At 68.9% G+C, this 57,671-nt stretch carries 40 protein-coding genes and 10 pseudogenes (2 of these 50 running past the window's edge); 26 read left to right on the top strand and 24 right to left on the bottom strand.

What is annotated here, in order from left to right:
* Positions 1–2,540, bottom strand: partial view of a tetratricopeptide repeat protein gene (locus tag OG395_RS43060; RefSeq protein WP_327247759.1) — the 5' portion only. It extends 577 nt beyond the left edge of the window; 2,540 of the gene's 3,117 nt are visible here — the first part of the coding sequence; the start codon lies at positions 2,538–2,540; its stop codon lies beyond the left edge, outside the window.
* A gap of 166 nt (positions 2,541–2,706) precedes the next feature.
* Between OG395_RS43060 and OG395_RS43055 the strand changes: the two genes are divergently transcribed.
* The 4 genes from OG395_RS43055 to OG395_RS43040 all read left to right on the top strand — a co-directional run bounded on the left by OG395_RS43055 (position 2,707) and on the right by OG395_RS43040 (position 9,452).
* A complete protein-coding gene (locus OG395_RS43055; protein WP_327247758.1) occupies positions 2,707–3,612 on the top strand; it encodes a hypothetical protein in 906 nt (301 codons plus the stop codon).
* Positions 3,613–4,173: 561 nt separating this feature from the next.
* Positions 4,174–5,436 (top strand): IS701 family transposase, encoded by a 1,263-nt coding sequence (locus tag OG395_RS43050; RefSeq protein ID WP_442818656.1) that lies wholly within the window; start codon positions 4,174–4,176, stop codon positions 5,434–5,436.
* A gap of 189 nt (positions 5,437–5,625) precedes the next feature.
* Entirely contained in the window at positions 5,626–7,218 is a 1,593-nt protein-coding gene (locus OG395_RS43045) for an IS1182 family transposase (RefSeq protein WP_327247756.1), read from the top strand.
* Between the two features lie 917 nt (positions 7,219–8,135).
* Positions 8,136–9,452 (top strand): IS701 family transposase, encoded by a 1,317-nt coding sequence (locus OG395_RS43040; RefSeq protein WP_327243471.1) that lies wholly within the window; start codon positions 8,136–8,138, stop codon positions 9,450–9,452.
* A 13-nt stretch (positions 9,453–9,465) separates the two neighbouring features.
* Here OG395_RS43040 and OG395_RS43035 read toward each other — a convergent pair whose 3' ends face one another.
* Both OG395_RS43035 and OG395_RS43030 read right to left on the bottom strand, forming a co-directional pair.
* Positions 9,466–10,065 (bottom strand): hypothetical protein, encoded by a 600-nt coding sequence (locus tag OG395_RS43035; protein ID WP_327247755.1) that lies wholly within the window; start codon positions 10,063–10,065, stop codon positions 9,466–9,468.
* A gap of 1,684 nt (positions 10,066–11,749) precedes the next feature.
* Positions 11,750–11,971: a hypothetical protein gene (locus OG395_RS43030; protein WP_327247754.1), complete on the bottom strand. Its 222-nt coding sequence runs from the start codon at positions 11,969–11,971 to the stop codon at positions 11,750–11,752.
* A gap of 304 nt (positions 11,972–12,275) precedes the next feature.
* Here OG395_RS43030 and OG395_RS43025 point away from each other — a divergent pair, with 304 nt between their 5' ends.
* The 5 genes and pseudogenes from OG395_RS43025 to OG395_RS43005 form a co-directional block, all read left to right on the top strand.
* On the top strand, positions 12,276–12,974 hold the full coding sequence (locus OG395_RS43025; protein WP_327247753.1) for a class I SAM-dependent methyltransferase: 699 nt from the start codon (positions 12,276–12,278) through the stop codon (positions 12,972–12,974).
* Positions 12,975–13,471: 497 nt separating this feature from the next.
* Positions 13,472–14,569, top strand: a complete 1,098-nt coding sequence (locus tag OG395_RS43020) for a baeRF2 domain-containing protein (protein ID WP_327247752.1) — start codon at positions 13,472–13,474, stop codon at positions 14,567–14,569.
* 102 nt (positions 14,570–14,671) lie between these two features.
* Positions 14,672–14,938, top strand: coding sequence for a hypothetical protein (locus tag OG395_RS43015; protein ID WP_327247751.1), 267 nt, complete (start codon positions 14,672–14,674; stop codon positions 14,936–14,938).
* Positions 14,827–15,230 (top strand): annotated as a pseudogene (locus OG395_RS43010) (hypothetical protein); the annotation flags it as partial. The gene OG395_RS43015 and the pseudogene OG395_RS43010, both read left to right, overlap by 112 nt.
* Positions 15,231–15,290: 60 nt before the next feature.
* A pseudogene (locus OG395_RS43005) lies at positions 15,291–15,716 on the top strand (protein-L-isoaspartate O-methyltransferase family protein); the annotation flags it as partial.
* Between the two features lie 153 nt (positions 15,717–15,869).
* Here the strand turns inward: OG395_RS43005 and OG395_RS43000 are convergent.
* The gene (locus OG395_RS43000) at positions 15,870–16,322 is read right to left on the bottom strand and encodes a YbhB/YbcL family Raf kinase inhibitor-like protein (protein ID WP_327247750.1); all 453 of its coding nucleotides are present in this window, start codon (positions 16,320–16,322) and stop codon (positions 15,870–15,872) included.
* 111 nt (positions 16,323–16,433) lie between these two features.
* On the opposite strand from OG395_RS43000, the gene OG395_RS42995 reads away from it, so the two are divergent.
* Positions 16,434–16,994: a nucleoside-triphosphatase gene (locus tag OG395_RS42995; RefSeq protein WP_327247749.1), complete on the top strand. Its 561-nt coding sequence runs from the start codon at positions 16,434–16,436 to the stop codon at positions 16,992–16,994.
* A 469-nt stretch (positions 16,995–17,463) separates the two neighbouring features.
* On the opposite strand, the gene ltrA is transcribed toward OG395_RS42995, so the two are convergent.
* Together ltrA and OG395_RS42985 are read right to left on the bottom strand one after the other, a co-directional pair.
* The gene (gene ltrA / locus OG395_RS42990) at positions 17,464–18,804 is read right to left on the bottom strand and encodes a group II intron reverse transcriptase/maturase (RefSeq protein WP_327241363.1); all 1,341 of its coding nucleotides are present in this window, start codon (positions 18,802–18,804) and stop codon (positions 17,464–17,466) included.
* 545 nt (positions 18,805–19,349) lie between these two features.
* The gene (locus OG395_RS42985) at positions 19,350–20,549 is read right to left on the bottom strand and encodes an RNA-guided endonuclease InsQ/TnpB family protein (RefSeq protein ID WP_327247748.1); all 1,200 of its coding nucleotides are present in this window, start codon (positions 20,547–20,549) and stop codon (positions 19,350–19,352) included.
* A 51-nt stretch (positions 20,550–20,600) separates the two neighbouring features.
* Between OG395_RS42985 and tnpA the strand changes: the two genes are divergently transcribed.
* The gene (gene tnpA / locus OG395_RS42980) at positions 20,601–21,029 is read left to right on the top strand and encodes an IS200/IS605 family transposase (RefSeq protein ID WP_327242549.1); all 429 of its coding nucleotides are present in this window, start codon (positions 20,601–20,603) and stop codon (positions 21,027–21,029) included.
* A 179-nt stretch (positions 21,030–21,208) separates the two neighbouring features.
* Here tnpA and OG395_RS42975 read toward each other — a convergent pair whose 3' ends face one another.
* The 3 genes and pseudogenes from OG395_RS42975 to OG395_RS42965 all read right to left on the bottom strand — a co-directional run bounded on the left by OG395_RS42975 (position 21,209) and on the right by OG395_RS42965 (position 24,326).
* Positions 21,209–22,231 carry a glycoside hydrolase family 3 N-terminal domain-containing protein gene (locus tag OG395_RS42975; RefSeq protein WP_327247747.1) on the bottom strand — a complete coding sequence of 341 codons (1,023 nt, stop codon included), beginning with the start codon at positions 22,229–22,231 and terminating at the stop codon, positions 21,209–21,211.
* 510 nt (positions 22,232–22,741) lie between these two features.
* On the bottom strand, positions 22,742–23,965 hold the full coding sequence (locus OG395_RS42970) for an MFS transporter (RefSeq protein WP_327247746.1): 1,224 nt from the start codon (positions 23,963–23,965) through the stop codon (positions 22,742–22,744).
* Positions 23,962–24,326, bottom strand: a pseudogene (locus OG395_RS42965) (fluoride efflux transporter FluC). Before OG395_RS42965 ends, OG395_RS42970 begins: the two are co-directional and overlap by 4 nt.
* 117 nt (positions 24,327–24,443) lie before the next feature.
* Here OG395_RS42965 and OG395_RS42960 point away from each other — a divergent pair.
* Positions 24,444–24,596, top strand: a complete 153-nt coding sequence (locus OG395_RS42960) for a hypothetical protein (RefSeq protein WP_327247745.1) — start codon at positions 24,444–24,446, stop codon at positions 24,594–24,596.
* Positions 24,597–24,643: 47 nt separating this feature from the next.
* Here OG395_RS42960 and OG395_RS42955 read toward each other — a convergent pair whose 3' ends face one another.
* The 6 genes and pseudogenes from OG395_RS42955 to OG395_RS42930 all read right to left on the bottom strand — a co-directional run.
* Positions 24,644–26,887, bottom strand: coding sequence for a serine/threonine-protein kinase (locus OG395_RS42955; RefSeq protein ID WP_327247744.1), 2,244 nt, complete (start codon positions 26,885–26,887; stop codon positions 24,644–24,646).
* Positions 26,888–27,222: 335 nt separating this feature from the next.
* Positions 27,223–27,876, bottom strand: coding sequence for a hypothetical protein (locus tag OG395_RS42950; protein WP_327247743.1), 654 nt, complete (start codon positions 27,874–27,876; stop codon positions 27,223–27,225).
* A gap of 263 nt (positions 27,877–28,139) precedes the next feature.
* Complete coding sequence (locus tag OG395_RS42945; RefSeq protein WP_327247742.1) at positions 28,140–30,017, bottom strand: CocE/NonD family hydrolase; 1,878 nt, start codon at positions 30,015–30,017, stop codon at positions 28,140–28,142.
* 707 nt (positions 30,018–30,724) lie between these two features.
* Positions 30,725–31,027: pseudogene (locus tag OG395_RS42940) on the bottom strand (transposase); the annotation flags it as partial.
* 341 nt (positions 31,028–31,368) lie between these two features.
* Positions 31,369–31,590 carry an IS3 family transposase gene (locus tag OG395_RS42935; RefSeq protein ID WP_327247741.1) on the bottom strand — a complete coding sequence of 74 codons (222 nt, stop codon included), beginning with the start codon at positions 31,588–31,590 and terminating at the stop codon, positions 31,369–31,371.
* Between the two features lie 53 nt (positions 31,591–31,643).
* Positions 31,644–32,297 (bottom strand): annotated as a pseudogene (locus OG395_RS42930) (TerD family protein); the annotation flags it as partial.
* A gap of 375 nt (positions 32,298–32,672) precedes the next feature.
* On the opposite strand from OG395_RS42930, the pseudogene OG395_RS42925 reads away from it, so the two are divergent.
* Positions 32,673–32,989: pseudogene (locus OG395_RS42925) on the top strand (RHS repeat domain-containing protein); the annotation flags it as partial.
* 211 nt (positions 32,990–33,200) lie between these two features.
* Here OG395_RS42925 and OG395_RS42920 read toward each other — a convergent pair.
* Positions 33,201–35,321, bottom strand: coding sequence for a LamG domain-containing protein (locus OG395_RS42920; RefSeq protein WP_327247740.1), 2,121 nt, complete (start codon positions 35,319–35,321; stop codon positions 33,201–33,203).
* A 263-nt stretch (positions 35,322–35,584) separates the two neighbouring features.
* Between OG395_RS42920 and OG395_RS42915 the strand changes: the two are divergent.
* A pseudogene (locus tag OG395_RS42915) lies at positions 35,585–35,868 on the top strand (IS3-like element IS987 family transposase); the annotation flags it as partial.
* 276 nt (positions 35,869–36,144) lie between these two features.
* On the opposite strand, the gene OG395_RS42910 reads toward OG395_RS42915, so the two are convergent.
* Positions 36,145–36,552: a hypothetical protein gene (locus OG395_RS42910; RefSeq protein ID WP_327247739.1), complete on the bottom strand. Its 408-nt coding sequence runs from the start codon at positions 36,550–36,552 to the stop codon at positions 36,145–36,147.
* 583 nt (positions 36,553–37,135) lie between these two features.
* Here OG395_RS42910 and OG395_RS42905 point away from each other — a divergent pair.
* Positions 37,136–37,873, top strand: coding sequence for a class I SAM-dependent DNA methyltransferase (locus OG395_RS42905; protein ID WP_327247738.1), 738 nt, complete (start codon positions 37,136–37,138; stop codon positions 37,871–37,873).
* Between the two features lie 63 nt (positions 37,874–37,936).
* Here OG395_RS42905 and OG395_RS42900 read toward each other — a convergent pair whose 3' ends face one another.
* Positions 37,937–38,194, bottom strand: coding sequence for a hypothetical protein (locus tag OG395_RS42900; RefSeq protein ID WP_327247737.1), 258 nt, complete (start codon positions 38,192–38,194; stop codon positions 37,937–37,939).
* Between OG395_RS42900 and OG395_RS42895 the strand changes: the two genes are divergently transcribed.
* Together OG395_RS42895 and OG395_RS42890 are read left to right on the top strand one after the other, a co-directional pair.
* The gene (locus OG395_RS42895; protein ID WP_327247736.1) at positions 38,195–39,415 is read left to right on the top strand and encodes a hypothetical protein; all 1,221 of its coding nucleotides are present in this window, start codon (positions 38,195–38,197) and stop codon (positions 39,413–39,415) included. It abuts the gene before it with no gap.
* A 302-nt stretch (positions 39,416–39,717) separates the two neighbouring features.
* Positions 39,718–39,894 (top strand): annotated as a pseudogene (locus OG395_RS42890) (IS701 family transposase); the annotation flags it as partial.
* A gap of 142 nt (positions 39,895–40,036) precedes the next feature.
* On the opposite strand, the gene OG395_RS42885 reads toward OG395_RS42890, so the two are convergent.
* The 3 genes from OG395_RS42885 to OG395_RS42875 all read right to left on the bottom strand — a co-directional run bounded on the left by OG395_RS42885 (position 40,037) and on the right by OG395_RS42875 (position 42,441).
* On the bottom strand, positions 40,037–40,207 hold the full coding sequence (locus OG395_RS42885) for a hypothetical protein (protein ID WP_327247735.1): 171 nt from the start codon (positions 40,205–40,207) through the stop codon (positions 40,037–40,039).
* Between the two features lie 54 nt (positions 40,208–40,261).
* On the bottom strand, positions 40,262–41,557 hold the full coding sequence (locus tag OG395_RS42880) for a peptidoglycan recognition protein family protein (protein ID WP_327247734.1): 1,296 nt from the start codon (positions 41,555–41,557) through the stop codon (positions 40,262–40,264).
* Positions 41,558–42,015: 458 nt separating this feature from the next.
* Positions 42,016–42,441, bottom strand: a complete 426-nt coding sequence (locus OG395_RS42875; RefSeq protein WP_327247733.1) for a secondary thiamine-phosphate synthase enzyme YjbQ — start codon at positions 42,439–42,441, stop codon at positions 42,016–42,018.
* Between the two features lie 92 nt (positions 42,442–42,533).
* Between OG395_RS42875 and OG395_RS58555 the strand changes: the two genes are divergently transcribed.
* The 4 genes and pseudogenes from OG395_RS58555 (at position 42,534) to OG395_RS42860 (ending at position 45,338) form a co-directional block, all read left to right on the top strand.
* Positions 42,534–42,617, top strand: a complete 84-nt coding sequence (locus OG395_RS58555; protein ID WP_353961654.1) for a putative leader peptide — start codon at positions 42,534–42,536, stop codon at positions 42,615–42,617.
* 162 nt (positions 42,618–42,779) lie between these two features.
* Positions 42,780–42,955 (top strand): annotated as a pseudogene (locus OG395_RS42870) (ABC transporter substrate-binding protein); the annotation flags it as partial.
* The gene (locus OG395_RS42865) at positions 42,952–44,160 is read left to right on the top strand and encodes an LLM class flavin-dependent oxidoreductase (protein ID WP_327247732.1); all 1,209 of its coding nucleotides are present in this window, start codon (positions 42,952–42,954) and stop codon (positions 44,158–44,160) included. The pseudogene OG395_RS42870 and the gene OG395_RS42865, both read left to right, overlap by 4 nt.
* Positions 44,161–44,198: 38 nt before the next feature.
* On the top strand, positions 44,199–45,338 hold the full coding sequence (locus OG395_RS42860) for an NAD(P)-binding domain-containing protein (RefSeq protein WP_327247731.1): 1,140 nt from the start codon (positions 44,199–44,201) through the stop codon (positions 45,336–45,338).
* Between the two features lie 9 nt (positions 45,339–45,347).
* On the opposite strand, the gene mltG is transcribed toward OG395_RS42860, so the two are convergent.
* The 3 genes and pseudogenes from mltG to OG395_RS42845 all read right to left on the bottom strand — a co-directional run bounded on the left by mltG (position 45,348) and on the right by OG395_RS42845 (position 48,677).
* Complete coding sequence (gene mltG / locus OG395_RS42855) at positions 45,348–46,196, bottom strand: endolytic transglycosylase MltG (RefSeq protein ID WP_327247730.1); 849 nt, start codon at positions 46,194–46,196, stop codon at positions 45,348–45,350.
* A 405-nt stretch (positions 46,197–46,601) separates the two neighbouring features.
* Positions 46,602–46,805, bottom strand: a pseudogene (locus OG395_RS42850) (hypothetical protein); the annotation flags it as partial.
* A 66-nt stretch (positions 46,806–46,871) separates the two neighbouring features.
* Positions 46,872–48,677 carry an ABC transporter ATP-binding protein gene (locus tag OG395_RS42845; RefSeq protein ID WP_327247729.1) on the bottom strand — a complete coding sequence of 602 codons (1,806 nt, stop codon included), beginning with the start codon at positions 48,675–48,677 and terminating at the stop codon, positions 46,872–46,874.
* Positions 48,678–48,794: 117 nt separating this feature from the next.
* Between OG395_RS42845 and OG395_RS42840 the strand changes: the two genes are divergently transcribed.
* The 5 genes from OG395_RS42840 to OG395_RS42820 all read left to right on the top strand — a co-directional run.
* Entirely contained in the window at positions 48,795–49,238 is a 444-nt protein-coding gene (locus OG395_RS42840) for a MarR family winged helix-turn-helix transcriptional regulator (protein ID WP_327247728.1), read from the top strand.
* A gap of 164 nt (positions 49,239–49,402) precedes the next feature.
* Entirely contained in the window at positions 49,403–52,327 is a 2,925-nt protein-coding gene (locus OG395_RS42835) for an FAD-binding and (Fe-S)-binding domain-containing protein (protein ID WP_327247727.1), read from the top strand.
* Between the two features lie 231 nt (positions 52,328–52,558).
* Entirely contained in the window at positions 52,559–54,019 is a 1,461-nt protein-coding gene (locus tag OG395_RS42830) for a Gfo/Idh/MocA family protein (RefSeq protein ID WP_327247726.1), read from the top strand.
* Positions 54,020–54,218: 199 nt separating this feature from the next.
* Positions 54,219–56,102 (top strand): ABC transporter ATP-binding protein, encoded by a 1,884-nt coding sequence (locus OG395_RS42825; protein ID WP_327247725.1) that lies wholly within the window; start codon positions 54,219–54,221, stop codon positions 56,100–56,102.
* Positions 56,099–57,671, top strand: the 5' portion of a protein-coding gene (locus OG395_RS42820) for an ABC transporter ATP-binding protein (RefSeq protein ID WP_327247724.1). Its footprint extends 209 nt past the window's final position; the window shows 1,573 of its 1,782 coding nt (coding positions 1–1,573); its start codon is at positions 56,099–56,101; its stop codon lies beyond the right edge, outside the window. The genes OG395_RS42825 and OG395_RS42820 overlap by 4 nt, the downstream gene beginning before the upstream one ends.

The following is a 57,671-nucleotide window of genomic DNA, read 5'->3' as shown; positions in this document are numbered from 1 at the left end:
GCGATCCGGTCCCGCAGCAGCTCATCATGGAGCGCGAGCGCCGTGTCGTACCGGCCGAGCATGCCATGCCAGTACGCGATGTAGTGGCGGCTCTCCAACACCGCCTGGTCCGTCGGCCCCAGCACGCGGAGCTGGTCCCCCAGCAGTTCCCCGTGCAGACGAAGAACCTCGGTCATGTTCCCGCCCCGACCGGTCCAGTACGCGATGTGGTGGCGGGTCTTCAGGGTGCGCGGGTCGTCCGCGCCCAGCACCCGTTCCTGGTCGGCCAGGACCGCCCGGTGCAGTTCCACCGCCTCGGCGAAGTCGCCGACCTCACCGGTCGCGTACGCGATGCGGTCCAGGGACTCCAGCAGACGCGGATCGTCGTCTCCGAAGACGCGGCGCTGGTCCGGGAGCAGGTCCCTGTACAGCTCCCGGGAGCGTTCGTAGGCCCCGGCCTTGCCTGTCCAGTAGGCCGTACGCTCGCGCGCGCGCACGGCCGGGGCGGAGTCGCGCCCGGGGCGCTCGGTCAGCCGGTCCGCCCAGGCCGCCCAGCGGTCCCGGTTCACCGTCGCCTCGGGCGCCGCCCGTCGCTCCAGACTGTCCAGCAGCAGGTCGTACAGCGAATCGTCGCGCTCTGCCGCCTGCCACAGGTGCTCCGGCTCCGCTTCCTCGGCGTAGGCGTGCAAGGGGTCGTCGGGTGTGTGCTGTTCCATGGGAGCCATGATGGCCAACGCCTCGTACAGCGCGCGATGGCCGCCGACCATGTCCTGGTCGTCCGCCACGTACTCGATCAGACTCGGGTGGTGGACGCCGAACAGCTCGGTCCCGGCCCGATGCGCCGACCTGACCACCAGGCCCGGCACCAGCTCCAGGATCTGCTCCAGTGTCTCGTCGTCGTCCGGACCTCCCAGCTCCACGACGGCCCGAGCGAGCAGCGCGCGGGGCAGGGTCACTCCCGGCCCGGAGGCTGCGATGACGACCAGGACGGCGTCGAGCCACGCTCCCTGCCCACCGGGGACCAGCTGCCGCAGTGGCCCCAGCACCTCCAGGTAGACCTGATTGAACGACACTCGGCCACTGCGTGCCGGTGAACCGCGATGACCGGCCAGCACCTTGGTGAGCTGCCAGTTGCCGCCCGTCCGGCCGATGATCGGCTCATGGCCGGCCTTGGACACGTGGCGGCTTCGGAGATAGTCCTGCAACTGCCGTTCGTCGGGCGCGGGCACCGGCTCACGATGCCAGTCGCCGTGCAGCGGGATCCCGTCGCGGACAGTGGCCACCACGCCGAACCAGCCGGGCGCAGTATCCCCCAGCCCGACCAGGCCTTCGACGAGACCTCGGCGGTTGACCGGGTTCACCTGGTCCAGGCCGTCCACGATCACCCGCACCGGTTCCTGTCGCTCCATCAGGCTGAGCGGACCACCGACTTCGGCAACCGGCGTCGGCAGCAGCGCCCGCTCGGCCTGTGATACCTGCGCGCGGTACGCGATGCGTGCCTCGCCGAACCCCGGCAGGTGCGTCCGGAGCTGCTCGGCGAGCTGCTTCACCGACGTCCCGGACGCCCAGTGGGAGTCGCTGAGCCGGACGACCGCAGCGACGGGCGGGAGACCGTCCGCCTCCTCAGGCGGCAGCAGCTCCGGCCGGCACAGGGCGGTGGCCAGCGTCGTCTTCCCGGTCCCCATGGCACCTGTCACGGCGACGAGCCGGTTGTCGCGGACTGCGCGGGCGAACCGCGCCAGCTCTTCGGGCGGCTGGAAGTGGCGCAGCGCGGGCAGCAGCACGTCGTGATCGGGAGACCAGGCCAGTGGGCTCAGCTCACTGTCGTAGGCCACGTTGTGGGCGAGCCAGGGTCCGTACGGATCCGCCGGACCGGCGCCGCCTCCGTCGAAGGACACGGATTGCGGGATCTGCCGGGCCAGCCGCGCGCCCACGGCGCCGCGCAGTGCGGCCGTGCGCAGCTCGGGGTCGAGCCGCACGTCGCCCTGCCGGACAAGCCGGTTCAGGGCCTTGGAGAACTGCATGGCGTAGGACACTCGCAGGTCCGAGGAGGACACCAGCTCAATCCGTCGGCCGGTGCTCATTGCGGGGCGGAACCAGTCATTGGCCGCCGCGAGCAGTGCCTCACCCGACAGGCAGGCGTCCAGGACGACGGTCAGCTCCGGCACGCCGCCGTGTGCCAGGGCCAGTTCGCTCAGCCGCCCCGGCAGGTCGAACGCTGTCTCCGGACCGGGCTGCTTCGGGGACGAACGGACCGGAAAGAGGAACTCGCCCTCACGGAGAGTGTGGCCGTGCCCCAGGAAGGCCAGGACGAGGCAGGCTCCCTCCGCCGACGCCTCTTCGAAGGCTTCCCCCACTGCGTGGACCACCTCGTCCACTGTCACAGGGTCGGTCAGCAGGCCGTCGCCGAAGGCCGGCACGCAGTCGCCGCGCGCCGGGTCGAGCAGCAGCTCGCGCAGCTCCCCCGCCGCCGCATCCAGCAGCTCCAGCCTGTCTTCCGGTTTGAACTCGACGGCATCCCAGTGGGACGCGATCACCAATGCTCTGCGCTCATCCGTCACCCGCGCATTATCCAGCGTGAAACTCCGTCAATTCAGTGTTCTAACCACATGAGTTGCCGGTCACTGCCGACGTCCCTCCTGGAACTGCCACGCACCGCCAATCGTCCTGGTGAGAGAACCAGGCGCCGCGCGTGCCCGCGCGGACGAGGGATGAACAAGGAGACACATGGCTGAGCTGGTCATGGTGCACGGCATCGGGCCCCAGGACGAGACCGAACAGCGATTGCAAAGGGACTGGACACTCGCCCTGGCGCGCACCCTGCGGGACAACGGCCGGGCCGAGTCCGCTGACCGGCTGGACGGCGGCTGCGTGTCAGTGGGGATGGCCTATTACCGGCATCTGTTCGCGCCCTACGTCCCGCGCGACGACTACGACGTCCCGCTGCCGGCGCCGATGGCGGTCACCGGCGAGGAGATCGCCAGGGACATCATCGGAAACATCCGAGCCCACGCTTCGAACCCGGTGGACAACGCACAGGCCGCCCGTGCACTGGACGAGCTGGACGCCGAGCTCGGCCCGGTGCAGGGACCGTACGCGCCGTTGCGCGTGCTGGTCTCGATGCTGGGGCGGCTCGGACCGATCGCCCGGTCCGGCTTCGCCGCACTGAGCAGTACCGGCGTGTTCCATCTGGGACAGGTCGCGGCATACCTGCACGACGAGACCGCGAGGGAGGGAGCGATCGAAGCCGTCCTGTCCCAGGTGTCGCCCGAGACCAAGGCGGTGGTGGCCCACTCGCTCGGCACGGTCGTCGCCTACGAGGCCCTGCACAGGCTCGAGCAGCCGCTGCCGCTCCTGCTCACCTTCGGTTCGCCGCTCGGCCTGCGCTCGATCATCCACGGTCGGCTGCGACCCCAGCCGCTGTCCTCGCCCGGCCACGTCAAGCGCTGGGTGAATGTCGCCGATCGGGACGACTACATCGTCGCCACGCTCCGCCTGCGCACGCTGTTCCCGGACAACGACGCCGTGCTGGAACGCACTCGGCTGGTGAAGAACCGCAATTCCCGGCCGCACTCGGCCGTGGAGTACCTCAAGCACTGGCAGACCGTGGAGCCGCTCGCCGAACTCCTCTGACGCGACTTCGCCGCAGGACACCCCCGGTCAGCCGGCTTCGTTCACTTCTCACGCGGCCAGCTCAGCTGCCCGCCGCAGCCTCATCCGGAAGCGGGCATCAACTCACGAACCGCCCCCTCTCAAAATCCGCGACGTCGATGCTGGCGCCGTTGAAAACCAGGGCGTGACCCAACCTGACATCACCATCTGAGCAACACCTGCAGACCGAAAAGAACAGCACCGACCCTCCAGGGAGCGGCAGTTCGGCACGATTCCGTGGAGCGTCAGCTGGCGCGGGCCCACGTCGGAACTGCTGGAGCGGTGCTCACGGCCGTGCCCGATGGGTGCCCGACAGGTCGGTGAACCGCGGTCAACAGAGGGTGCCACGGAGAGCCGGAGGGTTCGCCGTGGCACCCTCTACCGTTGGTCAGACCGCGAAAGGGGTCCGTGACCATGTCCCCGATCCGCACGAGAAGCTGCCGCACGGGGTCGTCCTGCAGCGACTTCAGCGAAAGCGCTAGTAGGGCTTTGTTAGGTACCCCGATTGATCATCTCCGGATAGGTTGTGATGTTCTTTCAGGTGTGACACCTGAGGAGATGGACACGGTCCGCACGCGCTTGGAGGCGTTCGCGGAGGAGATGCTCGGTTCTCTGGCCCGGCGGGATCAGCGAGCCAAGGGCGAGCTGTACCTGCGCGGGCTGATGCTGGACGGCAAGCGCAAGTCGATGCAGCCGATGGCCGAGCGCCTGGGCGTGGACCACCAGCAGCTCCAGCAGTTCGTGGCCTCCTCGACCTGGGACTGGGCCAAGGTCCGTGAGCGGCTGGCTCGTTGGGCTGCCGCTCACATCTCGCCGGAGGCGTACGCGATCGACGACGTGGGCTTTCCCAAGGACGGCTACGACTCACCGGGTGTGGCGCGGATGTACTGCGGCGCGCTGGGAAAGCGCGGCAACTGCCAGATCGGCGTCAGCGTCAATCTGGTCAGCGACCGTGCTTCCTCGGCGGTCAACTGGCGCCTGTTCCTTCCCGAGAGCTGGGACGACACCAAGAACACCGGCGATGCACTGCTGACCGGGGCAATCCAGCGCCGACGCGCCAAGGCGGCCATCCCCGACAGCGAGCGGCACAAGGAGAAGTGGCGCCTGGCCCTGGACATGCTCGACGAGGTCCGCGAGGGCTGGGAACTTCCTGACCTGCCGGTGGTAGCCGACGCCGGATACGGCGACGCGACCGGCTTCCGCGAGGGCCTGACCGAGCGCGGCCTGACCTACGCCGTCGCGGTCAAGGGCACCACCACCGCCTACCCGGGCGACGCCGTCCCCGACCGCCCGCCCTACAGCGGCCAGGGCCGCCCGCCCGGACCCGCCTACCCCGGCCAGCACAGCACTCTGCGCCAACTCGCCCTGAAAACCGGGCGATCGGCGGCACGAACCGTGACCTGGCGCCAGGGCAGCAAGACCACGAAGCACAACCCCCACGCCGAGATGCGCTCGCGGTTCCTGGCGCTGCGGGTCAGACCCGCAAACCGAACGATCCGCCGCGCCGCCGACGGCTCCCTGCCCGAGTGCTGGCTGCTGGCCGAATGGCCGCCCGGCGCCGCCGAGCCCACCGACTACTGGCTCTCCACCCTGCCTGCCGACACCCCGCTGCGCGAACTGGTCCGCATCGCCAAGATCCGCTGGCGCGTTGAACACGACTACCGCGAGCTCAAGGACGGCCTGGGCCTGGACCACTTCGAGGGCCGCAACTTCCCCGGCTGGCACCGCCACGTCACCCTCGCCTCCCTCGCCCAGGCGTTCTGCACCATGCTCAGGCTCGACCCAAAAGCGCCTGCGCCGGCCTGACCCTCTACGCGGTCCTCCGCGTGCTTCAGGCCCTCCTGGCCACCTGGACCGGCGCCTGCTCGATATGCGGCCAATCCGCACCGACACCAGAACCACACCACAGGACCTAACAAAGCCCTACTAGAAGACTGCTGAAAATCTTTTGCGTTCTGGCCCCGGACCGGCAGGTCCGGGGCCAGTCTTGTGAGCATGCAGGGGGAATGGGCCGGGGAGATGGTCGGGCCGGATGTGTGGGAGACCTGCCGGGAGTTGATCCCGGCAGGGAGTGTGTTCGCTTTCCTGGCCGAGCATCGTGAGGTGCTGTTCCCGCCGGAGTTCTTCGCGGACATGTATCCGTCGGCCAACGGACGGCCGTCGTTGCCGCCGCAGGTGCTGGCCGCGACGGTGGTACTGCAGAGCCTGCAGGGGCTGTCGGACTTCGAGACAGTCCAGGAACTGCGGTGTGACCTGCGCTGGAAGGCCGCCTGCGGGCTGGGCCTGTACGACACCGCCTTCGATCCCTCGCTGCTGACCTATTTCCGGCGCCGGCTCGCCCGCTCGGCCGACCCGACGCGGATTTTCACCAAGGTCAAAGAGGTGGTGACTGCCACCGGTGTCCTCAGAGGAAAGCAGCGCCGGGCGCTGGACTCCACCGTCCTGGACGATGCGGTGGCCACTCAGGACACCGTCACCCAGATCGTGGCCGCGATCCGCCGCGTGATCCGTGAGGTCCCCGGCGCCGGCGAGGTCGCCGGCCGGTGGTGTACTGCTCACGACTACACCGACCCCGGCAAACCCAGGATCGCCTGGAATGACGAAGCCGCCCGCGAGGCGCTGGTCGACGCCCTGGTGACCGACGCGCTCAACATGCTCGGCCGTCTGCCCGAGCGTGAGCTGGGCGAGCGGGCCGCGAACGCGGTGGGCCTTCTCGCCCTCGTCGCAGGCCAGGACGTGGAGCCGGCCGAGGACTCCGACGGCCGCGACGGACGCTGGCGCATCGCCAGGCGCACCGTGCCCGACCGGACGGTGTCCACCGTCGACCCCGATGCCCGGCACATCCACAAGAACCGAACCCGCCACCAGGAGGGCTTCAAAGGACACGTGTCCTTCGAGCCAGAGGCCGGACTGTTCACTGCCGTCGCGTTAACCAGCGGCTACGGGCCGGACAACCACGAGGCCGCCGTCGCGCTGGACCTGCTGGCCGACAAAGACCACAGCGAGGGCGAGACGCTGACCGTGCTCGGCGATTCCGCCTACGGCACCGGCGACCTGCGTGAACAACTGACCGCCCAGGGCCACGTCCTGGTGGTCAAGCCGCCGCCGTTGCGGCAGGCCGTCCCCGGAGGCTTCACCATCGACGACTTCCACGTCGACACCGACGCCGCCACCGTGACCTGCCCGGCCGGACAGACCGCGAACCTGGGCCGCACCAAGGCCGACGGGGGCCGCACCGCCCAGTTCAAACGGCTGTGCACCGGCTGCCCACTGCGGGAACGCTGCACAACCTCCAAGACCGGACGGGTTATCAACGTCCACCCTCAGCACGAACTGCTGACCGCAGCCCGCGTCCAGGCCGCCACCGACACCGCCTGGCAGGACGAATACCGCCGATGGCGGCCCCCGGTCGAACGCGCCATCGCCTGGCTCGTCGCCCACGGCAACCGCAGAGTCCGCTACCGAGGCGTCATCGCCAACAACATCGCACTCCACCACCGCGCCGCCGCCCTCAACCTCCGCCGACTGATCAACCTCGGACTCACCCGCACCAACACCACCTGGCACCTCGCCCCGGCCACCCCATGACGAAGAAGGGGCCGCCCGGCCTACGGCCGAACAGCCCCTCAACAAGATTTTCAGCAGTCTTCTAGGCGTTCATGCCGCGGATCGACGCACGGACCGTCTGTCCCGCGGAGGCGACGTCGGACGGGAGATCAAAGGGGCGCCCGGGCAGCTCAGGAATATTGAGCACCGCCAGGAACCACCGATGACGGCGAACGTCATGTGGAAGGAGGCGATCCCGGCAACCGTGCCGGTGACCGCCTGGCCCCGGGGCGACGCCTTGAGAAACGCCCAGCGGCGGTCACTCGCCGTCGGCTCGGTATGCCAGCGGGCCAGGGCGGCGAGCCGGGGGCCGAAGGGAGGGCACCCGTCACCCCTCGGCTCCCGCGCCCCGCCGTGTCATACCGCGGAACCGAGGGGCTCTTCGCTCCTTTCAGTTTCAAGGAAGGAGGCGTCCCGAAAGGCTCTCAGCGCCTGCTTACGACTGACTCCCAGCCTCCCCAGGGTCTCTTCCTTCACCAGCCCCGCAGCCCGGAGCTCGACACACCGTCGCGCCAACTTCAGCCGCTCCGGATGGACTTCGGGCGCCTCATAGAAGAGTCCGTCCTTCAGCAGTTCGCCAACGGTGTCTGCGGACCGGCCCATGGTTCTCGCGATCTGCGCCCTTGCCATCCCGGACCTCTTGAGACGGACGGCCTCGGCCGCGTTACGGCGGCGCTCGGTCTGAAGGTCTTCCTGCCGCCGAGATGTGATTCCCGCGGCACTACGAGCATGAGACAGGGCATTTTCGGCCTGCTTGTGGGTCACTCGACTTTCGACGTTTCCGTTGATCGTCGTTGGGGTCGCTCGGGTGGGTGATGGGGGCCTGATCTGGCGGTGCGGGGCGGGACAGCAGAGAAGCATCGGCGGTGCTTGCGTCGCCTGCTGAGAGGGACCCGCCGATGCTTCCGGACACGACCGTACCCGCTTCGCTGCTGGCGGTGCTGACGTTCCTGCGGGGCTGTTTCACCACACCGACCTTCACCACCTTCGCCGCGCTGGTCACGGGCTTGATCGCGCAGACCGGCCGGGGCACGGTGACCGGCATGGTGACGGGCGCGGGATTGACGCGCGCCTGGTCCCACGACCGTGCCCACGCCTTCTTCTCCCGCGCGAGCTGGAACCCCGACCTGCTGGGCATCTCCCTCTCCCATCTGGTTGTGCGCCAACTCCTGCCAGCAGATGGGGTGTTGACAGTGGCGGTGGACGACACGCTGTTCAAGCGGCGCGGGAAGAAAGTCTTCGGCGCGGCCTGGCAGCACGACGGCGCGGCCCGGGGTCCGAAGCCGGTCGGGCGCGGGACCTGCTTCGTGGTGGTCGGCATCGTGGTCCAACTGCCGTTCCTGGCAAGGCCGGTGTGCCTGCCGGTGATGGCCCGGCTGTGGCGCCCGAAGCAGGAGCAGTCCAAGGTCGGCCTCGCCGCGTCCATGATCCGCCTGCTGGCCGCCTGCCACCACGGGCGGCGCATCCACGTCGTCGCGGACGCCGCCTACCACGGCAAGGCGCTCCGCGACCTGCCCGCGACCTGCACGTTCACCACCCGCCTGCCCGCGAGCGCGGTGCTGTACGACCTGGCCCCGCCGCCCACCGGGCGCCGCGGCCGACCCGCCCTCAAGGGCGAACGCCTTGGCACACCCAAGGACCTGGCCACCACCGCCGCCTTCACCAGGACCGAGGTCAAGCGGTATCAGCGGACCGACACCGTGCACCTGGCCGAGACCACCTGCCTGTGGTACGGCTCCTTCCACACCCGCACCGTCCGCGTGATCCTCCTGCGCGACGACACCACCGACACCGGCTACGACCTGGCGCTGGTCACCACCGACCTCACCACCCGCGCGGCCGGCCTGATCGCCCGCTACGCGTCACGCTGGTCGATCGAGGTCACCTTCGCCGAGGCCCGCGACCTGCTCGGCGTCGGTCAGGCCCAAAACCGCACCCGCTCGGCCGTCGAGCGCACCGTCCCGTTCGGTCTGTACTGCTACACGATCACCGTGGCCTGGTACGCGCTGCACGGCCACCACCCCCGCGACGTCGTCGAGCGCCGCGAGCGGGCCCCGTGGTACACCACCAAGGCCGAGCCGGCCCTGTCCGACATGGCCGCCAAGCTCCGCCGGGTGATCATCGCCGCCCGATTTACGCCCACCCGCCCAGGCCGGCCCACGGATGAGGAAATCCGCGCCGTCCAACAGGCGTGGGCCGCAGCCGGCGCAGCCTGATCACCCAAACCTGTCAGAACATCGAAAGTCGAGGGGTCAAGCCCACCTCGGCGGCGATGTCTGAAACACGCAAGCCCTCGCGTTGCAACAGCAGAGCCCGTTCGTCCTGCTCCTGGCACAGGAGACGCGACTGCTCGCGCTCCCGCTCCCGCCTCCTCTTGATCTCACCCTTGAACTCGCGGAGCAGGGCCGATTTGACGGAACGGGCAAACCGGACGCGCTCCCGCTCCTCCCGCATCTGCTCGCGGACGAAGTAGCCGCACCAGAACGGCATCCGATCGGTCAGGGCTCCGTCGCTCTTCGCCCCCCGCCTGAACATGGGATGCTTGGGACGCCTCTGCCACATCGCCTTCAGGACGGACTCGTCGGGGCTGTAGCCCCCGTCCTTGCGCAGCAGCAGCCGCTGCTCCTCGGTCAGGTCGGCCATAGCCGCTTCCCGGGCGACGCGCAGTTCCGCCGCCTCCGCCAGGTCCAACAGGGTTTCCCAGTCCCACTTGGGCACAGTGAGGCCGAAGCGGCCCCCCTCGTCATACCCGTCCCAACGGTTGATCTCGGCGCCGATGTACACCGCGAAACCGGCGGAATTCCACGCCCTCACGACGTCGTGCCACATTTTCGCCGAGGTTGCGGGCAGGTAAGCCACCAGGAGCAGGAGCTACGGATCAGAAGTTCCCCGTGCCCAAACCGCGCCAGATCGGCGGGGAGTCACGGGGAACTGCTGCGGTTGGCGGAGGCCACAGCCAGCAGACGCCGAAGCCGGTTTCCCACAGGTCAGACCTCAACTCGTCCCACCTCGCTCCTCAGAGGAGCTCAAGCGATGGTCCGAGTCAGGGGGGTGTCCACAGTGATCAACGCTGACAACTGCCGACAGCTCAGCAGCTGGCCACAACGTTGATCGACGGCCTGACCGCAGATCGGGAACCCGGCCTGTCACTTCTTCGGCTACTGATCGCACTCAGCGGCGCTTGACTCTCCCGACAAGACTCCGCCGACCGCTTGGTAACCTCCCGGCGGAGGAGTGTCATGACAGCGTGGATCATGTTGGCCTGCGGATGCTTGAGTGCGGTCAGGGGAGCGTTGACCTTGAGCGGTTGGAAAGCAGCGCAGTACCGGAATCACCAGAAAGCTGGTTGGGGTGCCATCGCGATGGGTGGCGGCATGGCCTTGAACGGAGTACCAAGGCTGGTCGGATGGTCCTATGAGGTGGCCGCAAACCTCGCAACCGTAGCCCTGATTCTCATCGTGCTCGGCGCGCTGCTTCAGGTCCTCGGCAGGCCTGTAAGAGCTCGAAGCACTACAAACGGGGATACGGACGCACGTCAGGGGCAGCCCGATTCCTGACATCAGCTTGACACCAACCGGCACGAACGGCGCTGGTCAACGCCGAACCTCAGCAGTCCGCCGGCCGAAGTACAGAGCGGGTTGACCGACATCGACACGTCCCCACGACCGACCTGATGAGGATGGGGCTCCAATCCCAAGCCCCAACAAGAAGGGGACAGTATGCAGACGGTCGTTCTAGGTCCCTGGGGGGACGTGACCATTTATGCATCCGGTGACAGCCTGCCCATCAAGCCGGGTCTCGCCATCCCCGACGAGCTGCGGCCCAACGATCGCTTTCGGCTCGCTCTGCTGCATGTGAGAAGAACTGGCTCGCTGTTGCCCTTTATTGCGGTCTGGCCTGAACTGTCGCATCTACCCGACGCAGAAAGCAGTGCTGCTCCCTGGACCCACGAAGAGTTGTTCGGGGTAATGCTCACCGAGTGGGGACGCGGCTGGCGATGCCGCGTATGCGACGGGCGGGTGGACGTACTTCAAGCAGCGAACATCCCTTTCTTCAGTGACCACCTCCGGCACCATAGGCAGGTCACTTGCTGTCCCCATTGCCGAGCACACGTAGACCGGGCGAGGCTGCATGCTGCGGTGATCTGGCCGTCGAATTAGAGCACGATCTCGCTCAGAAAACCGCGTGCTAGCCGATTCGGTAGGGCCGAATGCGAAGCTGAACTCGTCTGAAAGGTGAGTGCAGTACAGCAGCGAAGTACAACACCTCGGCAACTACAGCCCGACCAACAACGCACGTGCGGAGCCGTTCGGCCAGCCCAGCAGACCTCAGCAACCGCAGCGCCCGTAGCTCGCGTTAAAGGGGTAAGCAGTGCCCGAACCGTGCCCGACGGGGCGGGGAACCACGGTCAATAGCGGGCGTCTGGCCGCGCTTCCGTGCTCTCCAGCGCACGTTACGCCTGGCCAAAGTCGAGACCGAGCCCTCGAAGTGTGGTGATTCCCGAGCTCAGGGCTCAGACGAACGGCGAGAACCCCCTGCTTTCCAAGTGCGCAAGTGTCGCCTCAAGGCACGCGTCCGCGGACGCTAGGTCTGCCCTGAAGAACGACTCCGCACCCAGGGGGCCGCCAGTGACGATCACCATCCAGCGTTTCCCCCGTGAGCGCTCACCGTCAGCCTTGAAGACCACCGAGCACCCTCGCTCGGCCAGCCATCCCATCAGTTCCACTACGTCCATATCCGCTCCTGCAGGGAAGATCATGCCAGCCAACGGGTTCGGCATCTACGGGCCGTCCCGGGGCCGTAGAAGGTGCCCACGGTGCACCACGATGACAAGTGCTGACCACTCTCCTCTCAGGTCAGAGGAGTGATCGGCAGTTGCCCCGCAGGTCGGAGAATCGGCGCGTCACTTCTTCGGCCACTGATCGCATCCCAGCCTGGCTTGTCGCAGTCATTGAGACTCCACTGCCCTCAGCCGTTCACCTCGAACGAGTCGATCCAACTCTGTGATGTACGCACGGGGGTAGTGCGAAAGTGACGGGATGACTCGAGCCGAGACTGCGTACCACGGAGAGCTGGGCGAGTACTTCGCCACCCTTGCCACGGACAACGCCTCCAACGCCCACACCGATCGGCCGGCCATGCTCAAGCTGGCCGGAGACGTGGGCGGTCTGCGGGTACTGGATGTCGGGTGCGGGGCCGGGCACTACGCGGCCGAGTTGCGAGACCGCGGGGCGGCGGACGTCGTCGGGGTGGAGGGCAGCAAGACTCTGCTGAGCGCCGCGCGCAAGCGGCTCGGTGAAGGCGTCGAGCTTCACCAGCATGACCTGGAGGAGCCGCTGACGTTCCTGAAGGACGCCTCGTTCGACCTTGCGGTGATGGCGCTGGTGTATCACCACGTTGAGGAGCGCGAGCAGTTGCTCGCCGAGCTGCGGCGCGTGCTTCGCCCCGGTGGAACGCTACTCGTCTCCACCACGCACCCCGCAGGTGAGTGGACATGGTTCGGAGGCTCGTATTTCGCCGACGAGCGTGTCGAGGCCGCCCTCGACGGGGGGTTCACCATCCGCTATTGGCGGATGACACTGGAGAAGTTTCTCGGGGAGCTGCTCGGGGCCGGGTTCGTGCTGGAGCAGCTGGTGGAGCCGCGGGCAGTGGAAGAGGCCCGCGAACTCGATCCCCGCCGGTACGAGAAGACCCACACCGTGCCCTACTTCCTGGCCGTCCGGCTGCGCCGCCTGTAGGCGGCTCCGGTTCGCGATCACTGACGGGTCGGCGGCACCCCACCCTGCGCTGGAGCTGCCCATCAGATGGGCGACGACGTAGCAGTCGGCGACGGGATATGGGCGCCCATCCCGTCCCGCGAGTACCTGGCCCGGTCTGGGCCCTCATCGCCGCAAGCTTCGTCGAATGCCCGCCGGGCCCGCTGCCCCGAAAGTGGGAGGAGTACCTGGTTCTCCGCGAGCGCGTCACCCAGCGCCTCCTCCGTCTTCCCGACCCCGTCTGATGCGGGATGCTCGGGTCCGTGGCCTGCGCGTGGCCACCTCCGGACAGGCACCAAAGGGGCCTGGTCACAGCGGGCACGGCGAGAGTCCGTCTTCGCCTTCGACGACAAGATCTGCCACAGCTGCAGGCCGGCGCCCGACCGCCCCGCGTTCCGTACCGCTTTGCGCTCGTCGAACTGCATCGCCCCTCGGGGCGCGCATCATCAAAGGAGGGGGACCATCGACGAGGAGTGGCGATGAGGTTGTCGTTCCTTGATCCTCTCTACGCAGAGCCGGGCCCGTTCGCCTCCGTGTACCTGGACACCTCCCGAGACGTCGAACATCCCGAGCGGGCGATCGCGCTGCGCTGGCGGCGGCTGCGCGAGAGTCTCTCCCGTCAGGGCTCGGACCGGGCGCTGCTGAACGTACTGGAGGAGGTGGTCGGCGCCGACACAGAGGTGCCGGGGGTGCACGGTCAGGCCATCTTCGCCGCCCACGGCACGCTCGTCCTGGACGGGGAGCTGCCCAGGCCGCCCGAGCACGACTCCGCACGCTACAGCACCCTGCCGGACGCGATGCCCCTGGTCACCCAGCACGTTCCGGAGATCCCTTACATGGCCGTAGTCGTCCACTACGGCGGCCTTCCGACCGCCGAGACCCACGGCTGGGTAACTGTGGAGGCGGAGACCGGCACCTGGCCCGCGTCCACCGTCACCCCGGGTGAGCGGCTGCATCGCAGGATCGCGGTGGCGACCTGGCACCGCACCTCCCTCCGGCTCGGCCATCGGCTGGACGAACGGGCGCGTCGCGCCCATGCCGACGCCGTCGTCGTGGGCGGGGACGAGTGGGCGTGCAACGTACTGATCCGCCGCCTGCCGCACACCCTGCGGGACAAGGTCGTACGCGTGGGCGGCCGGACCCCCACCGACACCGGACGCGCCCTGTTGGAACCGCAGCTCGACGGCGTCTTCCGCGGCTGCATGGCCGCGCACGATCGGGAACTCGTGGACATCTTCATCGGCCGGCGTGCCCTGGACGGACCCATGACGGAGGGGCTGGCCGCCACCGTCGCCGCCCTCCAGCGCGGCCAGGTCGCGGCTCTGCTGCTGAACCGGCCGCCAGGGTCTTCGCTGCGGCTCTGGACGGGCTCCCAGCCCACTCAGCTCGCCCTGACCGAGGCGGAGCTGATGTCCTTCGGCGTGCGGGCCCCGCGCGAGGAACGCGCCGACGAGGCCCTCGTCCGGGCCCTCGTCGGCACCGGTGCCGAGCTGGTCGTCGTACCGGAGAGCGAGCTGAGGCTGTACGAGGGCGTGAGCGCCCTGCTGCGGTACACCGACCCGGGGACCCCGTCCTGACGCCGGCGCGCTGCGCCTCCCGGATCACGGGTCGCTCCTTGCGCGCGACCGCCGCGGATCGCGCCGCGCGCGGAACGTGCCGACACTGTCGGCCACGGGTCCGTGCTCGCCGACGCCATCCTCCAGATCCGGCTCGGCGGTGACCTCGCCCTGTTCCAGGCGCTGAACCGGCTGCTGCCGGAGACCGAGGACGCCGCCGAGGGCACCGTGCTCGACCGTGCCTTCATCGCTTCCTACGCCATGCTGCGGGCGCCCCAGGGCATCTGCTGTTGCAGACCCTGCGCTCCGACGACCGGTGGATCACCGTTTCGTCCACGGACAACGACCGCTGTCGCGGCGTGCAAGGCACCCGGCGCGTCGTACTCGTGAGGCCGGCGGACCTCACCACGCCCGGGATCTCCGACGGCGAACGGGTGGACCCCGTGAGTTTCTGGACGGACGGCACCGAGCGCCGCGCGGAGGACTTCCGGCTGGTCGCCCACCGACCGCACCCGGCTGCGCCGCCGCCTCCTGCCCGGAGACCGACGTCCTGGTGCCGCTGGACAGTACGGCCGAGATCAGCAACAGGCCGACGTCGAAGGGAATCGTGGTCAGACCGGAACGCACCACGACCGAGGCCGCCGGCGCCACCGCCACGGCCCCGCGGTCCGGTGGCCCATGAAGGGAACCCCGAGGACCTGGTCCGCGCGGCCCACACCGTGGGCGTGACGACAACCGTCTCCTGGCGGCCGTACGGGGCATCCCCCGGGCGGAATTCGTCCCCGCGGGCGAGGTGGCATCCGCGTACCGGGGCAACCCCGTTCCCCTCCCCCACGGGCAGGTGACCACCCAGCCCTCGCCGATCGCCATGTTGGGCTCCGCTCTCGGCCTCACCGGAGACGAACAGGTTCTGGAGGTCGGGACCGGATACGGCTGGCAGACCGCGCTGCCGCCCCGCTTGGCCGCGTACGTCGGCACCGTCGAGCGCCGGCCCGACCCGGTCGACGAGGCCCGCCTGCGGCTGGCCGGGCAGGGCGTCGGCAATGCCGAGGTCGTACTCGGCGACGGGACCCTCGGGATGCCGACCCGTGCCCCGTACGACGCCGTCATCGTCTGCGCGGCCTTGCCGCGAGTGTCTGAGCCGCTCGTGGATCAGCTCCGCACCGGTGGCCCGCTCGTCCAGCCGATCGGGCAGGGCGGGCAGGAGCGCGTCGAGCTGTACGAGCGGCCGGGCCCGCGGCCTGGTGCAACGCAGGACGGTCACCGCGGCCCGGTTCGTCCGGCTGTACGGCGCCCATGGCTACGACCAACGGTGACGCGCTCAGCGCTGATAGGTCCCGACCAGGGTGCCGGAGGCCAGCTCCCTGCCCTTCAGGGCACGGTGCACGTCCTCGGCACCCGGGTGGTCGTGCAGCGGCAGCGGCTCGGACAGGGCGTACAGGCGGAAGAAGTAGCGGTGCGGCCCATGCCCCGGTGGAGGCATCGGCCCTCCCCAGCCCACGCGGCCGAAGCCGTTGGGCCACGGCAGGCCCCCGTGGGGCTTCTGGCCCTCCGCCGCGCCGGTGGTCCCCGGATCGATGCCGGTCACCAGCCAGTGCAGGAAGGTCGTCCCCGGCGCGTCCGGGTCCTCGCACAGGAGCACCAGCTCCGTGGTCTCGTGGGGCACCCCCGACCAGGTCAGGGGTGGTGAGATGTTCTCACCCTCCCCGCTGTACCTACGGGGGATCACCGTTTTGTCGTCGAACGCGGTGCTGCTGAGTTCAATTCCGCTCATGCGCGCCGCCATACCCGCAACGGCGGCACCGGCACCGGTCCGCACCCCCAAATCCCCCGTTCGGCCGAGCTCACCCGGGCCGCCCCCGGAAGCGGGGGTGAAGATGGCACTGTGCCGACAAGGATCCTGCTCGAGAGCCACCCTGGCGTGGGCAAGACGACCGCCCTCCGTCGGCTGGCCGCGCTGCTGCCCACCCACGCGGCCACCGGCTTCACCACCGAGGAGATCCGGCAATCCGGCGCCCGCGTCGGATTCGCCCTGGAGACTCTGACAGGCCGGCGGGAGGTACTCGCCCATGTCGACCTGCCCGGTCCGCCACGGGTAGGGAAATACGGCGTCGACCTGGACGTCATGGAACGACTGGCGCTGCCGTCGCTTCGGACGGCAGCAGCCAAGGAGGCTACAGGGCGGCTGGTGCTCATCGACGAGCTGGGGCGGATGGAACTGGCGTGCACGGCGTTCCGGCACGCGGTCGACGCGCTGTTCGTCGCAGAGGTCGACGTCGTCGCCACGGTCCACACGCACCGCGATCCGTTCACCGACGCCCTCAAGCGGCGCGCCGACATCGAAGTCGTCCAGCTCACTCCGGCAAACCGGGACGTCCTGCCGGGGGAGCTCGCGGCCCGGCTGCAGCAGCCCCGGCCGCACGGAAGGCCCCCCTCTCACGGATGAGTGACCGGCCCACCTCCGACCTGCCGAAAGCAGAGTCGGGGCGACAGGATGGGAAGTCGCCCGGTCGGTGCAACCGGCGGCGCCCACTACCAAGGGCTGTCCAATCCGCAGCGGCTGCCTGAATGCGCCTTGCGGTCTCCGTCGGCTCAACCGCCATGAAGCCCCCCTGGCTCAAGGCGTTCACTCGCAGGTCCCGGGCTGAAGCCTGGGCACAGCAACCAGGTGGAAAACTTTGACACTTCGACCGAGAACGGACAACAGACACCAGATCGGCAACGCTGGGGGCGTGTCGCTTGCCGCGGCGACAAGGGCGCCGAGGGAGGCACCGGTCAGGAATGGTCGCCTTCCACATGGGGACCCTGTGCGCCGAGTCCTTCGCTCTCGATCGGGTAGGCGGGCCGGTTTGCCCGGCCCGCCCCCCACACCACCGGACATGCGGGCCCGCATCCGGCGGTTCGTCCAGCTGATCTCAGGCGAGCTTCAGGCGGGACCACGAGCCCTTGAACGACTTGTAGCCCTGCGCATCCCAATAGGCTTTATTCATAGCGATTTCCAGTGGTTTCAGGTGGGAGGCCCGCCAGTATCGCTTGCGTTGCACTGCAACGCCTTGCTCCTGGTCTCCAAATTCGTAACCGAGCTTCTGGAGCATGGAGTTCTTGCGCTGACTGGTCTTCCACTGCACCCACTGGGCCTGCCGTAGCCTGCGGCGGGTCCAGTGATCAATCTCCTCGAAAACCCGAAGGCTGTCGGAGAGACTGAAGTAGGCCACCCAGCCGACCGAGAAACGGTTGAGTTTGTCCATCCTGTGGGCCATCGATACGCCCCACGTCCGGGAGGTGACTCGCCGAACGGTGGACTTTAGCCGTCTCACGGCCTTCCGGTCCACCCGGATCTTCACCTGCCCTTTGGCGAGGTAGTACCCGAATCCCAGGAGTGACGTCCACCAGATGGGGCACGCCTTCGACTTCTCACGATTCACCCTCAGTTTCAAGGTCTTCTCAATGAAGGCCGTGACCGAGGCGAGGGTCCGCTGCGCCGCTCGCTCGGACCGGACGAAAATCATCACATCGTCCGCGTACCTCACGAACCGGTGTCCGCGTTTGAAGAGTTCGCGGTCAAGGTCGTCCAGCATGATGTTCGACAGCAACGGGGACAAAGGGGAACCCTGCGGGGTCCCTTCCTCGTTCCTCACCATCACGCCGTCGCTCATAATCCCGGCTTCCAGGTACCGCCGAATCAACTTCAGGACCTTTCTGTCCCTCACCCGGCGAGCCACCCGCGCCATAAGCGCATCGTGATTCATTCGGTCGAAGAACTTGTCGAGGTCCAGGTCCACGGCCCAACGGTTTCTGTCCTGGACGGCCCGGCGACCAACCCTTACGGCTTGGTGGGCCGAACGCCCTGGTCGGAACCCGAACGACGCCCCAGAGAAGTGGGGATCGAAGACGGGCACGAGGGCCTGCGCAATTGCCTGCTGGATCAAGCGATCCAGCACCCGTGGGACACCTAGCATCCGCTCCCCACCATTCGGCTTAGGGATGGTCACCCGACGGACAGGAGCGGGCTTATATGTCCCCGCATCGAGCTCAGCCCATACCTTGGGCCAGTTCTGGGCGATCCATGGCCGGAGTTCATCCGTCGTCATCCCATCAACGCCGGGGGCACCCCGGTTTGCTTCGACGCGCCTGAGCGCCGCGAGAAGGTTCTCCTTCGAGAACACCGTCTCCCAGAGGGAGACCTCGCGGTGATTGTTGTCCGCGTGTAGCGCCGGCTGGTCACTGCGCCCCTTGGGCTGGGCGGTCGTATGCACCGACCCCGTCACCCCAGGGTCTGCCGGGGCAGATTTACGGCGGTCATCGTGACCTGCGCGAGCAGACACCCTTCTTCCAATCCGCTAAACGTTCGGCCCTTCCCGAGTCCTTGTCGGCCTACTGCCTTCCCGTCTCGGTACTATGACCTCTGCTGACTTCTGTCCGGCAAACCAGTGCCATTGCTGGCATCGGTCGTCACAATCCCGGCCGACACACCGTTACAGGTGACACCCGGGCAGACCTCCCCGAATAAGAACAGCAACTTTCCCCGGATCGCCGCCGCATATACTCTGCGTCTTTCTTGGTGAGAACGGGCTTCGATGCAGTCAGCCACCTTGCCCAAGACGCCTAGCCTCAAATGCGGTTCTTGTACATCGGTACCCGGTTTTGCCTCCGGCTTCCTTCGGACCCCACCTCGCGATGACGCCCTTGCCGTTCGGCTAGCGAGTTAGTCTCACCTCTTCTCGTCGGGACTTTCACCCTTTAGCTGCTGCCCATGTCGGGCGTACTGACTCCTCCCCCACCTGAAGGTGGGGGCTTCTCGCTATGCCGGTTGGGCTTCGCGACGGACCAGCCCGGCCCGTAGAACGTTCAGGGCGCCCACCGTGTCCGCGTGTGCCTGGTGGCCGCACGAGACGCAGCGGAACTTCTGTTGTGTGGGCCGGTTCTCCTTGGCGGTGTGCCCGCATACGGGGCACCGCCGGGAGGTGTTGCGGGGGGCCACGGCCATCACTTCCCGTCCGGCGCATTCTGCCTTGGCGGTGAGGATCGTCAGGAACACCCCCCATCCGGCATCAGCGATCGAACGGTTCAGCCCGGCCTTGGCGACGGCCCCGTTGGGCAGGAAGCTGCCCGGCGTGGCGGGGTCCGGCTTCGGAGCCGGGACCTTGCTCATGTTGCGGATCCTGAGGTCTTCGTGCGCGATGAAATCGTGGTCACGCACCAGGTTCAGCGCGGTCTTGTGCGCGTGGTCCAGGCGCTGACGGCGGACCTTGCGGTGCAGCCGCGCCACAACCTCCACGGCCTTGCGTCGGCGCTTCGAGCCGCGCTTGCACCGGGCGAGGGCCTGCTGCGCGGCTTCGAGTTTCGCGGCGGCCTTCGCCCCGTGCCGGGGGTTGGGTACGAACTCGCCGTGGGAGTCGGCGAGGAAGTTCGCTATGCCCAGGTCGATGCCGACCATGCTGCCGGTCGCCGGTAGGGGCTCGGGCTGTTCCTGGTCGGCGGTGAGGATGACGTACCAGCGCCGACCTTCGCGCTTGACGCTGATCGTCTTGACCTTCCCGGCCACCGGCCGGTGCTGGTGCACCTTGACGTGTCCGACGCCCTGGAGGCGGATGCGGGTGACGGGGTCGTGCGGGGTGGCATCCCAGCGGCAGCCGTCGCCGTCCTTCGGGAAGTCCACGGTGTCGAACCGCTTGGCCGAACGAAAGCGCGGATACCCCGGTGCCTCTGCGGCCTTGACCCGACGGAAGAAACCGGTGAACGCCTTGTCCAGCCGTCGCAACGTCGCCTGCTGAGAAGAGAACGACCAACGGCCCTGGCGTTCCGGGTCGAAGTCCCGGATGTCCTTGAGCTGGGCGGACTGCTGCCCGTACCGGACCGTCGTCTTCGAGCTGTGCCGGTAGGCATCGCGGCGTTCTTGCAACGCGCCGTTGTAGAGCGAGCAGTGGTCACGCAGCATCTCGGCGAGCGCGCCCTGCTGGCCCACGGTGGGCCGCATGAGGAACTTGTACGCACGGATCATCCGGCCCACCCCCTTCCTGGCCCGCTTCGGAGATCATACTACGCTTGGCGTGTGTCACCACGATGGGAACCAAACCCCGATATTCGTACCGGTCGCCACGTCGTCTCCCACCTCCATGCCCACTTGGTGTTCGTCACCAGGTACCGGCGCGGCGTGTTCGATGACGACATGTTGAAGCGGTGCGAGGAGATCATGCGCGAGGTCTGCGGCACGTTCGAGGCGGAGCTGCGGGAGTTCAACGGCGAAGCCGACCATGTGCACCTGCTGGTGCACTACCCGCCGAAGGTCGCCCTGTCGAAGCTGATCAACAGCCTCAAGGGCGTCAGCTCCAGGTACCTGCGAGCGGAGTACACCGGGCGAATCAACCGGATCGGCATGGGATCGGTGTTCTGGTCCCGCTCCTACTTCGCGGGATCCTGCGGCGGAGCACCGCTGACCGTGATCCGCCAGTACATCGAAGGGCAGAAGCGGCCTGCCTGACCATCCCCCAGGCACAGCGAACTCCGGCGCTTCGCGCCTCCGGACCAAGGATGCGTTTCCCTCCCCGGCTGAAGCCGGGGATACCCACGCAAGATCAGGGATGGAACGCGCTGTGGGCGTGGCCATTGATCCCGGGTGGATGCACACAGCGCTTCGCACCGTGCTGTTGCTTCAAAGCCTCAGCGGCAGTCGAGCAGGCCCGCGTTGCGCTTGGCATCGAGTATCCGCCGCACGCTGTCGTTGACCTTGGCCCGGAACGAGGCGTCCTGCCGCATCCGGGTCTGGACGGCCTGTGTCATCGCGGGTACGGTGCTCGGCCGCACCGTGAGGATCATGTCTCCCCCGGCCGCGATGAAGTTCACGGCCCGCTGGGCAGGGCTGAAGGACCGTACCGCGACCGCGTTCCCGAGGTCATCCGAGATGACCACTCCCTTGAAGCCGAGTTGGCTGCGCAGCAGGTGATCGATGACCGTCGGCGAGAAGGCCGCCAGGTGCTTGGCGTCGATCTTGGTGTAGGTGGCCGACGAGACCATCACGAAAGGTGACCCGGCCCGGATCCCGGCCCGGAACGGCGTGAGGCTGGAACTGCCGGCGGTCGTCACCGAGTCCACGACGTTGGCGGTGGTGTCGGTGTTGCCGATCACCTGGCCCAGCCCGGGAAAGTGCTTGAGCGAGGTCAGTACGCCCGACTGCGCGAAGCCGGCGGCGAAGGCGCCGGTGTGGGAGGTCACGGTGTCCGCGGTATGGCCGTACTCGCGCTGGAAGGAACCGATGGGGATGTTGCGGGTGCCCAGAGCGGCCGGGACCACGTCGGCGACCGGTGCCAGGTTCAGGTTGACCCCGGCAGCCTTGAGCTGCTTGGCCCATCCGGCGGCCTGGGTACGCAGCGTCGCGGTCGGCCAGCTGCCCTGGGTCAGGCCGCTGGGCATGGCCGAGAAGCCGGGCCCGTTGAGCACCTGCACCCGGCCGCCCTCCTGATCGGTCGCGACCAGGAGGCCGACCCGCCGGTCGGCGACCCGATCCGCTTGGCCTCGGAAACCGTCGACGAGCTTTCTGGTCGCCGTCGTACCGGCGGCACTGCGGCCGGTCAGCATGACTGACCCCACATGGTTGTCGCGCAGAGTGCGCAGCTGAGCTTGATCGGGGTGGGCCGCGGAGATTCCCCCCATGAAAAGCTGTCCGACCCGTTGAGCAGTGGTCATGCCGGACAGGTATTGGTCGGTGCAGGTGGCGGCAGGTGCCGACGGGGCGGTACTCGCGGTGGCCGGGGCAGCATCAGTGCTGGTATGGCTCAGCAATGCACTGGCGGCACCCGGGTCTCGTGTGCCGTGGCTGGCAGCGAGGGATCGGGGGGAGTCGGCTATTGCCCCGGGCGGGACCGATGCACCGCAGCCTGTGACCGCGAGCGCGAGAGTGACCAGCGGGACCCCGGTGCGCAGGGCTGTGCAGCGGCGGCTCCTGGGCTGCTGCCGGACGCGTATCGTCATGCTTCTTCTCCCGGCCTGGACGAGCCGGGGCTACCACGCGCTGCGCAGCCGCTTCCGTCACGGCGAGCCCGGCTTGCTGCGTTCATCACACCGTACGTTATTGGGCATTTGTTCGCCCCTTGGCGGATGTGGGGGATCTACGGCGGACCGGTGTGACGACGCGGCAGCCGATCCGTTCCTGCCGTACGGCCCGACCCGGTGACGGTGACGGGTTCCGCCGGCCTCTCAGCGCCGATCGACTCTGGTGACGGCCAGCAACACCACGGCGAGGACCTGGATGGCGACGACCACCGTGATCAGCACCGGGATCGAGCAGCCGTACAGCCCGCCCGTCAGTGCACCGCCGGCCAGACTCGCCGCACCGACCATGCCCGCGAACAGGCCGTAGGCGGTCGCCCGCCGCCCGCTGGGCACCAGGTCCGCGACCGTCGCCCGCAGGGTGGACTCCTGGATGCCCATGGCCGCGCCCCACACCAACGACCCAGCGACCGCGATCGCGACCGTGTCGGTGAACGCCAGTGCCACCACACCCGCGGTCAGCACCGGCAGAGCGACCAGCACACGCGGGCCGATCCGGTCGTAGAGCCAGCCCGTGGCCAGTGCCGCGACCGCGTCCACGGCCATCGCGGCCGCGTACAGCACCGGCACCCAAGCGGCGGTCAGCAGATGCCGCTGGACCAGGTGGTAGGAGAGCACACCGAAGGTGGCGAACCCGGTCGTGGTGGCCGCAGTGAAGCCGGCGTAGGTCCAAAACGTCCTCGGCAGCCGCCCGTGCCGCGTCTCCGGCGTCGCAGGCGTGAGCGCTGCGGCGGTTACCTCGCGCTCGTAGGCTTCAGGATCAGCCACCCGGGCGCGCAGCCAGAACAGCAGCAGCAGTACGGCGATGCCAGGGGCGGCGAGCACGCCGAGCGCGGGGCCATAGTCGTTCCCGGTCAGCGCAAGCACGCCCGCCACCAGCAGTGGGCCGGCAATGGCGCCGACCTGGTCCAGGGCCTCATGGACAGCGAAGCCCCGGCCTCGCCCGGTCGCAGCGGTGGCGTGCGAAAGGAGCGTGTCCTTCGCGGGCGAGCGCACCGCCTTCCCGACCCGCTCGGCGATCACCAGCACACCAGCGGCCCACAGCACCCCGGCCACGCCCAGCAGCGGCACCGAGACAACCGTCAGGGCGTACCCGGCGATCGCCAGGCCCCAGAAACGGCGCGTCCGGTCCGCCATCGGCCCGGAGACCAGCCGCAGCCCCAGCGCCGCCGCCTCTCCCGCACCGGTGACCACCCCGACGACCAGGGAGGACGCTCCCAGCGAGGCCAATAGCGGCCCGGTGATCGAGCGGGCGCCCTCGTACACGACGTCCGCGAGCAGGCTGACCGTGCCGAACCAGACCACGAACCGCCACGGCCCCATACGTGCCGGCCGCGCCGTCTCGCGCCCCTCGGACACCGGCCGGTTCACGCCCACATCGCCTCCGCGAACGACACCCCGACGAACGCCGCCCCCAGCCCCGCCACCACACTGGCGACGACGTTGGCGGTGGCGAAGAACCTCGCCCCGCCCTCCGCCAGCCGCGGCGTCTCGTACGAGAACGTCGAGTACGTCGTCAACGCCCCGCACAGCCCAGTACCGAGCAACAGTTGCACTTGCGACGACGCGCGGCCGGCACGGCTCCCGACAACAGGCCCAGGATCAGGCAGCCGAACACGTTCACTGTAAACGTGCCCCACGGGAAGACCGTGTCGTGCCGCTTCTGCACCGCCAGGCGATCACCTACGCCGCTCTGGTGCCCGGTTCGACCTCGGCACGCTGGCCCAGGCACACCGCGACTTCCTGTCGCGCAGGGGGCAGGATCTCGACATCGACGCGTGCAAGCAACGCCTGCTCGACCACGTGGACGGGGAGTGGAGCCCGGAGCTGCTCCGGCGCCCCCCGGCAAGTGATCATCGCCGCCGACTCCCCCAAGCAGGTCACCCACTCCGTGGTCCGGCTGTCTGAGATGAGCCTCGACACCGACCTCATCCAGGTGGGTCCGTGGAAGGTGGAAGGGCACCTCGTCGCCGGCCGCGCAGGCGACCGAGTGCGCCGCTGAGGTGTCCGCACGGCAAGGAAAGCGCCCGGCGTCCGGTGCCGCCCGGGTCAGCCCGACTTCGGCGGCTTCTGCGCGTCGAAGGCGAAGAGAGTGTTCTTGGCCGCGGCCACGATCACCGCACGCCCCGCAACGGTCACGCGCGGGCTTGCGCCCTGCTCGCCCGTCAAACCATCGGCCTGCGGGTCTGTTGTCCACAGGGGTTTGCCATCGTACGGCGACAGCGCGACCACCCGGCCGGTGGCCGAGCTGAAATACAGCGCGCCGGCTCCCGCAACGGGACCCGACGCACCCTCCACGCTTGTCTGCCGCGACCACTTCTTCCGGCCGGTCGCGGGGTCGAGCGCTGTGACGAGACCGGTCTGCCCGCTCACGTAGACGGTGCCGTCCGCCATGCCGGGCGTCCCCGCGTATGTCTTGGCCAGTCGGGAGTACGTGACCTTCCGCGAGGCCGGGTCGACCAGCGCCACCCCGTCGTAGCCGGCCAGCGCCGTTCCCTCCATGTGTCCCTGAAGGAGTACGAGCCTGCCGTTGGCGACGCCCATCGGCACGGCGGGGCCGTTAACCGCGATGGGCCTGCCCAGTATCCCCGAGGCGCGGTCGACCGTGTACAGGGCGGGGTGACGCACCTCTGAGGCATCCACCTCCGCATTCGTCGCACACATCGCGAAGAGCTGTGTGCCCGCCGGGACGGGAGCGCACTGCGTACCCGCGGGGAACGACGTCGTCCAGGTGACCTCACCGCTGTGCGCGTCCCGGGCCTCGAAGCGGGAGTTGGAAGCGTCGACCGTCACGACGGCGGAGCCGACCACAATGGCGTCCTGAGTCCGACCCGTGACGGCCGTCGACTGGGCGCCGGACGGCACGGACCACAGCTCCCGGCCGTTGTTCGCGTCGATGGCCACCACCTCGCTGGGAGGGTCCTGCGGGGCGTCCTGGGCGGCGAAGCGGTAACCGAGCACCGTGTCGTCGGTGGCGCCCACCAGGTGCATGCCCTGGACGGGGACGCCCGGGCTCTTCGCCGTCCACACCCGCGAGCCGTCCAGGATCCTGATACGGGTCGCGACAACACCGCCGCCCCCGCAGAACAGCGCGTCGCGGCGCGCGACGCAACGCAGCTCGTCGGGGATGTCCTCGCGACCGCCCTGCACGGTCTTGCGCCACGGCTCGAAGCCGTCCGGAAGTGCGGCACCCGGCACCGCAACGCTGTTGCCCTTGTCGCCGCCGCTGTTCCCCCCAAAGCCGCCCGCCTTCAGTGCGGCGACTCCCCCGCCGATCGCTGCCACCGCGACCGCGGCCGCGAGCACAGGACGCCATCGGCGACGCAGACGGCGGCCGATGGGGGTGCCAGTGCTCCCTGTGTCGGGACCGGCCGGGGCGGTGGTCGGGGCAGTCGGCGCCGGGGTGGCCCGCGTCGCGAGATGATGCTGGGTGATCACGTCGCGGGTGCAGCCCACGCCAACCCCGTTCGCGTCGGTCGCACCGAGGTCGGCCGGCAGGTCCCGCAGCAGCACGAGGAGTTCGTCCGCCGAGGGGCGCCCCTTGGGCTCCTTGTCCAGGCACGACTCGACGACCGCGCGCAAAGCCACCGGCACGGCACCCAGCGACGGCTCCTCGTGCACCACCTGATACGCCGTCATGTATGGGCTGTCCGCGTCGAAGGGCCCGTGGCCCGTCGCCGAGTACACCAGCAGCGTCCCCAGCGAGAAGACATCGGACCGCGGCCCCACACCACGCGGCGCCTGCAACTGCTCCGGCGACATGAAGGGCGGCGTGCCGATGACCCGCCCAGTCATCGTCAGCGTCTGCTGGTCCATGGCGCGCGAAATGCCGAAGTCGATGACGCGCGGGCCCTCGGGCGAGAGCACGACGTTCGAGGGCTTCAGGTCACGGTGGACGACCCCCACCCGGTGGATGTCGCGCAGCGCCTCCGCCAGCCCGATGGCAAGCCTCCTCAGCTCCGCTCCGTTCAACGGGCCCTTCGTGGCGATGCGCTGGGCGAGCGTGTGCCCCTCGATATAGGTCGTCGCCATCCACGGCTGCTCGGCCTCAGGGGCAGCGTCGACCACGGCGGCGGTGAACGCGCCGCTCACCCGCCTCGCCGCCGCCACCTCCTGCCGGAAACGGATGCGGAACTCGTCGTCCCCCGCGAACTGCTGGTGGATCAGTTTGATCGCGACAGGTCGCCCCGAACTCGTACGGGCCAGAAAGACCGTGCCCATGCCACCCGAGCCGAGCCGCGCCTCAAGCGGATAGCCCCCGATCTCGGCTGGATCACCCCCGCGCAGCGACACTCTTCCCGACCTCCCGTCCCCCGTGCACCTCTGCCACCACGGGCCTGCGTACCTGTCCTGCACATAAACTAGCCGCAGGGCAGTACGGCAAAGCACAGCGGGTGACGAACAGGGAGCCCAGAGCTGCTCCCGTGCCGCACACGACGAAGCCCCGCCAAGAGCATGACGGGGCTTCGTCGTGTCGTGGAACACCGCCCGGTGCGGCCCATCGCCACACGCAGAACCCCGTCGGCACAAGCCGACGGGAGTTCGTGCCCTCTCACACGCGTATCACCAACAGCGTCGACGCCTCTGGATCACAATGACAGTCAGCGGGAGCACCGGAGAGCCAGACCTCAGAGATCCTCGGCGCGCAGTCGCCTCGTCCCGTCCAGATGATCTCGCAGGTGTGCGATCGCCTTCTCCGGCTCACCCTGGCACACCAGACGTTCGGCCTCCGCGATCACACCGCCCGACGTCCCGAAGTGCATGAAGTCTTCGGCAGAGACAGCCGGCGGAGAATGTTCGGCGTCGGCCTCTTCGCAGCGGCTGCGCAGCTTGAGAACCTGAGCACGGGCATCGGCATGTTCTTCGGGGTGACCACCACGCCTGGCGAAGTAGTCGTCCAGGTACGCCAGAGCTTCGTCTGCACGGTCGGCCTCGACGAAGACGCGGCCGAGCAGATGGATGATCCAGTCGGCATCCCCGCCGGCGGTCTCCACGGCCCCGCGTAGCACCTCGATCGCCTCGCAGTGGTGGCCATGGCGCGCGAAGAGTTCGGCAAGTTCGAATGCCGCATGGGAATTCCCCTCGCTGCTGTACTGCTTCAGCAGGGCAACCGCCTCCTCAGTCCGGCCCCGTTCCTCCAGCAAGCGGGCGAGCGCGGTCCGGGCGTACTCCTCCCCGTCCTCGTCGAGCCAAGCGCGCAGCTCCGCCTCGCGTCCATACCGGGCCAGAAGAGCCGCGAGTTGCTGGGCGTGCCCGGCGAACACCATGCCGTCGACGCTCACGTATCTCCTGAGCAGTGCTGCCGCCTCGTCGACGCGGCCCTGGCGTTCCAGGAGCGTGGCATGCAGGGGGACAGTGTCCCAGTCGTCCGTCGCCCACGGCTCGAACGGGACCGTCGGACCTACGCCGACGGGTGGGATCAGGGCGGCAATCTCCTCGTCACGGCCATGGCCCTCGGCAACCCCTGGTGCCTGGGCCGGCGCCGGACGGCGCTCCGGAGCGAGTCCGGGAGACGTGCCGTCGGCGCCGGCCTGTGGGCGTGGGATCAGATGTGGCCGCCGGGCGTCACGGTGATGGACGCCGGACCGGCCGGCAGGTCCACGGTGTACTGGCGCAGGTAGGTGTCCAGGTACGGTGAGCGGCCGCCCTGGGTGGCCACGTCGTCGGACGGGTCGTCCAGCGACAGTCTCAGCACGGCGCCCGAGACGTCGATGGTCCGGCCCGACGGGGTGTCACGCCACGACCCGGTCCGGATCGAGCCGATCTCCACGGCCAGGACATGCCCGGCCGCCAGCGTCCAGTCGGTCGCCTTGAGGTCGACGCTCATCCGGCCCTTCTTCAGCAGGGAGACCTGCTCGTTGAACATCACGGCCTTGCCGTCCGGGCCGACGTCGTAGAGCTTGAGCATGACGTTGCCCTCGCCCTTCGCGGTCAGCGAGATGTTCGGCGTGGCGGTCAGCCGCACGTCCTGGGTGAGCGGCTGCGACCAGACGAAGAAGCTGGAGCCGACCTCACCGGCCTGCTGCCTCTTCGCGATCCCCTTGGCCAGACCCTTGGGCGCCGGCTGCTCGGTCGCCGGGGCGTTCTCCATGTCCCAGTTGCCCGACGGCTGGACCGCCTCGGGCACCGGCGTGCCGGCTGCGGCCAGGGCGGCGCGGGCGGAGGCACCGCCGTCGTCGAGGTAACTGCCGTTCCCCAGCGGGAGGGTGATGTCGCGCTCCAGCACCGGCCAGGTGTCCTGAGCCCGCCAGTGACCGGTGGAGTCCTCGACGGAGTACGTCGGGTAGTCGACCGAGGGTTCAACTCCCTTGAGGTACTGGTCGTAGAAGGACAGCGTCTCGTCGTACCAACCCTCGCGGCCCATGGCCAGGCGGCCGTCCCTCACCCGGTCTCCACCACGCACATGGTCCCACTGACCGACCCAACCGCGCTCCGGGCCGGTGTGGTTGGTGAGGTACTCCTGCATCTCCTCGGGCTTGGTGTTGTTCTCGATGAAGCCCTGGGTGACGAAGAGCGGCGTGTTGGTGCCCTGAGCCATCTTGGCCAGGTCGCGGGAGGTCCAGAACGGGTCGTTCTGGTCTGAAATCCGGTAGCCGGCCGAGTTCTCGGTCAGGCACTGGGGGTGGGAGTTCTCGTACCGGGCGTTGGCCTGGTAGCGCGCGTCGTCGTCCGACAGCGGGGCCATCGTGGCAATGCCATTGTAGGCATTGGCGGTTCCGGTCACATTCGGGCGGGGGACACCGTTGGAGTAGATGTACTGGTACATGTCCCAGAGGGGCTCCTGGGCAACAACGGCCTTCAGCGCGGACTGCTTCAGGCCGTTGCCGATGAGGCCGGTGACGGCGTCGTAGGACTTGCCGTACATGCCCACCGCGCCGGTCGACCACGGCTGGCTCGCGGCCCAGTTGACCGCAGCCTTTACGTCGGCCTGCTCACCGGGACCGCCCCAGTCGAGGCAGCCGGTCGAACCGCCGAAGCCGCGCAGGTCGACCATGAGGAACGCGTAGCCGTGGGCGAAGAGGTCGCTGCCCTCGATGAAGTCCTGGAAACGGTTCGAGGGACCGGTGTGGGTCCAGCCCTCGGGGCCCGTCTGGCCCATGTGTCCGAAGTACGGGCCGATGGAGAGGATGACCGGCACCTTCTGCCCGGCGGACACGCCTTCGGGCATCAGTAGGTCGCCGTGCAGTTCGGTACCGGAGCCGTCCGAAGACGGGAAGTAGTGCTGGGTCCAGACGGATCCCTCCGGGACACGGTCGTTCTGCTCGTGCGTGATGCCGTCGGTCGCGGTGGCGACCGCGGTGGTCGGGGTCCGACCGGAAGTGGCGGTCGGTGACGCGATGGCAGGGCCGGCGAGTGCACCGGTCAGCGCCAGAGTGGTGACGAGTGCCGAGGCGGCCCAGCCGGGCGCGCGACGTCTGTTCACATGCTCTCCAGAGTCGTCGGTACGGAGTGGAGCGGCGGTTCCGGCTGGGCGGCAGCCCCAGCCCGCCGTCGCCGCAGCGACGACGGACGGTCGCACGCACGTCAGGAACGGGACCGTGTGTGCGACCCTGGCCGGAACCAATGGTGAGCGAGCCTAAGGTCAGCACTGAAACGCGTCAACGGTGCTGTGTATCCTTTGTGTTAGCGATGCGACGGGGACAAGCCTGTTTCCATCAGGGGCAGTTGTGTATGACTATGGTGGGAATGTCGGCCGCTGTGGGCGCCGGCATCGCCCTTGAAATCGGCAGCGGGTCGGGCAACGAGATTGTCTGTCACCTGGTTTGACGGTGTGTGACATTCTGCTTTCGACATCATCGAGGTCGTGGGCCGTTCGGCCAGTCACGCTGTGCACGTTGATCAAGGTCGCGTCAGGAGACCTTTTCGTATACAGATCGCGTGGTTGGGTCTTCGGGCGGATCCGCCCGGAACCGCCGACTGGATCCGACGGTGGCGCAGCGGACGGCGGGGGGCTACCGGGTGTTACGCAAGACGGTCGTCAAGGGCCTGAACCATCCGGTACCGCCGGTGCGAAAATCGTCTCCGCCCAGGGTGAGCGCGCTGAAGCGGGTGGAGGACTTCATCAACAAGATGCCTCTACTGATTCCCAATGTGCTTGTCAAACTTGGCTCGTGACTGGGTGTGGTCACCTCATCCAAGGCAGGCAGCACGGGTGGGTGAACTGCTCTCGAAGGGACGACCGTCGCGGAGGAGCGCCCACAGGACGTTCAGGCGGCGCGCGAGGGCGATGACAGCTTGCTTGTGGGTCTTTCCCTCGGCCCTCTTGCGTTCGTAGAACGCCTTTGAGACGGGGCAGTGCTGGGCAGCGACCTGGGCGGACATGTAGAAGACCCGCATCAGTCGGCGGCAGTAGCGGCGAGGTCGGCGCATGTTGCCGCTGATCCGTCCTGAGTCTTTCGGGACGGTCGCGCCCACGGACGCGGCGGCGGTGAGCGCGTTCTCCCACTGGCGTTCAGGGGATGACGTGGCCAACTTCACGCGCGACAATCGCCGCACTCCGAGCAGGCATTTACCGCATTCGTCGTAGGGACCCTCGATCGCATGTGGGGCCGTACCGTGCAAGTTTCTCTCCGTTCGCGCACGCACGGTACGGAGAATCGGCGGCACGACCCTCGGGAACGATCTTGGTCAGCCGAGGAAGCTCAGCCGAACCTGACGGTTGACGTTGGAAATGTTGGTGTCCGCCAACCTCCGTTAAGGCAACTCCCACGCTAGTTGACCTGGGTATCCGTATTGCTGGTCTGAGGTTCCCCCCGCTGCGCGGGAGGTACTGACTAGCCGGTCAGCGCGGGTTGACGTGGTTTCAGGTTCACTGGTTCGGCTGCTGCCTGGCTGGCGTAGTGCTTCTGCTCGAACTCGATGGGGCTGAAGTAGCCGAGGCGTTTCTGGATGCGGCGGGGGTTGCAGAAGCCGTCGATGTACTCGAAGAGCGCGAGGTTCGCCTCGGCCCTGGTCGCGAAGATGCGGCCGCGGACACACTCGGTCTTGATCAGCATCCACAAGTTCTCCGCCAGGGCATTGTCATACGAGTCCCCGACCGACCCCATGGCGCGGCGACGGGGAAGAGGCGCGCACCTCGCCACGATTCGTTCTCCGCGAGAGACTTCTTTTGAATCTTGGGGAGAGTGACCTTCTTCTTGGACGTCCGAGGGCGCGCCGGTTCCGCCTCCAGCCGCGGCCGCTCGTCGGCCGCGGACTCGAGCGTCTCCGGCGGTCCGGCCTGCACTGTCTCCTCGGATGCGTCGTCGTCGATGTCGACGCCGTGGTCGGTGGCCAGTGCGGCGAAGCCCGCTTCGTACCCCTGCCCCACAGCTCGGAACTTCCACTCCTCCCCGCGCCGGTACAGTTCGCCGAAGATCAGCGCACTCACCTCACCGGCGCCCTCGATGGCAAAGCAGAGCAACGGATCACCTGCTCCGTCACTCAACGCCAGCCGTAGTTCCTCGAGTTCGTCGAATCTGGCCGATTCGTACCGACTGGCTGCGATCAGGATCGTCGACACATCATCGGGGATCGCCGTCAGGTCAAAGCTGATCCGGTCCTCACTGCCCTCCCCCACGGGCATCTTGCCCAGCAACTGCACGCTTCCGTCCGGCGCGCAGGCATTGTTGTAGAAGTAGAAGTCGGCATCACTGCGCACCTTGGCGTTCGCGTTCAGCAGCAGCACGGAGACATCCGCGTCTCCCTCGCCGGTGGGGCTCACTCACCCGAGGCTCACCACCACCGACTCGACGTCTCCGTCACTCAGGCTTCCCAGCCCGACGTTGGCGCCCTTGACCACCCTAGTGGTGCCCACTCCCCCGGCCCAGCGACGCAACGTTTCCCTGTCGACCCGGTGAACGCCGTTCCTATCGTTCCAGACTTTGGCATCCCCGGGGGGAGAGCATCGTTCGGGATGACCAGCGCATGATGCGGCCCTACCAAGCGTGGTGCGCTAGAGACTCAGCACATACCACTGTCGGGTGGATCCAAGCCGCAAGTACAGGCTCCTGCCCCGAGGGGGGCGCGCCCGTCCATTGCAGCGAGACATCAACCGGTGCCTCTCATGTCCATGAGGTCAGTGGGCCCAGAGCGAACCCAACGCTTCTTCGCCATCGCCGCCGACCTCATCGGCGCCCCCACCGATCTCGTCGACGAAACCGGCGACATCGCCTGGCGCGCCCGCACCACCCTCTGGGGCACCACCACCTGGACCCGCACCTGCACCGCCTGCACCCGCTGCGCTTCCCCGGCCAGTACTACGACCCCGAGACCGGCCTCCACTACAACGTCTTCCGCCACCACGACCCGGAAACCGGGCACTACATGACTCCGGACCCCGTGGGCCTCGCACCCGCACCCAATCCGGCGCCCTACATCGACAATCCCCACACCTGCGCCGACCCACTGGGTCTCTGGTCGACCTACCAAGTGGGCCAGGCTCTGGGCGACATATGAAATCTGAGCAGGTGGATCCCCACCAAGGTTCCGGCGGAGTCCGAGGCGGTCCTCCGCGACATCCGCGAGTTCGGTGTGAAGGCTCAGGGCGCGGGTCCTCAGCACATGGGGTCGTCCGTCCTCAAGCCATTCGAGAATCGAGAACAGCTGGAGGATGCTCCTGCGGACCTCAGTAGAGGTAGGCGAACGATTTCACCTGGGACGCGGTGAGGGCTCCGCTGAAGACGCGGACGGTGTCCGCCCCGCCGTGGAAGTACTCGCCCCAGCCGCCGTCGGCGGTGTGGCCGCGGCCGATCTGAAGCGGGCCGGGGGCGCTCCAGGAGGCGTTGAACTCCGTGGTGGCCACGGCCTCGCCCTCGACGTACAGGGTGATGTGGCCCTCGGAGTCGTCGTACACGACGACCACTTCGTCGGAGTAGGACGTGGGAGCGCCGGGCCCGGCGACAACGGTCTCCGCCGCGCCCGGTTCGCTGCCGCGGGTGACGACCAGCTGCCACTCGGACGCGGCCGGGTCATAGCGGACCTTGAAGGCGTCGCTGTCGGCGTCGCCCTGGGACAGGACGGTCATCGGCCGGTCGGGGGTGGTGTCGGCGAAGCGGACCCGCAGGCCGACGCTGAAGCTGTCGGCGGTGTCGACGACGGGGCCACTGGTGGCGGCGTAGTCGTCCGTGCCGTCCAGGGCCAGGTGGTCGTTGCCGTCGAGGGCGTCCGCCGGGAACTCGAAGCACTCGGGGTCTTCGAGGCAGGCCTCGTAGTCGGGGCTGTAGAAGCCGGCGCCGCCGTGCAGGGTGAGCGGCTTGTCACCGTCCCGGTCGGGGATCACACCGTCATCGGTCCGCTCGATGTCCCAGGCGGCGACCAGTTCGGCGGGGCGGGAACCCAGCCCCTCGATCTCCTTGCGGGACACGACCCGGTCCCAGACGCGGACGTCGCCGATCTCGCCCTGCCAGCGCGCACCGGCGTCACCGCGGGCGCGGCCGATCTGGAAGGCGCCAGGGGCGGCCACCGGGGCGACGCCGGTCTCGGAGGCGACCTCCTTGCCGTTGACGTAGAGGCGCAGGGTGTTGTCCTCGGTGTCGTACAGGCCGGTCAGGTGGGCCCAGCCGCCGACGGAGGCGCTGCCGCCGGTGAGGGTGGTGGCGCCGTAGCGGAAGGCCCAGGTGGCCGGGCCGTCCGCGGTCGGGCGCAGGCCGAGGGTGAAGGCGGAGGTGCCGTCGGCGGCGTCCTGGCTGGCCACCGTCATCGGGGTGTCGGTGGCGGCGGGGCGGACCCAGGCGGAGAGGGCGAAGGTCCTGGCGGTGTCCGTCGCGGGGGCGTCCGGGGTGAGGTAGCTGTTGCCCCGGCCGTTGAGGGTGACGGTGGAGGTGAGGTCGGTGCGGGAGGGAGCGGGGGCGCCGAAGACGACGCCGCCCTTGGCGCGGGCCACGGGGCCGGCCTCGGCGGCGGCGTTGTCGGCTCCGGCCGGGTCGGCGAGCTTCCAGTGGGCGACGGGGGTGCGGCCGTCGGCGACGCGCATCCAGTGAGTCGTCTGGGAGCTGGACCGCCCGGCCCGGTCCACGGCGCGAACCTGCAGGTAGTAGGGCCCACTGTCCTCCGGCATCCACCGGATGGTGACCGGTCCGCCCGGCTCCTCGGGCCGGACCCGCTTGGGTCCGGAGCCGAGGACGGAGTAGACGTACTCGACGACGTCCTCGGACGGGGAGTCGAACGTGAAGCTGCCGTAGACGCCGACGCCGTCGTGCCAACCGCTGTCGTCGTCCGGGTACTGCTCCGAGACGACCGTCGTCGGCTCGGGGTTGACCGTGTCGATGACGAACCGGCAGGTGATGCCGGAGGTTTCGTCGCTCCAGGCGGAGGTCGCGTCCTCGTCGTCGACGGCCCGGACGTGCCAGGAGACGACGGTGTCGGCCGGGAGGTCGGAGGGAGTCCGCCACAGTTGGGTGATGGGGGAGTGCACAACAAGGGAGGTGTAGGTGCGGCGCTGCTGGGCTCCGTCGGCGTCGGTCCACCAGGCCTCGAACTCGGCACCGGCTCCGTTGGTCTCCCACTCCTCGTTGTCCTCCGTCGGGTCCTCGACGACGGCTCGGAGTTCGGGCGCGCGGGGGACGTAGACGGGCTCGTCGGAGCAGGCCTTGGTCGAGTCGACGGTGAGGGTGTCGGTGCTCGGCTGAAGCGGAGGAAGGTTCTCCCCGGCCGCCGTGGCGATGCCCGGGGTGGCGGCGAGCAGCACGGCCGCCAGTCCCGTGGCCGCGGCGGCGGTTCTGGCGCGCCGGCCGGAATGCGTGTTCATGCGGTTGGGTCCCCCTGTTTCGGTTGTCCGGTCCTGCGCGGGGGCGGTTCGCCGCCTTCGGTTCGCGCAGCGGGCCACACAGAGACCAGCAGCTGTCATGCTCACCGTCAGTCTCCGGCTGCACGACTATAGAGCGCTCTTCGAACGGGTTCAAAACGATTTTCCGGGTCGGCGCAGAACCGTGGCACCTCTGGGCCACAACAGGCCCAACGCCGCAACCCGCTGCGCGCGGCGGGGCCCGCCTATCAGTTCCGGCACCCCGGCTGCAGGACGCAACGGGAGAAGCGACGGCAGAACCTCCCAGACGCTCGGTCTTCGTGGTCGCGGAGATCCGCCCCAACTACCCCACCGAGTGGGCCGCGATGATGGCGGTCGCCGCGAAGCTGGCATCGGTGCCGCCGAGACGGTGCGGACCTGGGTCCGCAAGGCCGAGGTCGATCCCAGCCGGCGGCCCGGTGTGACCTCGGAGGAGGCCGCGGAGATCAAGCGCTTGAAGGCCGAGAACGCCGAACTGCGGCAGGCCAACGAGATCCTCAAGACGGCCTCCGCAGAGCCTCCCGATCCCGGAGCGCCTCATTAAGCACGCAGCGCCCAAGACCGTCACCAAACGCAGGGTCGACTCCACGTCGCCCGGCTGGAGGTAGTTTCGCGTGCGCTCCAGCCAGGCGACTTCGGAGAGGACCTTGTCCGGCAGCCCGTGAACCGGCGAGCACGGGTTCTGGGCACAGGAGTGACGGGCCAGGGAGATCCGGACGGCCCTCGGCCGTCTACGAGGCACGGCACCGTCGTACTGTCGGCCACTTCGGCGGCTTCATCGTGCGGCTCATGGACCGGGTTGGGGTGCCAGGGCCCGCAGACCGGGTTCCGCCGCGGTGGACGCCAGCCAAGTCGTCCTCTCGTCGCCGTCGGCAAGAGCGCTTCTTCCCGCCTCCGTCCATGCGTCGTCGTTCAGCAGCGCAAGATAGGCACTCCGGACACCGGCCCACTGCTCTGCCGCGCCGACGGACGTGGCCTCCGAGGAATCAGCAAGGTTTCTGGCCAGCATGGCCGCCGTCAGGAAGCGCGGGACCGAGGGTTCCAGCCGGAACAGGGCAGCGCTGTGCGCTTTCAAGACTACGGAGGCGTGCGGATAGCAGCTCAGAGACATACCCATTCCGGAGCAATAGGTCAGGACGTACAGCAGCCGTCCCGCGTGGTCGACAACGTCGGGCTCTGGGATCCCCTCGGTCATGACGAGGTGAAGGTCCGTCACCTACGCGACACGGCCGGCGAAGGTCCTCCAGGAGCCCCGCGGGTGTGCCGGGGTTGGCGGCCACGTTGGCCGCACGGACCGTAGCATCCCGCAGTCACCGGTCCGGCACCCCACTGGCTTACAGGCCCGCGGCCTCTTGCTCCGAGCGCGGCGGATCGGCCACAGCCATCGAGGACCGACGAGCAGGGTGCGCCGGCGTACGGCTCGGCGGCCCCCCAGGGTGAGGGAGCCCGTACACCCGGTTCCCTACCCGCCGCCCGTGTACATCGCGTACTGGTCCCGCTCGGCATTGAGCGAGTCGCCGATGCGCATGCGTTCCACCAGGTCGGGGTTGGCCGGCAGCAGTCCTCTCCGGCCGAGTACTGGCTTGGCGATCAGGGTAGAGGTGCTCGGCAGCCGGGGGTGACGAGAGCGACTGCACCACTACCGTGAACCCCGTGTACTCCCAAGCCAGTTGGGTGCTCCGAAAGGTCTGCGCCTGGCACCGGGAAAGTATGTTCGGGACCGGTGAAAAGGTAATTACGTCGACAGCGCCCCACCGCGCCCGGCAAAGTGGCCGCCCGTGACGAGCAGTGAGCTGTGGACCCGTGCGACCGCCGACCGCTACGACGCCGAGGAGACCGAGATGTCCTCGGCCGCTGTTCTCGGACCGACTCTCGCCTTCCTCGCCGAACTTGCCGGAGACGGCCGGGCACTGGAGTTCGCCATCGGAACCGGACGAGTGGGCGTCGCACTCAGGGAACGCGGCGTGCCGGTAGTGGGCATCGAACTGTCCGAGCACATGGCAGCGGTCCTGCGGCGCAAGATCGACGAGGACACGCTCCCGGTGACCATAGGGGACATGGCCACAACCGTCGTCCCCGGAGAGTTCACCCTCGTCTATCTCGTCTACAACACCATCACGAACCTGCTCACGCAGGACGAGCAGGTCGAGTGCTTCCGCAACGCCGCACGTCACCTGACGCCTGGCGGCCGATTCGTCATCGAGCTGGGCGTGCCGCCACTGCGGTTTCTGCCGCCCGGGCAGGTCGCGGTGCCGTTCGACATCTCCGAGCGGCATCTCGGCTTCGACACCTTCGACGTGGTCGAGCAGATTCTCGTCTCGCACCACTTCACCCGCGACGGCGACGGCCGCTACCGCCGCAGCAAGTCCCGGCACCGGTACGCGTGGCCCGCGGAGCTCGACCTGATGGCACAGATCGCGGGGCTCGAGCTGGAACGACGCGTCGCGGATTGGAACGGGGCGCCGTTCACCCAGGACTCCGCGAAGCACATCTCAGTGTGGCGCAAGCCGGCCTGAGGCGGTCCCTCCTGACCTCGCCCATAGGCCGGGCTGGGCACGATGAGGCCGGGCCACACGTGATCATCCCGAACACTGCACCGGCGCGGTCACCGACTGCACAGCACCGTCATCAGTGCGGCTGTCGATCTGCTGCCGTCCTACCCTCTCGTCGACGAGAAAGACGGTGAGGACACGTCGACGTGGCTGGAGAGACAGGAAGCCGCCGAGCAGGCCTGGCGCACCATGTGGAAGCAGGTCCTGACCGCGCATCCCGAACACCACCGGCTCCTCGTCGACCGGGCTGACAACAAAGATGCCGGACACGTCGTCCGAGAGCATTTGCTGGGCAGCATCCCCTGGGACGTTGAGCCAGAACTGCTTGAGGAGATCGCCCAGGACGACCTCGCGTCCTCCCCGCTCTCCGTGCTCACCACCCGGATGTGCCGCATGCGCCGGGACGGGGCAACGGAGCAAGAGGTGCGCGAGCACTTCGCGAATGACCTGGCGGAACTCACTCCCCAGCAGCGCAAGCGCATCGACCAGCTCCTGGCGGATGACGAGTACGGTCTGCGCTACAGCTGCCGGGCTGCCATATCCCGCACCGCGGGGGCAGCAGACGGCAGGTGGCGGTACGTCCTCAACCCCGACCAGGCGCGGCAGTACGGGGAGCCTCGGCCTTGGCGAGCCTCCTCAGACCAATTGGCCTCACTGGACCAGAAATTCGCCGAGCACGCGGCCGTAGCGCTGGAGCTGTGGGAACCGGGCCCTGAGTCGCCGGTCCGCTCGGCGAGGGATGTTCGCTGGGTGCACGACCTCTTGCAGCACCTGCCGGTGGTCACCCCGCAGGTGAAGGAGAAGGCGCGCCTGATCTGCCGGGAGGCGAAACGAGGGCTGGCCGGGCGCTGGGACTACGGCAGGTACGGGCTGGACTCAGATACCCAGCAGGCTCGTGAACTCCTTGACGCCATCGAGCGGATGACCGCCGAACCGTGCCCGGATCCCGGTCCGGCACGCACAGCATCCCTCGGCAAGCCGGACCAGGTCACCGTGCGGGACCTCGCGGGCGCTCCGGACGCTGTCCTCGACGACTACTTGCGACGACATGAAGGCGACGATGCCCTCGTGGAAAAGACCCTGCTGTCCTTCGCCTCCCGTGCGTACCGCCGTGACCTTTCCTTCGCCGAAGTGCTGAAGCGTCACTCAGACCCGCAGCGCGCACTGCTGGATCTCACCCGGAACCTCCGCCGACGCCTGGGTGGTGGCCCGAACCTCCGGGAGGCTTGGGTGGGCACCTTGCTGGGCCTGCCCACCGACGATCCCGAACTGATCCGCGCCCTGCCCGCCTGGACCGCCCTCAAAGCCAGAGAATCCCGCGGCCAGGCGGCGCACCCAGCGGTCACCTCGGCCGTACGCACCGCCCTTGGCGACAACGCCGAGGCATGGCAGCGGTTTGCGACAAGCCCAGCCAGCTACGCGGGGCCCGCTGCCTGGCTCCGCCTCGGCGATCTCCTCGATGCGGCCGCGAACGGGACACCCTGGCCCACGCCTCCGCACACGTAGCCGAACCCGCGAACAGTGCCGACGGACCTGACCAGCCCCGGGCGCGTACCCGCGGCAGCAGGGAAGTGCAGGCAGCTAACGACGGCAGCAACGGGGCGACGAGTTCCCACAGACCGTCAGGAACCAGCCGCTGCGACAGATCGGCACTCACGAAGAGACATCATGCCGCAGCTCACACCATCACCACGTAAGACATCCTCTTACTCTCGACGTGCGGCTGCAGAAGCTACCCGAGTCGCACCCGGACAGAGGAGCCGCCGGAGACCCGCTCAACATGCTCCCTCTTGTCCCGTACGGGGGGAACTTCACTTGACCACTACCAGGTGCGGCTCTACCGGGCCTGGTACCGCCACATCACCCTGGCCATGGCCGCCCTCGCCTACCTGACCGCCATCCGCGCCGCAGAAGCCACAAAAGGAGCACTCTCGACGACGAGCAAGACCTCATACCCCTCAGCGTCCCGGAGATCCGCCGGTTGATGGGCCACATCGCCGTCACACGCCACTGCCACACCAACGAACACCATCTGCACTGGTCACGCTTCCGACGACGCAGCCAGGCCCGAGCCCGCCGCTCCCACCACAAACGCCGAGGCCACATTCTCCAGATGCGGTTGCAGTACTAAGGCGTCGCCGACTTCGAGGCGCACCGCGAGGGCTTCCTCGGCGCCGCCTGGACGGGCTCACGGACGGCGAGTGGCTGGACATCGAAGTGGGCGAGCGGCGAGGACTTCGCCGCGTCCCGGGCCATGGGGCTGAACCTGCCCGGGATCGCGGCGTTCTTCGGGACCATCGACACCGTACTGGCCCGACGGCGCCCTGAGGTCGGGCGCCGCCGGCGCAGGGCCTACAACCCTTCCTGGACGTCCTGGTCGACCGGGAACTCCTCGAACTGCGTGGCGGGTGCGTCGCTCGCCACGACCCCGTCCGCCGCGAGGGTCACGGGGGGCAGGGTCTCGGCCTCCGGCACGACAAGCTCGCTTTCCAGCCCCGCCTGGCCCTTCAGCCCGCGGAAGTTCTCCTCCACCACACCGCCGAGCGCGGCACACCAGGTGCTCAGGTCCACCCGCCCGGTGACCCGGAGCCCGTGCAGGGCCTGCAGCTTGGCGACCGCGACCCACGTCGCCCGGTCGAAGGTGCCGGTCGCCTTCACGGCGTACAGCTTGGTCGCCAGGATCGACTGGACGCCGAGTACCGCAGACCCTGTGGCACCCATGCCGATCTCCGGGGCCAGCGCCTCCCAGGTCGGCCCGGTCATCGTGCCGTCCGAGGCGGTGGGGAAGCCGTGCGCCGTCTGGAAGGCGCGCACCGCTGCCAGCGTGGCCGGGCCGAAGGCCCCGTCCGCAACGAGGTTGAAGCCCTGGGTGTTCAGCAGGTGCTGCAGCGTACGGACCGTGGCGCCCGCGCAGGAGGTGAACGTGTCGGGCCAGGTGCGGGCCGGGATGGTGCTCGGGTCCTGGCCGAGGCGCTTGGCGACGTGCAGGCGCAGCAGCGGAAAGGTGGAGTAGAACTTCGCACCGGGGCACTGGGTGTTGTTCCAGTCCCAGTGGCCGGTGATGTTCTGGGCGCCGAAGCCATACTGGGTGCAGATGGTGGTGGAGAGCTGAACCAGCGACCACCACAGCTTGCCGGTGGGCAGCTCGTCGATGTAGGTGCCTTCGTTCTCGATACCGATCGACTGGGTGTTCTGGCCGACGGCGTGCGCGCTGACGATCTGGTATCCGCCGTCCTCGAGCGCGTCCAGGCTGCCGTGCCGGCCTTCCAGCACATGGCCGCCGCGGCTGATGCTGAAGTGGTTTCCGGTGTCCGACCAGCCGTTCTTGTCCATGTGGATGTACTGGACCCGCTCGGCGCAGGCGATGGCCGCCTCCATGGAGAAGTCCATGGTGTTCGGGAACGCCATGTGGTGCACCACGATCCGCCGGGTGGAGCCCGTACGGGTCGACAGCTCCCCGGCGGGCGGCCGGGCACCCCACTCGTCGCAGCTCATGATGTACGCGGTGTCCGACAGGTCGGCCGGAGCGGCGGCCGAGGCACCGCTCGCACCGGCCAGCTGGCCGGCCCCGAGACCGGCGACGGCGGCTGCGCCGGCGCCGGCCCGCAGGGCATTGCGCCGGGATATGTACACGGGCTCGAAGGACATGAGGCGTTCCTCTCCAGGGCTGTCCGGGGTCTCTCGCCGCTACGCCACGCTGCTCCGTGTACGCCAGCAGGCAGCCTTCCTTCTAACCCGTTGACTGCCCCAATGTCCAGGGTTTTCAGGATCGTTGACTATCTACACCAAGTCCTGACACCGCAGTTCGGTCTCGTCCACGGAAGACGTACGGGACCGGGCTGCTCACCAAGGTGCCCGCCACGAACCAGATTGGGGGCCCAGTCGGCGACGGCTTTCGCCATGGGCTACCAAGATCCGGGCCATTCCCGGACCAACTTCCCCATGTGCTCCGTCAACGGAGCCATACTCCCTGGTCAAGCAAGGCGCGGACGTGGTACCACCAGCAGACGAAGAACCTGCTGGCGGGCTTCGCACGCCCTACGGCAACTGCGCGCGCTGCCCAGTTGGTGCGGCCGGACTTCCCCCTTCAGCCCCACCGAAGCGACTCACTGGCCGAGGAAGCTCAACCGGACGTTACGGTTGGTGTTGCTCCTGTTTGTATCCACCAGGCACACCGACTGCCACGTGCCCAGTTCCAGCCGTCCGCCGATCACCGGCAATGTGGCGTGCGGTGCGATGAAGGCCGGCAGGACGTGGTCGCGACCGTGGCCGGGGCTGCCGTGGCGGTGCTGGTAGCGGTTGTCCGCGGGCAGCAGTGTGTGGAGGGTGGCGAGGAGGTCGTCGTCGCTGCCCGCTCCGGTTTCCAGGATGGCGATTCCGGCGGTGGCATGGGGCACGAAAATGTTGAGTAGGCCGTCCCGGCCGACGGCGGCGCGAGTGAGGAACCGTACGCAGTCGTCCGTCAGGTCGGTGACCGTCTCGGCGGCACCGGTCGTGATGTGCAGAACGCTGGTGATGAAGGCATCGGGCATGCCCCCATCTTCTCGCTCGTGACACGAGATGGCGCGTCCACGTGCCGAGACAACATTGACCGGTTCCGGGGTGCGTCGCTACGTTCGGCGACATGTTCCGTTCAGCTCTGCTCACTTCGCGCGGTCACATCGACCTGCTGCGGGTGGCCTCTGCCGTGTGTTGTCACGGCTGCTGACGTTCCTTCAGCACATATTCCGCAGGTGACCGAGGGTTCCTTTGTCCCGCACCTGACTTGCGCGCCGCTCGGCCGTAAAGCGCCTCGTCGAACGCCGCCGCGCCCTTCCCCTGTCGTAGCTCCCGTGCCGTAACGGTCCGCCGTCCGGGTGCCGGGCTGTCGCCCGTCGCCATCGATCCGGCGGCCATCGCGTCGGAGCAGGAGATCGCCGACACGCTCGCCGATCTGAAACTCATTCCGCGCCGCTTCGCCTTCAAGGACTTCGTCGACACCAGGTTCAACCGCGATCCGCCCGCGTCCTCGGCAGCCCCCGCTCGTACGGAAAGGCCTCGTCATGACTGTTCATCTGCACTGGTTCCTGCCCACGGGCGGTGACGGCCGCACGCTCGTCGACCGGCACGCGTACACCGACGGCGGGATCAAACGGGACCGTGTCACGCCGGTGAGCGGGGTGCGGGCACCGGACATCGAGTATCTGGCGCAGATCGCCAAGGCAGCCGAACAACTCGGCTTCGAGGCGGTGCTGACGCCGACGGGTACGTGGTGCGAGGACGCCTGGCTGACGACGGTGGCGCTGGCGCAGCACACCGAGCGGCTGAAGTTCCTGGTGGCGTTCCGGCCGGGGGTGATCTCGCCGGTACTGGCCGCGCAGATGGCCGCGACATATCAGCGGATCACCCGGGGGCGGCTGCTGCTCAATGTGGTGACGGGCGGCGACTCCACCGAGCAGCGGCGGTTCGGTGACCATCTGGATCACGACCGGCGCTATGCACGGACCGCCGAGTTCCTTTCGGTGGTGCGGGGCGCGTGGAGTGGGCAGCCGTACGACTTCGACGGTGAGCACTACCAGGTGGAGGGCGGTCTGACGGCGCTGCCGCCGGAACCGTTGCCGGAGATCTTCTTCGGCGGGTCATCGGCGGCGGCCGGGCCCGTGGCCGCCGCGCACGCCGATGTCTATCTGACCTGGGGCGAGCCGCCGGCCGCCGTGAAGGAGAAGATCGACTGGATCCGCGGGCTCGCGGAGGAGCAGCGCCGTACGGTCCGGTTCGGGATCCGGCTGCACACCATCTCGCGCGACTCGGCGAAGGAGGCGTGGGCGACCGCGGACCGGCTGCTGGGGGATCTCGATCCCGAGACGATCGCCGCGGCGCAGCAGGCACTGGGGCGGAGCGAGTCGGTGGGGCAGCAGCGGATGCTGGCCCTGCACGGCGGCTCGCGCGACCGGCTGGAGATCGCGCCCAACCTGTGGGCGGGAGTCGGTCTGGTGCGGGGTGGCGCGGGCACGGCGCTGGTCGGCAGCCATGCGGATGTCGCGGACCGGATCGAGGAGTATCACGCGCTGGGCGTGGACCACTTCGTGCTCTCCGGCTACCCGCATCTGGAGGAGGCGTACTGGTTCGGCGAGGGTGTGACACCGGAGCTGGCGGCGCGCGGTCTGCTGTCGACCGTTCCGGCATCGCCGCTGCTGGGGGTTCCTGCCGCGAACGGGCGCCCGGCGTCCGCTCCGGGCGGGGCGCCGCTGCTGATCGCCGGGGGCCGTTGACCGGGAAGATCCCCGAGCCCGCAGGCGTTGGTAGAAGCGTGAACAACTTTGGGGTCGGGGCAGCACGCGAAGTGGACGTGGTCGTGATCGGCGCCGGACAGGCTGGTCTGTCCGGCGCCTATCATCTGCGCCGCGCAGGTCTGGAGCCCGACCGCGACTTCGTCGTGCTCGACCACGCGCCCCGTCCGGGCGGCGCCTGGCAGTTCCGGTGGCCCTCACTGACGTACGGCAAGGTCCACGGCATGCATGCGCTGCCCGGCATGGAACTGTCCGGCGCCGACGACAGCCGTCGGTCGTCCGAAGTGATCGGCGAGTACTTCGACACGTACGAGCACACCTTCGGCCTGAGGGTCCACCGGCCCGTGGACGTGAGTGCGGTGCGCGACGGCGACGGCGACGGCGACGGCGGGAGGTTGCTCGTCGAGACCTCCGAAGGTGCGTATGCCACGCGCGCCCTGATCAATGCCACCGGCACCTGGGACCGGCCGTTCTGGCCGCGCTACCCGGGCCAGGAGACCTTCCGGGGGCGTCAGCTGCACACCGCGAACTATCCGGGGCCCCAGGAGTTCGCCGGGCAGCGGGTGGTCGTGGTCGGTGGCGGTGCCTCCGGCACGCAGCATCTGATCGAGATCGCCGAGGTCGCGGCGGACACCTTCTGGGTGACGCGTCGGCCTCCGGTCTTCCGGGAGGGGCCGTTCGGCGAGGACCAGGGGCGGGCCGCCGTCGCCATGGTGGAGGAGCGTGTACGGCGGGGACTGCCGCCGCAGAGCGTGGTGAGCGTGACCGGGCTGCCGGTCACCGACGCCGTGCGGCGGGCCCGGGAGGAGGGGGTGCTCGACCGGCTGCCGATGTTCGACCGGATCACTCCGACCGGGGTGGCCTGGGACGACGGGCGGACGGTGGACGCCGATGTGATCCTCTGGGCGACCGGGTTCCGCGCCGCCATCGACCATCTCGCGCCGTTGCGGCTGCGCGAGCCCGGCGGCGGCATCCAGGTCGAAGGCACGCAGGCCGTACGGGACCCGCGGATCCATCTGGTCGGGTACGGGCCGTCGGCGAGCACCATCGGCGCCAATCGGGCGGGGCGGGCGGCGGTGCGTGCCATCAGGCAGCTACTGAAGGCCGATGGGGACGACGCCGTCGGCCGCGGGGGCGAGCACACCGCCGCTCTGGTGTGACATCGCCCTTCAGCTGCCGCTCGCGGTGCGCCGGTTGCGGTTGAACTCCTCGACGTTCTTCTGCTGCTCGGCATAGCTGTCGGTGAACCGGGTGTCCCCGGGTGCGACCGTCACGAAGTACAGCCAGGGGCCCGGCGTCGGCGTGATCGCCGCTACCATCGCCTGCTCCCCCGGGTTGCCGATGGGGGTGGGCGGCAGCCCTTTGCGCTCGTAGCTGTTGTACGGGCTGTCGATCCTGGTGTCGCCGACGGTGGTGTCCAAGGTGCTGCGGTTCAGTGCGTAGTTGAGCGTCGAGTCCATCTGGAGCGGCATGTCCTTGGCCAGCCGGTTGTAGATGACCCGGGCGACCTTGGCCATGTCGTCCGTGGTGTCCGCCTCGGCCTGCACCATGCTGGCGATCGTCACGGTCCGGTGGACGGATACGTTGTTGCGCCGGGCCCCCGCAGCGATGTGATCCCCACCGAATCGCCGCCCTGCCGTGTCGACCATGTAGGTCAGCAGGCCTGCCGGGGTGGCGCCGGAGGCGAGCGGGTACGTCGCAGGGAAGAGGTAGCCCTCGGGGTTGCCCTTCGCCTCGGCCGGCAGTGCGAGCTCCGCCGCTCCGACGGCCTTCTCGGCCGTGCCGGGTGCCACATCGAGCGCCTTGTCCACTGCCCCGTACACCTGGGAGGCCCGCCATCCTTCCGGGATGACGAGAGTGCGTTCCGGGCCGACCTTCGCTTCCCTGGTCAGCAGCGGCACGAGGACGGCTGCGGCGACACCGAGGACGAGGACGATGCCGAGGAGCAGCACCAGGCGACCGCGACGGGTGGGGCGGAGTCTGCGGTGGGGGCGGGTGGTCGGGGACTCGTTCGCCATGCGGGCACGCTATCCCGGGCCGTAGGCGGCTCTGCGGGACGACACGGCTCCACACCGCGAGAACAGAACACACGAACAGGGGATCGGGTGTTCGCTGGAACGCGTGATCGTATGGCCGATCGTTGCTCAACTCATCTGCGACAGCTGATGATTACAGGGCGCAAGCAACGGGCTGCAGACCGCGACTGCGCTGTCCCAGAGATGCACCATGTACGAGGAGAAGCACCTGATGAACGTCCTGACCAACCTGCTTGCCGACCTCGTCCACTTCGTGGGTTGGCTCGTCTGACCTCTGCTCCGCCCCGGCGCCGTCGCTCCCCGTCCCACGGGAGCGGCGGCGCCGTCGCGTGTGCGGTCTCAGCCTCGGCTCCCCGACCCGGTGAACTCGGGAAGGGCGGCGAACTCGGCCGCCTCCGCCAGGCCGCCGCCCGCCTGCGCGGTGTAGTGGGTGAGCGACTCCCGCAGCGTGGGGCCGTCGTCGAGACCCGCCGGCAGGTCCGGCGGCAGTCCGAAGAAGTGCACCGACAGCACATCGCCGTCGTCGCTCGCCCATGTGTCGTGGTCCACGGGCCGGAATCCGGGGAATTCCACCCCGAGCAGAGCCCTCAGGGGCGGCGATCATGCCCTACGGAGAACCGGCCCCGCACGCCCAGTGCTCACTTCTCCGCGCCCCGATCAGCTCGTCACGGGGTCGAGTTGGGTGTCCCGGCGGACAAGCGCGGCATAGCGGCCGTCCTGCTGGAGCAGTTCCTCGTGGCTGCCGCGCTCGGCGGTCCGGCCGCCGTCGAGGACGACGATCTGGTCCGCGTCGCGAACGGTGGAGAGGCGATGGGCGATGGTGATCGTGGTGCGCCCGGCGGACAGTGCGTCGATCGCCTCCTGTACGGCGAATTCGGTACGGGTGTCGAGGGCGCTGGTCGCCTCGTCGAGGATCAGGACGGGCGGGTCGCGCAGGATGGTGCGGGCGATGGCCAGTCGCTGTTTCTCGCCGCCGGAGAAGCGGTAGCCGCGCTCGCCGACCAGGGTGTCGTAGCCGTCGGGCAGCGAGGCGATGTGGTCGTGGATCTGTGCCGCGCGGGCGGCCGCCTCGATCTCGGCGTCCGTCGCGTCCGGCTTGGCGAAGCGCAGGTTCTCGGCGACGGAGGCATGGAAGAGGTACGTCTCCTGGGAGACCACACCGACGGCCCGGGAGAGCGTGTCGAAGTCCAGTTCGCGTACGTCGACGCCGTCGAGCGTGACCCGGCCGCCGGTGACGTCGTACAGCCGTGGCACCAGGTAGCTGAGCGTGGACTTGCCGGAACCGGTCGGCCCGACAACGGCGAGACTGCCGCCGGCCGGCACGGTGACATCGACACCGCTGAGGGTCGGGCCGCTCTTCTCGTCGTAACTGAAGTCCACGTCCTCGAAGCGGATCTCGCCGCGGACCTTCTCCAGCCGGACGGGCTCCTCGGACTCGGTGATGTCCACCCTGAGGTCGAGATACTCGAAGATCCGCTGGAAGAGTGCGAGGGACGTCTGCATCTGCACCCCGGTGGAGAGCAGGCTCACGGCGGGCCGGAAGAGGCCCTGCTGGAGCGAGACGAAGGCGACGAGCGTGCCGATGGAAACAGCGGGTCCGCCGGACTGCAGGGCGAGTCCCGCGGCCCAGTAGATGACGGCGGGCATGGCGGCCATGACGATGCCGATCGTCGACATCCGCCACCGTCCGGCCATGCTGGAGCGCACTTCGAGGTCGACCAGGCGCTCGGACTCGTCGGCGAAGCCCCGGGTGAGGGAGTCCGCGCGGCCCATCGTCCGGCCGAGCAGGATGCCGCTCACGGAGAGGGACTCGGTGACCGTGGCCGCCATGGCAGCCATCTGCTTCTGACGCTGGGTGGTGATCTTCTTGCGCTCGCGGCCGACCCGGCGGCTGATCCAGACGAAGACCGGCAGCAGGAGGAGCGAGACGAGAGTGAGCCGCCAGTCGAGCGCCAGCATGGCGACGACGGTGGCGATGACCGCCGTGAGGTTGGAGACCAGCGAGGTGGCGGTGGAGGTGACGGTGGCCTGCATGCCGCCGATGTCATTGGCGATACGGGACTGCACCTCGCCGGTACGGGTCTTCGTGAAGAAGGCGAGCGGCATCCGCTGCAGCTGGGCATAGACCGACGTGCGCAGGTCATGCATGACGCGCTGGCCGACCGTGGTGGAGATCAGGGTCTGCAGGACGCCGAAGACGCTGTTCATCACGGCGGTGAGAATCATGCCGAGGGCGAGCAGCGAGAGCAGTCCCGTCCGCCCCTGGGGAATGGCCGTGTCGAGGATCTCGCGGAGCAGGAACGGCGAGGCGACCGACACCAGCGACGAGGCGCCGACGAGCAGTCCGACCAGCGCGAGCCGACCGCGGTACGGATGGAAGAGGCGGAGGATGCGGCGCAGCTCGGCGGGTGGCCGCGCACCGTCCCTGGGCGGGGGCGTCCACGTGGGTTCGTCGGGTTTCATGGGCTCCTTCGGCAGCGTGACGGAGGGAGACGGCCGCAGGCGGCTGTCCGACCTTTTGCGAGCATAGCTCATTGTTACCTATACTCACAATGAACGTCGTCCTGATATTGTTCCCCCATGGACTCCCCCGACTCCGACGGCCTGCTGGCCGAGCAGCTGCTGCGGCTCACCCGCCGGCTCCAGCGCATCCAGAGCCGCCAGCTGGAGCCGATCGGCATCACGCCGGCCCAGTTCCGGCTGCTGCGCACGGTCGCCCACTACGACGGGCCGCCCCGGATGGCGGATCTCGCGCAGCGCCTGGATGTCGTGCCGCGCGCCGTGACCAGCCTGGTCGACGCGTTGGAGGCGAGCGGCCGGGTGCGCCGCGCCCCGGATCCGGACAGCCGCCGGGTGGTCCGGATCGAGATCACCGACGAGGGCCGTGCCACGCTGCGCTCGCTGCGCGACGCGCGCAGGGCGGCCGCGGAGGAGATCCTGGCTCCACTGACCGCCGATCAGCGCGAGGTGCTGGGCGGGCTGCTGTCCGCTCTGGTCGCGGGAATGCCGGAGCGTCGCTGCTGAGGCTCCGCCTTCGGATTGTGCCGGGTGCCGGGGTGAGCCGGCGCAACCCGCGCCTGGCCGGTTCTCAAGCCGACCTCGAGGTCTTGCACCGATCGTGAGCGGTGGGAATCGTCGCTGGTAGAAAGGTGGGAGGACCGCACCGACCCACCGAGGGGACCATCGCCATGCCGCTGTTGGAGCCGAAACCGGAAGTCCTCCGCCCGGGTGCGGCACGCACCCCGTCCCCCGACCGGGTCCCCGACGTGCGGGCCACGGGCACGCCCGAGCCGCTGCGCGGCGAACTGACCGCGCTGCTCGGGCCCAAGAAGGTGTTGTGGACCGTCTCCGACCTGGTGAAATACGCCTCCGACGCCAGCCCCTACCGGTTCGTCCCGCAGGTCGTCGTCGTCCCGGAGGACATCGACGACATCTCGGCGATCCTGTCGTACGCGCACGGCAAGGGCCGCGAAGTCGTCTTCCGGGCCGCGGGCACCAGCCTGAACGGCCAGGCGCAGGGCGAGGACATTCTTGTCGACGTCCGCCACCACTGGGCGGGCATCGAGGTGCTGGACGACGGTGCGCGGGCCCGGATCCGCCCCGGGACCACGGTCATGCGCGCCAATGCCACCCTCGCCCGGTACGGCAGGCTGCTGGGCCCCGACCCGGCCAGCGCCATCGCGTGCACGATCGGTGGGGTCGTCGCCAACAACGCCTCCGGAATGACCGCGGGCACCACCCGCAATTCGTACCGCACCGTCGCCTCGCTCACCTTCGTGCTGCCGAGCGGCACGGTCGTCGACACGGCCGATCCGGCGGCGGACGAACTGCTCGCCCACGCCGAACCACAGCTGTGCGAGGGGCTGCTGGCCCTGAAGGCGGAGATCGAGGCGGATGCGGAACTGACCGCCCGGATCCGCGCCAAGTACGAGATCAAGAACACCAACGGCTACCGGCTCGACGCGTTCCTGGACGGCTCGACCCCCGTACAGATCCTGCGCGGACTGATGGTCGGCTCGGAGGGCACCTTCGGCTTCATCTCCGAGGTCGTCTTCGACACGCTGCCGCTGGACCGGAAGGTCTCCAGCGCCCTGCTCTTCTTCCCCTCGCTGACCGCCGCCGCCGCTGCCGTGCCCCGCTTCAACGAGGCGGGGGCGATCGCCGTCGAGCTGATGGACGGCAACACGCTGCGGGCGTCGGTGAGCGTCCAGGGCGTGCCCGCGGACTGGGCCGAGCTACCGAAGGAGACCGCGGCGCTGCTGGTGGAGTTCCGGGCTCCGGACGAGCCGGGCCAGGAGGCGTACGAGCGGGCGGCGGCCGCGGTCGTCGAAGGGCTGGACCTTGTCGCGCCGGTCGCCTCGGTGACCAATGAGTTCACCCGCGAGGCCAAGGTCATCTCGGGCTACTGGAAGGCCCGAAAGGCGTTCGTCACCGCGGTCGGCGGCTCCCGCCCGTCCGGTACGACTCTGATCACGGAGGACTTCGCGGTCCCGCCGTCGCTGCTCGCCGACGCCTGCGAAGCCCTCCTCCGGCTCCAGGCGGAGCACGGTTTCGACGCCGCCGTCGCGGGCCATGCCGCGCACGGCAATCTGCACTTCCTGCTCGCGTTCGACGCGGCGAAGCCGTCCGATGTCGACCGGTACGCCGCGTTCATGGACGACTTCTGCCGGCTGACTGTGGAGCGCTTCGACGGCTCGCTCAAGGCGGAGCACGCCACCGGTCGCAATATCGCGCCCTTCCTGGAGCTGGAATGGGGCCCGAAGGCGACCGAGCTGATGTGGCGTACGAAGCAGGTCATCGACCCCGACGGGGTGCTCGCGCCGCGAATCGTCCTCGACCGTGACCCGAAGGCCCATCTGCGCGGGCTGAAGACCATTCCCGAGGTCGAGCTGATCGCCGACCCGTGCATCGAGTGCGGGTTCTGCGAACCGACCTGTCCCAGTCACGACCTCACCACCAGCCCGCGTCAACGGATCGTGCTGCGGCGGGAGATGATGCGCCAGCCCGGCGGTTCGCCGGTGGAGACCGGGCTCCTCGACGCGTACGGGTACGAGGCCATTGACACCTGCGCCGGTGACTCCACCTGCAAACTCGCCTGCCCGGTCGGCATCGACACCGGCGCCATGATGAAGGACTTCCGTCACCAGCGGCACTCACCGCGCGAGGAACGGATCGCGGCACTCACCGCGAGGAACTTCAAGGCGGTGGAGGCCTCGGCGCGGCTCGCGGTCGCCGCGGCCGACAGGATCGGCGACCGTCTGCTGGAAACCGTCACCGGGCTCGCCCGCAAAGCCGTACGCCCCGATCTGGTACCCGAGTGGCTCCCCGAGATCCCTGGCGCGGCGCCCCGCAAGCTGCCCCGCACGTCGCGGGTCGGGGCGAGCGCCGTCTACTACCCGGCGTGCGTGAACCGGATCTTCGGCGGTCCGGAAGGCCACCGTGGCCCGTCGCTGCCGCAGGCCGTCGTCGCCGTCTCGGCCCGTGCCGGAAAGCCGGTGTGGATCCCGGATGACGTCGCGGGGACCTGCTGCTCGACGATCTGGCACTCCAAGGGCTACGACGAGGGCAACGTCGTGATGGCCAACCGCATCGTGGAGGCCGCCTGGGGCTGGACAGCGGGCGGAAAGCTGCCCCTGGTCGTCGACGCCTCGTCGTGCACGCTGGGCATCGCCCATGAGGTGGTGCCCTATCTCACCGAGGACAACCGGGAGTTGCACCGGGATCTGACGGTCGTCGACTCCCTCGTCTGGGCGGCCGACGAGCTGCTGCCGGAACTGACGATCCTGCGGAAGACCGGCTCGGCGGTGCTGCACCCGACGTGCTCCATGCAGCATCTCGGCGACGTGGAGCAGTTGCGTGCAGTCGCCGAGGCGTGTGCGGAGGAGGTCGTCGTACCGGACGACGCCGGGTGCTGCGCGTTCGCGGGCGACCGCGGGATGCTGCACAAGGAGCTGACCGCGTCGGCCACGGCAAAGGAGGCGGCCGAGGTCAACTCCCGTGAGTACGACGCCTATCTGTCCGCGAACCGGATGTGCGAGATCGGCATGGACCGGGCCACGGGGCGCGCGTACCACTCGGTCCTGATGGAACTGGAGCGGGCGACGCGCCCCTGACCCGTCTCTCGCGCGACCGCGTACGCAACCGACCACCGGGACCGCCGCATTCGCCGGGCCGCCCGGTGGTCGGCGTTCTCCTGGGCACCGGTGGGCCTCGTACGAAAGTCCATGGATTCGGTTTCGAGAGTCCAAACCCTCCCCTTGCGTATCAGCAGTCTCAACTATCAAGGTCGTGACCGAGGTTCAGAGCAACAGCCGCGCACGTCAGACCCCCCTCCTGGAGGATCGATGAACGACGCAGCACAGCAGAACCACGGTACGGAGGACGGTGACGACGGCTCGATGAGCCGTCGTTCGGTCCTGTGGACGACCGCCGCCGGCGTGGCCGGTGCCGGGCTCGGACTGGGCGGTCTCGGCAGCGGCACCGCATCCGCCGCCACCCCCCTCGGCTCCGATTCCGCCGCCGGTGCACAGGCGCAGACGGCCTCACCGCAGCGCCAGGGCGCCACCATGGTGGGAGTTCCGTTCGAAGGGCGTTCCACCGTCCGGGTCGGCCTGGTCGGCCTCGGCAACCGCGGCGGCAGCATGATCGATCTCTATCTCGCCGTCCCCGGAGTGCAGGTCGTCGCCGTGTGCGACCCGGTCAAGGAGAAGGCCCGGCGGGCCGCCGCGAAGGTGACCGCCGCCGGTCAGCCGGCGCCCGCCGTCTACACCAACGGTGAGGACGACTACGAGAATCTCTGCAAACGCGGGGACATCGACTTCGTCTATGTGGCGACTCCCTGGGACTTACACTTCGAGATGGCGAAGACCGCCATGCTCCACGGCAAGCATGTCGGGGTGGAGTGTCCGATCGCTCTCCAGCTCGATCAGCTCTGGGAGCTGGTCAATCTCTCCGAGCGCACCAGACGGCACTGCATGCAGTTGGAGAACTGCTGTTACGGGCGCAACGAGATGCGGGTGCTCCGCATGGCGCACGCCGGTCTCTTCGGCGACCTGCTGCATGGCGCGGGCGCGTACAACCACGATCTGCGCGGCCTGATGTTCGATCCGGACTACTACGAGGGTCCATGGCGCCGGCTGTGGCACACCCGCCTGCGCGGCGACCTCTACCCCAACCACGGGTTCGGTCCGGTCGCCAACTACATGGACCTCAACCGCGGGGACCGTGCGGTGAGCATCACCAGCGTCGGTTCGCCGTCCCTGGGGCTCGCCGAGTACCGGAAGAAGCACATGCCGGCAGGTGACCCGAGCTGGAAGGAGACCTATATCGAGAGCGACCGCACGATCAGTCTCGTCCAGACCGCCAAGGGACGGGTGATCCGGCTGGAGCACGACGTGTCCACGCCTCATCCGTACTCGCGGATCAACAGCCTCGGCGGCACGAAGGGGCTCTTCGAGGACTATCCGGCCCGCATCTATATCGAGCCCGACCACACCAACGACACCTGGGGCGACTTCGGCGCGTACGCCGAATGGGACCACTGGCTGTGGAAGGAACACGCCAACCCGCCCGGCGGGCACGGCGGAATGGACTACATGCTGGTGTTCCGGCTGATGCAGTGCATGCGTCTGGGGCTCGTTCCCGACTTCGATGTGTACGACGCGGCGGCCTGGACATCTCCGGTACCGCTCAGCCACCTCTCCATCAAGGCGAAGGGCGCGCCGCAGCAGATCCCGGACTTCACCCGCGGCGAGTGGAAGAACGCCCGCCCCGGCATGGACTCGGCGAAGCCCGCGAAGGCCTGACGGCCGGCGCGACGCTGCGGGGCCCGGCCGCACAGGCCGGGCCCCGCAGTGCGACCTCCCACGGCCCGCTCGGTGACCTTGGCGCGAAATACGCATTCCGTGGAGAAAACCCTTTGCTTCGACCGGGGCCCCCGGGTGAACCTTGCACGGTTTGAGTCAGTCACCGAACAAAAACCGATCCTCAGAACCATGGGACGTCATGCACATTCGCGATCTTCCCTACTCGGATCCTGGCGATCCCGATGTCCGGTCAGGCCCACGCTTCCTGCTCTGGCTCGGCCGCAACCAGATCCGCGGACAGCTCAAGTCCCTGTCCTGGGGCCTGCTGCACCAGTGCTCCGTCGCCGGGCTGCCGCTGGCCGTCGGCTTCGCCGTGCAGGCGGTCGTCGACCGTTCCGGCAGCCGGCTCGCGCTGGCCGGCGGGCTGATCGCCGTCCTCGGTGTGCTGATCGCGGTCGGCGACACCATGCTCCACCGGACCGCGGTCACCAACTGGATCACCGCCGCCGCCCGTGTCCAGCAGCTACTGGCCCGCAAGACCGCGGAACTCGGGTCCGCACTGACCCGCCGGGTCGCCGCGGGCGAGGTCGTCGCGGTGTCCACCGGCGACGTCGAGAAGATCGGCTGGTTCGTCGAGGCACTCTCCCGCTTCGCCGCAGCCGCCGTCGCTCTCGTGCTGATCTGTGCCGGACTCGTCGTCTATCTGCCGTCGCTGGGGGTGCTGGTGGCACTCGCCATGCCGCTCCTGGCACTGGCCGTGCTGCCGCTGCTCCCTCGTGCCACCCGGCGCGCGGATCTTCAGCGCGAGAAGGCCGGAAAGGCCACCGAACTGGCGTCGGACACCGTGGCCGGGCTGCGGGTGCTGCGCGGGATCGGCGGCGAGGAGCTGTTCCTCGGCCGCTACCGGCGTGCCTCGCAGGAGGTCCGCAGGGCGGCTGTCCGCAGCGCGCAGATGTGGTCGCTGATCTCGGCGATCCAGGTGCTGCTGCCGGGCGTGCTGCTCATCTCGCTGGTCGTGTACGGAGCGACGCTGGCCCACGAGGGCCGGATCGAGGTCGGCCAACTGGTCACGGTGTACAGCGCGGCGACGCTGATGCTGTTCCCGCTGAGGCACTTCGAGGAGATCGCGATGGCGTACTCCTTCTCGCGGCCGTCCGCCAAGCGGGCCGTGCGGGTGCTGTCGTTGCACCGCACCGTCGAGCCGTCGACCGTCGATGTGGTGCCTTCCGGTGATCTGTACGACCCGGTCACCGGGCTGATGGCCCCCGCGGGCAGGTTCACCGCGGTGGTCTGCGGCGACCCGGACGAGGCCGGCGAACTGGCCGAACGGCTCGGCGGGCACGCCGAGCCGGCCGCGGAGCAGGACACGACGGGCGACGCTCCCGAGGGCTCGCCGTCGCCGGAGAAGAATCCGTCCGTCCTGCTCGGCGGCGTCCCGCTGGACGAGCTGTCGCTGGCGGCCGCCAGGACCGCGGTGCTGGTCCAGGACAAGGACCCGGTGCTGCTCTCCGGGACGCTCCGGGAGCTCCTGGACGTGCCGTCGTCCGGCCAGGTGACCGCTGAGGAGGCGCTTGCCGCCGCCCAGTGCGGTGACGTGCTCGACGCGCTGGCCCAGGCCTCGGTGACCAGGGACGGCGATCCGATGGAGACCAGGATCACCGAGCGCGGCCGGTCGCTCTCCGGCGGCCAGCGGCAGCGGCTCGCCCTGGCCCGCTCCCTGGTCACCGATCCGGAGGCACTGGTTCTCGACGAGCCGACGTCCGCCGTCGACTCGCACACCGAGGCCCGGGTCGCCGCCGGTATCAAGGCGCTGCGCCAGGGTCGTACGACCGTCGCGTTCGCCTCGTCGCCGCTGCTGCTGGACCTCGCGGACCGGGTGGTGCTGGTGCACCGGGGCACCGTGACAGCGGTCGGTACGCACCGCGAACTGCTGCACACCGAACCGCGGTACCGGGCTGTCGTCACCCGGGAGACCGACGACGAGATCGCGGCACTGACCGCGTCGGACGAGATCGACGGGATCAGCGAAGTCAGCGGGATCAAGGCGATCGAAGAGATCGAAGGAATCGAGGAGAGGGCATGATCGGCGTCGCACAACCGACGTACGACCCGGCCGCCCCGGAGTCGGCGACAACGCTGCCGGTCGGCACCCCCACCACCGTACGCAGCTATGTACGGGACCTGATGCGGCGCCACCGCAAGCCGTTCGCCGTACTCATCTCGGTCAACGCCGTCGCGGTGATCGCCTCGATCGTCGGGCCGTATCTGCTGGGCGGACTGGTGGAGGACCTGTCGAGCGGGGTCGCCGACCTCCATCTGGAGCGCACCGCCGCGGTGTTCGGGCTTGCACTGCTCGTACAGACCGTGTTCACCCGGATGATGCGGCTGCGCAGCGCGATGCTCGGCGAGGAGATGCTGGCCGATCTGCGCGAGGACTTCCTCGTGCGGTCGGTCGGGCTGCCGCCGGGCGTGCTGGAGCGGGCCGGGACCGGTGACCTGCTCTCCAGGATCACCACCGACATCGACCGGCTGGCCAACGCGATGCGGGAGGCCGTTCCGCAGTTGGCGATCGGTGTGGTGTGGGCGGGGCTGCTGCTCGGTGCGCTCACCGTGACCGCTCCCCCGCTGGCACTCTCCGTACTGATCGCCCTGCCGGTGCTGATCCTCGGCTGTCGCTGGTACTTCCGCCGGGCGCCGTCCGCGTACCGCTCGGAGGCCGCCGGGTACGCGGCGGTCGCCGCGATGCTGGCGGAGACCGTGGACGCCGGACGGACGGTGGAGGCGCACCGTCTCGGCGCGCGGCGGGTGGCGCTGTCGGACCGGCGGATCAAGGAGTGGACGGCCTGGGAGCGGTACACGCTGTTCCTGCGTTCCGTGCTCTTCCCCGTCATCAATGTCACGTACGTGACGATCCTCGGAGCGGTGCTGATGCTCGGCGGCTGGTTCGTCATCGAGGGATGGCTCACTGTCGGACAGCTGACGACGGGTGCGCTGCTGGCGCAGATGATGGTCGACCCGATCGGTCTGATCCTGCGCTGGTACGACGAGTTGCAGGTCGCACAGGTGTCGTTGGCCCGGCTGGTCGGCGTGCGGGACATCGAACCGGACGCGGGCGACGCGGAGGTCGCCCCGGACGGCCGGGACGTCCGGGCGGACGGTGTGCACTTCGGCTACCGCGCCGGGGTCGACGTGCTGCACAAGGTGTCCCTCGACGTCGCCCCGGGCACGCGCCTCGCGCTGGTCGGCCCGTCCGGTGCGGGCAAGTCCACGCTCGGCCGGCTGCTGGCCGGGATCTACGCCCCGCGCAGTGGTGAAGTCACCCTGGGCGGTGCGCAGTTGTCGCAGATGACGGCGGAGCAGGTGCGTACGCATGTGGCGCTGGTCAACCAGGAGCACCATGTGTTCGTGGGTTCGCTCCGCGACAACCTGCTGCTGGCCCGTGACGGCGCGCAGGACGCGGAGCTGTGGGCGTCGCTCGCCGCGGTCGACGCGGACGGCTGGGCGAAGGCGCTGGGCGAGGGTCTGGACACCGAGGTCGGTTCGGGCGGTCTGGCCCTGACCCCGGCGCAGGCGCAGCAGATCGCCCTGGCCCGGCTGGTGCTGGCCGATCCGCACACTCTGGTGCTGGACGAGGCGACCTCGCTGCTGGACC

The organism is Streptomyces sp. NBC_01320, from assembly GCF_035974375.1.
Lineage (GTDB): Bacteria > Actinomycetota > Actinomycetes > Streptomycetales > Streptomycetaceae > Streptomyces > Streptomyces yanii.
Note: the sequence above shows the minus strand (reverse complement) of the source record. Positions and strands in the feature narration are given on the sequence as shown.

Coding starts and splice junctions, on each gene's coding strand:
- OG395_RS43055 (WP_327247758.1), top strand. CDS start 2,707: ATGGCTGAGCTGGTCATGGTGCACGGCATCGGGCCCCAGGACGAGACC.
- OG395_RS42830 (WP_327247726.1), top strand. CDS start 52,559: ATGAACGACGCAGCACAGCAGAACCACGGTACGGAGGACGGTGACGAC.
- OG395_RS42825 (WP_327247725.1), top strand. CDS start 54,219: ATGCACATTCGCGATCTTCCCTACTCGGATCCTGGCGATCCCGATGTC.
- OG395_RS42880 (WP_327247734.1), bottom strand. CDS start 41,557: ATGTCCTTCGAGCCCGTGTACATATCCCGGCGCAATGCCCTGCGGGCC.
- OG395_RS42840 (WP_327247728.1), top strand. CDS start 48,795: ATGGACTCCCCCGACTCCGACGGCCTGCTGGCCGAGCAGCTGCTGCGG.
- OG395_RS42845 (WP_327247729.1), bottom strand. CDS start 48,677: ATGAAACCCGACGAACCCACGTGGACGCCCCCGCCCAGGGACGGTGCG.
- OG395_RS43030 (WP_327247754.1), bottom strand. CDS start 11,971: ATGGACGTAGTGGAACTGATGGGATGGCTGGCCGAGCGAGGGTGCTCG.
- OG395_RS43035 (WP_327247755.1), bottom strand. CDS start 10,065: ATGTGGCACGACGTCGTGAGGGCGTGGAATTCCGCCGGTTTCGCGGTG.
- OG395_RS43000 (WP_327247750.1), bottom strand. CDS start 16,322: ATGAGCGGAATTGAACTCAGCAGCACCGCGTTCGACGACAAAACGGTG.
- OG395_RS43045 (WP_327247756.1), top strand. CDS start 5,626: ATGCAGGGGGAATGGGCCGGGGAGATGGTCGGGCCGGATGTGTGGGAG.
- OG395_RS43025 (WP_327247753.1), top strand. CDS start 12,276: ATGACTCGAGCCGAGACTGCGTACCACGGAGAGCTGGGCGAGTACTTC.
- OG395_RS42865 (WP_327247732.1), top strand. CDS start 42,952: ATGACTGTTCATCTGCACTGGTTCCTGCCCACGGGCGGTGACGGCCGC.
- OG395_RS42835 (WP_327247727.1), top strand. CDS start 49,403: ATGCCGCTGTTGGAGCCGAAACCGGAAGTCCTCCGCCCGGGTGCGGCA.
- OG395_RS42935 (WP_327247741.1), bottom strand. CDS start 31,590: ATGCTGATCAAGACCGAGTGTGTCCGCGGCCGCATCTTCGCGACCAGG.
- OG395_RS42910 (WP_327247739.1), bottom strand. CDS start 36,552: ATGACCGAGGGGATCCCAGAGCCCGACGTTGTCGACCACGCGGGACGG.
- OG395_RS43040 (WP_327243471.1), top strand. CDS start 8,136: ATGCTTCCGGACACGACCGTACCCGCTTCGCTGCTGGCGGTGCTGACG.
- OG395_RS42900 (WP_327247737.1), bottom strand. CDS start 38,194: ATGCTCTCGGACGACGTGTCCGGCATCTTTGTTGTCAGCCCGGTCGAC.
- OG395_RS42920 (WP_327247740.1), bottom strand. CDS start 35,321: ATGAACACGCATTCCGGCCGGCGCGCCAGAACCGCCGCCGCGGCCACG.
- OG395_RS58555 (WP_353961654.1), top strand. CDS start 42,534: ATGTTCCGTTCAGCTCTGCTCACTTCGCGCGGTCACATCGACCTGCTG.
- mltG (WP_327247730.1), bottom strand. CDS start 46,196: ATGGCGAACGAGTCCCCGACCACCCGCCCCCACCGCAGACTCCGCCCC.
- OG395_RS43020 (WP_327247752.1), top strand. CDS start 13,472: ATGAGGTTGTCGTTCCTTGATCCTCTCTACGCAGAGCCGGGCCCGTTC.
- OG395_RS42875 (WP_327247733.1), bottom strand. CDS start 42,441: ATGCCCGATGCCTTCATCACCAGCGTTCTGCACATCACGACCGGTGCC.
- OG395_RS42975 (WP_327247747.1), bottom strand. CDS start 22,231: ATGACCACTGCTCAACGGGTCGGACAGCTTTTCATGGGGGGAATCTCC.
- OG395_RS42985 (WP_327247748.1), bottom strand. CDS start 20,549: ATGATCCGTGCGTACAAGTTCCTCATGCGGCCCACCGTGGGCCAGCAG.
- OG395_RS42885 (WP_327247735.1), bottom strand. CDS start 40,207: ATGGTCCCGAAGAACGCCGCGATCCCGGGCAGGTTCAGCCCCATGGCC.